The organism is Streptomyces sp. NPDC006743 (genome assembly GCF_040703815.1).
GTDB lineage: Bacteria > Actinomycetota > Actinomycetes > Streptomycetales > Streptomycetaceae > Streptomyces.
Genome location: NZ_JBEYJA010000038.1, coordinates 1 through 57,671, shown reverse-complemented (window position 1 = coordinate 57,671; position 57,671 = coordinate 1). Strand labels below are relative to the sequence as shown.

Annotated in this window: 43 protein-coding genes and 3 pseudogenes (1 of these 46 running past the window's edge); 20 read left to right on the top strand and 26 right to left on the bottom strand. The window is 72.3% G+C overall.

Going from position 1 to position 57,671, the window contains the following annotated elements; translation table 11 throughout:
• From ABZ719_RS26520 to ABZ719_RS26510, 3 genes and pseudogenes are all read right to left on the bottom strand, one after another.
• A pseudogene (locus tag ABZ719_RS26520) lies at positions 1–97 on the bottom strand (DNA-binding response regulator) (its annotated part extends 223 nt beyond the left edge of the window); the annotation flags it as partial.
• 331 nt (positions 98–428) lie between these two features.
• A pseudogene (locus ABZ719_RS26515) lies at positions 429–1,111 on the bottom strand (alpha/beta fold hydrolase).
• Positions 1,112–2,211: 1,100 nt separating this feature from the next.
• Positions 2,212–2,739, bottom strand: coding sequence for a hypothetical protein (locus ABZ719_RS26510; RefSeq protein WP_366727670.1), 528 nt, complete (start codon positions 2,737–2,739; stop codon positions 2,212–2,214).
• Positions 2,740–3,088: 349 nt separating this feature from the next.
• Here ABZ719_RS26510 and ABZ719_RS26505 point away from each other — a divergent pair, with 349 nt between their 5' ends.
• The 5 genes from ABZ719_RS26505 to ABZ719_RS26485 all read left to right on the top strand — a co-directional run bounded on the left by ABZ719_RS26505 (position 3,089) and on the right by ABZ719_RS26485 (position 11,251).
• Positions 3,089–3,481: a VOC family protein gene (locus tag ABZ719_RS26505; protein WP_366727669.1), complete on the top strand. Its 393-nt coding sequence runs from the start codon at positions 3,089–3,091 to the stop codon at positions 3,479–3,481.
• A 650-nt stretch (positions 3,482–4,131) separates the two neighbouring features.
• Complete coding sequence (locus tag ABZ719_RS26500; protein ID WP_366727668.1) at positions 4,132–7,275, top strand: discoidin domain-containing protein; 3,144 nt, start codon at positions 4,132–4,134, stop codon at positions 7,273–7,275.
• Between the two features lie 360 nt (positions 7,276–7,635).
• Positions 7,636–7,851 carry a helix-turn-helix transcriptional regulator gene (locus ABZ719_RS26495; RefSeq protein WP_366727667.1) on the top strand — a complete coding sequence of 72 codons (216 nt, stop codon included), beginning with the start codon at positions 7,636–7,638 and terminating at the stop codon, positions 7,849–7,851.
• 167 nt (positions 7,852–8,018) lie between these two features.
• Positions 8,019–9,416, top strand: a complete 1,398-nt coding sequence (locus ABZ719_RS26490; RefSeq protein ID WP_366727666.1) for a hypothetical protein — start codon at positions 8,019–8,021, stop codon at positions 9,414–9,416.
• Between the two features lie 875 nt (positions 9,417–10,291).
• Positions 10,292–11,251, top strand: a complete 960-nt coding sequence (locus ABZ719_RS26485; RefSeq protein WP_366727665.1) for a DMT family transporter — start codon at positions 10,292–10,294, stop codon at positions 11,249–11,251.
• 720 nt (positions 11,252–11,971) lie between these two features.
• Here ABZ719_RS26485 and ABZ719_RS26480 read toward each other — a convergent pair.
• Positions 11,972–12,298, bottom strand: a complete 327-nt coding sequence (locus ABZ719_RS26480) for a helix-turn-helix domain-containing protein (RefSeq protein WP_366727664.1) — start codon at positions 12,296–12,298, stop codon at positions 11,972–11,974.
• An 85-nt stretch (positions 12,299–12,383) separates the two neighbouring features.
• Here ABZ719_RS26480 and ABZ719_RS26475 point away from each other — a divergent pair, with 85 nt between their 5' ends.
• Together ABZ719_RS26475 and ABZ719_RS26470 are read left to right on the top strand one after the other, a co-directional pair.
• Positions 12,384–13,634, top strand: coding sequence for an MFS transporter (locus ABZ719_RS26475; RefSeq protein WP_366727663.1), 1,251 nt, complete (start codon positions 12,384–12,386; stop codon positions 13,632–13,634).
• A 359-nt stretch (positions 13,635–13,993) separates the two neighbouring features.
• Positions 13,994–14,260: a GlsB/YeaQ/YmgE family stress response membrane protein gene (locus ABZ719_RS26470; RefSeq protein WP_366727662.1), complete on the top strand. Its 267-nt coding sequence runs from the start codon at positions 13,994–13,996 to the stop codon at positions 14,258–14,260.
• Between the two features lie 249 nt (positions 14,261–14,509).
• On the opposite strand, the gene ABZ719_RS26465 is transcribed toward ABZ719_RS26470, so the two are convergent.
• From ABZ719_RS26465 to ABZ719_RS26455, 3 genes are all read right to left on the bottom strand, one after another.
• On the bottom strand, positions 14,510–14,869 hold the full coding sequence (locus ABZ719_RS26465) for a hypothetical protein (RefSeq protein ID WP_366727661.1): 360 nt from the start codon (positions 14,867–14,869) through the stop codon (positions 14,510–14,512).
• Between the two features lie 189 nt (positions 14,870–15,058).
• Positions 15,059–15,985 carry an aminoglycoside phosphotransferase family protein gene (locus ABZ719_RS26460; protein ID WP_366727660.1) on the bottom strand — a complete coding sequence of 309 codons (927 nt, stop codon included), beginning with the start codon at positions 15,983–15,985 and terminating at the stop codon, positions 15,059–15,061.
• 130 nt (positions 15,986–16,115) lie between these two features.
• Positions 16,116–16,784 carry a hypothetical protein gene (locus ABZ719_RS26455; RefSeq protein WP_366727659.1) on the bottom strand — a complete coding sequence of 223 codons (669 nt, stop codon included), beginning with the start codon at positions 16,782–16,784 and terminating at the stop codon, positions 16,116–16,118.
• A 411-nt stretch (positions 16,785–17,195) separates the two neighbouring features.
• Between ABZ719_RS26455 and ABZ719_RS26450 the strand changes: the two genes are divergently transcribed.
• The gene (locus ABZ719_RS26450; protein ID WP_366727658.1) at positions 17,196–18,074 is read left to right on the top strand and encodes a helix-turn-helix transcriptional regulator; all 879 of its coding nucleotides are present in this window, start codon (positions 17,196–17,198) and stop codon (positions 18,072–18,074) included.
• A 220-nt stretch (positions 18,075–18,294) separates the two neighbouring features.
• On the opposite strand, the gene ABZ719_RS26445 is transcribed toward ABZ719_RS26450, so the two are convergent.
• From ABZ719_RS26445 to ABZ719_RS26420, 6 genes are all read right to left on the bottom strand, one after another.
• On the bottom strand, positions 18,295–19,536 hold the full coding sequence (locus ABZ719_RS26445; protein WP_366727657.1) for a Gfo/Idh/MocA family oxidoreductase: 1,242 nt from the start codon (positions 19,534–19,536) through the stop codon (positions 18,295–18,297).
• 64 nt (positions 19,537–19,600) lie between these two features.
• Entirely contained in the window at positions 19,601–20,758 is a 1,158-nt protein-coding gene (locus ABZ719_RS26440; protein ID WP_366727656.1) for an ROK family transcriptional regulator, read from the bottom strand.
• Positions 20,759–20,850: 92 nt separating this feature from the next.
• A complete protein-coding gene (locus tag ABZ719_RS26435) occupies positions 20,851–22,350 on the bottom strand; it encodes a glycoside hydrolase family 36 protein (RefSeq protein ID WP_366727655.1) in 1,500 nt (499 codons plus the stop codon).
• Between the two features lie 44 nt (positions 22,351–22,394).
• Complete coding sequence (locus ABZ719_RS26430) at positions 22,395–23,744, bottom strand: sugar ABC transporter substrate-binding protein (RefSeq protein WP_366727654.1); 1,350 nt, start codon at positions 23,742–23,744, stop codon at positions 22,395–22,397.
• Positions 23,745–23,782: 38 nt separating this feature from the next.
• A complete protein-coding gene (locus ABZ719_RS26425; RefSeq protein ID WP_366727653.1) occupies positions 23,783–24,685 on the bottom strand; it encodes a carbohydrate ABC transporter permease in 903 nt (300 codons plus the stop codon).
• A 27-nt stretch (positions 24,686–24,712) separates the two neighbouring features.
• Positions 24,713–25,693, bottom strand: coding sequence for a sugar ABC transporter permease (locus ABZ719_RS26420; protein WP_366727652.1), 981 nt, complete (start codon positions 25,691–25,693; stop codon positions 24,713–24,715).
• Between the two features lie 150 nt (positions 25,694–25,843).
• Here ABZ719_RS26420 and ABZ719_RS26415 point away from each other — a divergent pair, with 150 nt between their 5' ends.
• Complete coding sequence (locus ABZ719_RS26415; protein WP_366727651.1) at positions 25,844–27,844, top strand: carbohydrate-binding protein; 2,001 nt, start codon at positions 25,844–25,846, stop codon at positions 27,842–27,844.
• Positions 27,845–28,080: 236 nt separating this feature from the next.
• On the opposite strand, the gene ABZ719_RS26410 is transcribed toward ABZ719_RS26415, so the two are convergent.
• The gene (locus ABZ719_RS26410; RefSeq protein WP_366727695.1) at positions 28,081–30,513 is read right to left on the bottom strand and encodes a glycosyl hydrolase family 65 protein; all 2,433 of its coding nucleotides are present in this window, start codon (positions 30,511–30,513) and stop codon (positions 28,081–28,083) included.
• A 16-nt stretch (positions 30,514–30,529) separates the two neighbouring features.
• Positions 30,530–31,399: a universal stress protein gene (locus ABZ719_RS26405; RefSeq protein WP_366727650.1), complete on the bottom strand. Its 870-nt coding sequence runs from the start codon at positions 31,397–31,399 to the stop codon at positions 30,530–30,532.
• Positions 31,400–31,722: 323 nt separating this feature from the next.
• On the opposite strand from ABZ719_RS26405, the gene ABZ719_RS26400 reads away from it, so the two are divergent.
• Together ABZ719_RS26400 and ABZ719_RS26395 are read left to right on the top strand one after the other, a co-directional pair.
• On the top strand, positions 31,723–32,295 hold the full coding sequence (locus ABZ719_RS26400; RefSeq protein WP_366727649.1) for a hypothetical protein: 573 nt from the start codon (positions 31,723–31,725) through the stop codon (positions 32,293–32,295).
• A gap of 71 nt (positions 32,296–32,366) precedes the next feature.
• The gene (locus ABZ719_RS26395; protein WP_366727648.1) at positions 32,367–33,716 is read left to right on the top strand and encodes a phosphoribosyltransferase family protein; all 1,350 of its coding nucleotides are present in this window, start codon (positions 32,367–32,369) and stop codon (positions 33,714–33,716) included.
• 267 nt (positions 33,717–33,983) lie between these two features.
• Here the strand turns inward: ABZ719_RS26395 and ABZ719_RS26390 are convergent, their stop codons facing one another.
• Entirely contained in the window at positions 33,984–34,712 is a 729-nt protein-coding gene (locus tag ABZ719_RS26390; protein ID WP_366727647.1) for a CBS domain-containing protein, read from the bottom strand.
• A 226-nt stretch (positions 34,713–34,938) separates the two neighbouring features.
• Positions 34,939–35,805, bottom strand: a complete 867-nt coding sequence (locus tag ABZ719_RS26385) for a universal stress protein (protein ID WP_366727694.1) — start codon at positions 35,803–35,805, stop codon at positions 34,939–34,941.
• Positions 35,806–36,176: 371 nt separating this feature from the next.
• Here ABZ719_RS26385 and ABZ719_RS26380 point away from each other — a divergent pair, with 371 nt between their 5' ends.
• Positions 36,177–36,632 carry a universal stress protein gene (locus ABZ719_RS26380; RefSeq protein ID WP_366727646.1) on the top strand — a complete coding sequence of 152 codons (456 nt, stop codon included), beginning with the start codon at positions 36,177–36,179 and terminating at the stop codon, positions 36,630–36,632.
• A gap of 181 nt (positions 36,633–36,813) precedes the next feature.
• Here ABZ719_RS26380 and ABZ719_RS26375 read toward each other — a convergent pair.
• From ABZ719_RS26375 to ABZ719_RS26350, 6 genes and pseudogenes are all read right to left on the bottom strand, one after another.
• Positions 36,814–37,700, bottom strand: a pseudogene (locus ABZ719_RS26375) (pyridoxamine 5'-phosphate oxidase family protein).
• A gap of 157 nt (positions 37,701–37,857) precedes the next feature.
• On the bottom strand, positions 37,858–39,609 hold the full coding sequence (locus ABZ719_RS26370; RefSeq protein ID WP_366727645.1) for a GAF domain-containing sensor histidine kinase: 1,752 nt from the start codon (positions 39,607–39,609) through the stop codon (positions 37,858–37,860).
• Positions 39,610–39,769: 160 nt separating this feature from the next.
• Positions 39,770–40,462: a response regulator transcription factor gene (locus ABZ719_RS26365; protein WP_366727644.1), complete on the bottom strand. Its 693-nt coding sequence runs from the start codon at positions 40,460–40,462 to the stop codon at positions 39,770–39,772.
• Positions 40,463–41,174: 712 nt separating this feature from the next.
• Positions 41,175–41,636, bottom strand: a complete 462-nt coding sequence (locus ABZ719_RS26360) for a DoxX family protein (protein ID WP_366727643.1) — start codon at positions 41,634–41,636, stop codon at positions 41,175–41,177.
• A gap of 91 nt (positions 41,637–41,727) precedes the next feature.
• Positions 41,728–42,849 carry an APC family permease gene (locus tag ABZ719_RS26355; protein WP_366727642.1) on the bottom strand — a complete coding sequence of 374 codons (1,122 nt, stop codon included), beginning with the start codon at positions 42,847–42,849 and terminating at the stop codon, positions 41,728–41,730.
• Between the two features lie 420 nt (positions 42,850–43,269).
• Entirely contained in the window at positions 43,270–44,139 is an 870-nt protein-coding gene (locus ABZ719_RS26350; protein WP_366727641.1) for a universal stress protein, read from the bottom strand.
• Between the two features lie 285 nt (positions 44,140–44,424).
• On the opposite strand from ABZ719_RS26350, the gene ABZ719_RS26345 reads away from it, so the two are divergent.
• The 3 genes from ABZ719_RS26345 to ABZ719_RS26335 all read left to right on the top strand — a co-directional run bounded on the left by ABZ719_RS26345 (position 44,425) and on the right by ABZ719_RS26335 (position 48,541).
• Positions 44,425–47,112 carry a bifunctional GNAT family N-acetyltransferase/acetate--CoA ligase family protein gene (locus tag ABZ719_RS26345; protein WP_366727640.1) on the top strand — a complete coding sequence of 896 codons (2,688 nt, stop codon included), beginning with the start codon at positions 44,425–44,427 and terminating at the stop codon, positions 47,110–47,112.
• 215 nt (positions 47,113–47,327) lie between these two features.
• Entirely contained in the window at positions 47,328–47,783 is a 456-nt protein-coding gene (locus ABZ719_RS26340; RefSeq protein WP_366727639.1) for a cyclic nucleotide-binding domain-containing protein, read from the top strand.
• Positions 47,784–47,845: 62 nt separating this feature from the next.
• Positions 47,846–48,541 (top strand): CBS domain-containing protein, encoded by a 696-nt coding sequence (locus tag ABZ719_RS26335; protein WP_366727693.1) that lies wholly within the window; start codon positions 47,846–47,848, stop codon positions 48,539–48,541.
• 236 nt (positions 48,542–48,777) lie between these two features.
• Here ABZ719_RS26335 and ABZ719_RS26330 read toward each other — a convergent pair whose 3' ends face one another.
• The 3 genes from ABZ719_RS26330 to ABZ719_RS26320 form a co-directional block, all read right to left on the bottom strand.
• The gene (locus ABZ719_RS26330; RefSeq protein ID WP_366727638.1) at positions 48,778–49,302 is read right to left on the bottom strand and encodes a CBS domain-containing protein; all 525 of its coding nucleotides are present in this window, start codon (positions 49,300–49,302) and stop codon (positions 48,778–48,780) included.
• 3 nt (positions 49,303–49,305) lie between these two features.
• Complete coding sequence (locus tag ABZ719_RS26325) at positions 49,306–49,746, bottom strand: pyridoxamine 5'-phosphate oxidase family protein (protein ID WP_366727637.1); 441 nt, start codon at positions 49,744–49,746, stop codon at positions 49,306–49,308.
• Between the two features lie 67 nt (positions 49,747–49,813).
• Positions 49,814–50,890, bottom strand: a complete 1,077-nt coding sequence (locus ABZ719_RS26320; RefSeq protein ID WP_366727692.1) for a zinc-dependent alcohol dehydrogenase family protein — start codon at positions 50,888–50,890, stop codon at positions 49,814–49,816.
• Positions 50,891–51,579: 689 nt separating this feature from the next.
• On the opposite strand from ABZ719_RS26320, the gene ABZ719_RS26315 reads away from it, so the two are divergent.
• The 5 genes from ABZ719_RS26315 (at position 51,580) to ABZ719_RS26295 (ending at position 57,356) form a co-directional block, all read left to right on the top strand.
• Positions 51,580–53,493 (top strand): GMC family oxidoreductase, encoded by a 1,914-nt coding sequence (locus ABZ719_RS26315; protein WP_366727636.1) that lies wholly within the window; start codon positions 51,580–51,582, stop codon positions 53,491–53,493.
• Positions 53,494–53,565: 72 nt separating this feature from the next.
• Positions 53,566–54,708 (top strand): ferritin-like protein, encoded by a 1,143-nt coding sequence (locus tag ABZ719_RS26310; RefSeq protein ID WP_366727635.1) that lies wholly within the window; start codon positions 53,566–53,568, stop codon positions 54,706–54,708.
• Between the two features lie 22 nt (positions 54,709–54,730).
• Positions 54,731–55,294, top strand: coding sequence for a hypothetical protein (locus tag ABZ719_RS26305; RefSeq protein ID WP_366727634.1), 564 nt, complete (start codon positions 54,731–54,733; stop codon positions 55,292–55,294).
• A complete protein-coding gene (gene iolE / locus ABZ719_RS26300) occupies positions 55,294–56,211 on the top strand; it encodes a myo-inosose-2 dehydratase (RefSeq protein ID WP_366727633.1) in 918 nt (305 codons plus the stop codon). Before ABZ719_RS26305 ends, iolE begins: the two co-directional genes overlap by 1 nt.
• A gap of 158 nt (positions 56,212–56,369) precedes the next feature.
• Entirely contained in the window at positions 56,370–57,356 is a 987-nt protein-coding gene (locus ABZ719_RS26295; RefSeq protein ID WP_366727632.1) for an NAD-dependent epimerase/dehydratase family protein, read from the top strand.
• Positions 57,357–57,671 lie beyond the last annotated feature (315 nt).

The following is a 57,671-nucleotide window of genomic DNA, read 5'->3' as shown; positions in this document are numbered from 1 at the left end:
CGTACGAGGAGCTGGGAGACGACCTGCGGGTCAGAGCGGTGCCACCGGACGCGACGCGGCGCAGTGCGTCGGCGAACTCCGCGACCGCGACCCTCCTCGTCGTCGACTGGTTCGACACGATGACGGCGGCGAGCACGGACCGGCTCCCGGCGGTGCTCATGGCGCTGTGCGCGGAACTCCCGCTGGCGGCGGCATGCGCCATCGTGGTGGCATGCGCCGTCGTGGTGGCACGGGAGTATGCGAAGCGGGAGCACGTCGGGCCAGACACCTGACCGGGCCACAGACCGTCCCGCCACGCCCGACACCGCCGCCCCGACATATTCGCCGCTCAACGCAAGGAACGTGCCCGCATCCGCGGTGAAAAAGACCTCCGCCGGCGCGGCAGACCACTACCGGCAGCAGTCTGACGACCCACCCCCGCCGCATCGCTACGAGTTCGCGACCTCCGCCAGGACGCGGGCCAGCTCACGGGGGCGGGTGACCATCGGCCAGTGGCCGGAGTCGAGATCCACGTACTCGATGTGTGTGGCGCGGGCGAGGTCAGGGCTGTCGCCGGCGGCGATCCACTCCTTGGCCTGGGCGGGGGTGAACTCGGGGCAGACGACCACGACGGGGACGTCGAAGCGGCGCTCGTCGGTCAGGCGCACGACTCCCCGGGCGACGCCCTCGGGGACAGGAACAGCAGCGGAGGCAAAGCGGTGCCGGCCTCGTCGTCCAGGTCGGCGGAGTCCGCTCCCTCGAAAGGGCCCCAGCCCGGGAAGGGCATGGCGCCATGGTCGATCGGGAAGAAATCCGCGTAAGCCCGCCCGTCGGCGGCGGGGAAGCCGCCGATCAGTGCGACCTTGGCAACCTTCTCCGGTCGCGCGTCGGCGGCCAGCCAGGCCAGGCTCGACGCGGCGGAGTGCCCCACCACCAGGGGCCTGCCGGGCGCCGCGTCAACGGCGGCGAGCACTGCTGCCAGCTGGTCGTCGAGCGTCGCGGAGGCGGTGCCGTCACCCTGGCCGGGGAGGGTGATCGGCACGGGACGGTGGCCGAGTGCGGTGAGTTCGGGCACGACGTCCTCCCATGCGGATCCGTCGAGCCACAGGCCGGCGATGAGTAGGATGTCCATGTTTGTTCTCCCGGAGAGGAGTTGGGGGCAGTGCTGGCTGACGGCACGCTATCGGGAGGCTCTGACAACAGGCCCAGGCCGCCTGAACCCGACAGGCCTTCCCGGCCACAGTATTGGGGAGAGTCTTCTGCGCCCCGGCCACGCCCTCGGCAGCCAGATCCTCGGTTTCAGCGGACGGCATCAGCGCTATTGGACCAGGCCAGTGTGCCGGTTGCTGTATCTGGTGATCACCGTGATCGCGGTGGCGGATGTGGTGCCTTCCACGGGAGGCGGGACGCGGGCGGCGGACCAGGTTCGCGTTCTCGGCCACTGGGACGGCTGGACCGTCCAGGCCGCCGCCAACCGGTGGTGCGCACTCGACCGGACATCCATCACCACGCTGCAGACAGCGGATCTACGGACCCGGGCGGTTCTGGACCATCTCATGTGCCCGGGTCACCACTTGGGCGAGCACGTCATCGGCTTCCGCCGGGGTGCACTCGCGCTCTTGGATCACGGCCCGTCCGATGTCGCCGTGCGCTTCTGCCGCCGTGGTCACCGCGCGGCTCGGCCGTGTCCGGGCAGCTGGCAGGTCAGGGCATGGCATGGCGGCCCTGGCGAGGGCCTAGCCGCCGCGGAGGACGGCGAGGAGGTCCGGGCTGACCTGCACCCGGAGGGTGTCGAAGCGGTCGGTCGCCGCAGTACACATCCGAGGGGCCGACGATCCGTCCGGCCACGGAGGTTTCCGGAGCGGTGCGGCCGACAAGGCGCAGCGCCCGGCCCCGACACCGTCCTGAACCTCGTACGTCTCTGTCCAGCGCAGGTCGCGCCCGCCGGCCTCGTAGCTCACCAGCGGGCGGTCACCGGCCTGCGGCGGGCACCATCGCACGCCGGACAGAGCGCCGTGCCCGCCGACCAGCCGTGCCCGCCGACCAGAACGTACGCCTGCAGAACTCTCCTCGCGCCCCATCACCTGCGGTCGACAACACTCTGCGTCAACTCGTCACAGAAGCTGGACCAGAACCAAGACTCGGTCCTGACTCAGCTATGTGGTGCAGCCACGCCGAGTGAGCGGATCACCTCGCGGGTGACCAACTCCGGTTGCGGGATTGAGCTGGCGATCAGGCCCCTGCCTCTGCCGGCCTCATACTGAGGAACTGCTTCGCGGCCTCAACCGCCTTCCTGTTGAGTTCCTCGATGGAGACTCCCCAGGCCTCCTCCCAGCCGTCCAGGTCAAGCGCGCAGTGGACGAGAGGTTCCAGCTCTGTGGGGTAGCCGAGGTCATAGGCAATGTCCGCCCAGATGTGACGGGTGCCGACGGCGGGATCCAGGGATCCGTCGGCGATCTGACCGGCGACCCAGTAGGCCAGAGCCCACTTCGCGGCCCGAGGGTCAGCGGGCGGCTGGAAGCGCAGGCCCAGCTCGTCGAGCACCTGGTCGAAGAGTTGCGGGGCCTCGGGCTCTTCGTTCCGGAGGAGGCCGGCCAGCATGGCGAGGGAAGGACTCTCGACCCCGGCGATCAGGGCATCCAGCCCAGCCTGGATGAGCCGGTCGGTCCCGACGTGCCTGCCGAATGCCCTCGCGCGAGCGAAGTGGGTGAGTTGCCCGAGAGCGTCGTCGTGGGTCATCGCATTCTTCTCGATCGACATCAGGGAGAAGGAGACTCGCACATTTCCAGACGGTGCTGCCATCGAGTTCCTTCTGTGTTTTCGGTGCTCAGGACGTGAGAGCCCGGTTTCTCAAGAGGCAGGCCTGCGCGTCCAGCGCATCCGAGCCCGCGGCGGCAGCCTTCTCGGCGCGGGCGACCGGCCACGGGGCGGCCGGTGTCCTGGCCTGGACGGCCAGATGCTGGTCGTTGACCGGTGAAAGACCGGGCGGGCGCCCGCACAGCGGAACGCCACGGATCCGCCCAGCGCGATCCTTGCGGAGACTCACCGCAGCGGACTGAATCCGGCGACTGGGGATATCCGCAGAGACAGGCCGTCCCCGGGAGGAAGCATGACTTTGGTGAAGGCGGGCGTCGTGGTCCTCGACTGCGCCGAGCCCGAGAAACTCTCCTTGTTCTACAGGGAGTTGCTGGGAGGCGAGCAGACGGGTGCCTCCGCCAACCTCGTGGAGATCCGTGGCGCCGATGGCATTCGGCTGGCCTTCCGCCGTGATGTGAATGCCACCGCGCCCAGCTGGCCGCGCCCGGAGAACTCCCTCCAGGCCCATCTCGTCTTCCTGGTGGAGGACATGGACGAGGCCGAACGGCGGGTGGTGGGGCTCGGAGGCCGGCCGATCGACACGAAGGACCCGGCAGGGCCGTACGAGGAACGCGGATACGCCGATCCGGCCGGTCACTCCTTCACCCTGCGTCTGGTGCCGATCACCGCGCCCAAGCAGGGCTGAACCACCGGCGCCCCGGCCACGACGGAGCCGCTCACGCCCCGTCGTAGCGCCGTCCCCGGAGCGGGGACGACCAACCGGCACCGCGCGGACCTACGATGTACCGCAGATCCGCGACATCGTCGGTGCCATCTCGGGCTCGGCCCCGGTGCGGGCCGGGTGCCGGGCGACTGGTGCGGCGGTGCGGCGGCTCGTGCTCCCTGCGGTGCGTGCGGCCCTCACTCCGGACCCACCGCCCCGGCAAACCGCCCGGCTCCCCCCAACCCCCCACCGCTCCCGCGTCCTCGCCCTCCACGCGGCTCCACCACGGAGGAGGTCGCCAAGAAAGGACAGGGACGCGCTGAGGCACCGGGCAGCGCGCTGTCGCGGCGATGCGTACCGGCCCAGCCGCTGGTCAATGCCTCCCGCCGCAGGTCAACGCCTTTTGCGCCAGCCGTCCTACGTCCATTCGCTCGTGTCCGACGAGGGCGGCCGGCGCTCGGCAGTCGTCGACCGTTGACGGCCGGTCCAAGGGCAGAGGCGGAAGCAAGGGCTCTCCGGGCGGACTCACGCCGGAAAAGCCTTGCTACGTACTGCGCCGTACCCGTTGACTCCCGCCCGGACGACTGTCGAAAATGCTGCCTTGACAACGTTGTCCAACGGAAGGCCTCGCCGTGTCGCATCACCCCGCCCAGGTCGGCCGCCGACGTTTCCTCCAACTCCTGGCTGCTACCGGCGTGTTGACTTCCCTACCTGTCGGCGCCGGGGTGGCACAGGCGGCGGCTGACGCGCCCGTCACCGGGACGGCCACGGCCTCCGACGGCATCGCCGCCACCTACCTGCGCGTCCTCGCTCAGCACACCCGCTGGTCCGAGACCCAGTGGGACGCGACCCGGGGCTACTACACGGACAAGGACTTCGGCTTCGCCGTCGTCCTCGGCAACGCCGTGCTGCTCACCCACGGCAGCTACGACAGCGACCTGACCGGCATCGACCGCGACACCCTGCGGACACGCACCCTCGCCACCATCCGACACTTCGCCGCCTCCAACCGGCTCACCGGCGGCGCCCAGTGGGGCCGCACGCTCTTCTTCGACACCACCTTCCAGTCGTACTTCGTCATGGCCGCGAAGCTTCTGTGGTCCGAGCTGGACGCGACGACCCGCGGCCACGTCGACGCGCTCGTGCGCGGCCAGGCGGCCTACACCGACGGTCTCGGCACCGGCAACGACCCGGCCTCGGGCTCCTGGACCCCGCACGGGCTGACCGGCGGCTTCGAGGGCGACACCAAGCTGGAGGAGATGGGCGTCTACGCACAGTCCCTCGCCCCCGCGCTGGCCTGGGCCGGCGACGATGCCCGGCACACCGCGTGGAGGGAGCGCTTCGGTACCTGGTCGCGCAACGAGGCCGGGCTGCCGCCCGCCGACCTCGCCAACCCCGCGCTGGTGGACGGGGTGCCGGTCTCCCGCAACACCGCGCGCAACCTCTACGACACGTTCATCGTCGAGAACCACGGCTCCTTCGGCCCGCACTACCAAGAGGAGTTGTGGCGCACCTCGGGCCGCAACTCCTCGCACTTCCTCGCCGCGGGCACTCCGCTGCCGGAGGTGCTGACGAAGCAGCCCAACGCCGCCCCGCTGTGGCAGACCCTGCTCGGCGTCATGAGCGACGCGGGCGAGCCGTTGATGCCGATGGTCAACGACCGCGAGCACCTGTACGGGCGCGACGTCATCCCGCTGGCCTTCCTCGCACGGGTGGTGGGGGACCGTGCCGCGGCCCGCGCCGAGACCGAACTCGCCGCCCGCCTGGAGGCGTACCAGCAGTACGCGCCGCGCTACCGGCTCGCGAAGTTCTCCGGCGAGCCGAAGTACGAGCCCGAGGCGCGCGCCGAGATCGCCCTGAGCTACCTGCTGCACGTGTGGACGGCGCACACCCCCGTGGAGCCCCTCTCACGCGAGGAGTTCTTCGCGCGGGCGGCCGGGGTGACGGATTTCGGTACCGGGCCCGGGCTGGTCTCGCACCAGTCCCCCGCGGCCTGGGCGGCGGCGGTCAGCAAGCCGGGCTTCGTGAAGTTCGCCTGGCAGCCGGCGCACGACGACTGGCTGTTCAAGCTGAGCGGCGGCACCCCGATGTTCCTGCCCTCGACGGCGGGCACGGTCTCGGGCCGCGCGGTGGAGACCTGGACCGCGGTCCGCGACGGCTTCGACGGCAGCGCGACGCTGCTGCGACTCGACACCGGCTGGGCCGGGTTCACGACGCTGGGGTCCGGCGCCGTCGTCTACGCGAGCAGCGGTACGGCGGCGGGCGAGGGGCACTTGGAGGTGTACAACCTGACGATGCCGGGAATGCCCGGCCTCGGCGGATCCCGCGCCTTCCGCTTCGCGGAGGGCTCGGTGCGGGTGGCGGCGCAGGACGGGGCGAGCGCCCCGGCGGCCGGTGGTCGCGTCGACACGCTCGACGTGCCGCGCACCGCCGTGCGTCATCTGCGCCTGCAGGGGGTGCGGCCCGATCCGGCGTACGGCTACTCGCTGTTCGCCTTCGAGGTGCGCGCGGAGGCAGGCGGCGAGGATCTCGCGCGCGGCGGCGCGGCGACGGCCTCCTCGGCGGCCCCGGGCATGGGCCCGGAGCTGGCGGTGGACGGTGACGGGGCGAGCCGCTGGGCGGTGGCCACCGCGGAGCGCAAGCGCGCTGACAGCTGGCTGGCGGTCGACCTCGGCGCCGCGCGGGAGGTCGGGGAGGTGACGCTGCGCTGGGAGGCCGCTGCCGGGCGCGGCTACCGCGTTCAGGGCTCGGCGGATGGGGAGCGGTGGGAGGATCTCGCCGTCTATCCCACGGCGCGGGCCCGCAGCCACGGCGGCTGGCTCGACGTGGATGGCCGCGCCGGTCTCGTGGTGCGCGGCGCGGACCGGGACCACCCCGTCTCCGTCTACGACGACGCGCTCGTCCTCAGTGACGGCCCCGCCGCCCCGGTCGTGATCGAGGGGTATCCCGCTGCCTCGCCGGACCGGTTGCGGGCGCTGGCGGCGCGGAAGGCGCCGTCGGCCGAGCACCCGCGGGTGCGGGCCGCGTACGTGGAGGAGCACCTGAGTCTCTTCAACCTGTCCGGCGAGGAGGTCCGCACCCGTGTCTCGGTGCCGCAGGACGGCGCGGAGCGGTACGTCTTCGCGGGGACGCAGACGGTGACCCGGGACGGGATCGTCCACGAGAGCGAGTTGCCTGCGGCACGGGCGCTGCTGCTGGCGCCGCGGTTCACGCTCGCCCCGGTCTCGGGCCGTGCGCTGCCTGCCGGGCTGCGGGTGAGTGTCGAGGACGGCGCCACGCTGCGGCTCTCGGGGGCCTCCTGCCGGGTGCGGGTGCGCGCACAGGGCCGGACCGCGGTGGTCTCGGTGCGCTCCGGCGGGCGGCCGGCCGTGGTGCGGCTGCGCGGGGCGACGGCGTACCCGGTGAACGATCTGGCGCTGGGTCGCACGGTCTTTCCCACCAGCCCGCTGCCCGCGGGCATGTCGGAACCGTCCGCGGCGGTCGACGGGGATCCGGGCAGTTCGTGGCGGCCGGGCAAGGACGGCCGCCTCGTCGTGGACCTCGGCGCGGAGCTCCCGGTGCGGGAGATCGAGGCCGAGTGGACCGGCGGTGACATTCCCGGCCTGCGAGTCGAGGGCAGTACCGACGGCATCGGCTACCAGGACTGGGGGCGCGTCTCGGGGCGCGGCCGCACCCGCGCGCTGGGCGTCCGTGCGACGGCCCGCTACGTCGCGGTGCGGGTGGAGGGCGGCGACGGACACCGGGCGGCGCGGCTGGTACGGCTTTCCGTGCGCTGACGGGACCGGCCGTGCGCGTCCCGTCCTGAACAGACGCGCGGCGCCCGGGGCCCCGAGTGGAGGTGCTCGGTCAACTCCACACGGGGTCCCGGGACTGCCGTCGTACGTGCTTCGGACTCCAGTCCCTCTCGGCCGTGCGCTGTCCCGTCAGGCCGATTCGCTGCGGCCCGGGCGGGCGAAGACGGACACGGCGGGTGGCACCGATGGGCTGAGGGCCGGTCGACTCCAGGACCGTCCGAGCACACCACATGCGACCGGGGCCCGAAAACAGGCGGCCCACGCCCGGCCCCGGTCGGTTCAAAAGCGCTCCGACCAGCCAGTTTCACGTGGTTCGCGACCGCCAGGGCCGTCCCCACGCCTGTGTCGTCACAGGCGGCGAGACGAACGGCTGCGCCCGGCTGCCGTCGCTGCCGGCGGGACCTGGCCGACCCCGCCCAGCAGACCGTCCCCCTCGCCACCATCGCCGCACGCTGGGGCCATTGCCGGCCTTCCGACTTCACCCGTGCCTTCCGCGCCGCCACCGGCATGGCGCCCAGCGAGTACCGCGCCGCCCACGCCGACAGGTCACGGCAGTAGGGAACATGGTGCTCGGTCGCCGCGCGGCACGGTACCCGCCCGCACCTCCCCCGGCCACGCCGCGCCCGGCCGGCCCCGCTCCCCCGGCGCCATGGTGGGACGGGTGGGGAAGGCGGGGGCGGGGAAGCACTTGCCCCGGCCGGGCCGTTCGGCCAAGGTGACGCGGTATGCAGTCCTCGACGGATTCCGGGAACGGGGCCGACTTCCGAAACTCCGCCCATCGCGCTGCCCGCCCCGGCAGCGGCTCGACCGCGGTGGAAGGGGTCGCAGCGGGTGCCGGCCTGCCCTTCGACCGGCGCGTCCTCGTCCTGGCCGAGATCGCCGACGACCCCAACGAGACAGCCCTGGCGGAGGAGTTGTTCACCGGCCGGGGCTGGCCGGTACGTCCGGCCGCGGAGCACGAGCGGGCCGGCTGTCCGCCGGACCGTGTGGCTCGGCTGGTCGAGGTGCGGCTGGCCGGTGCGCGGGACGGCGCGGTCGAGCGCGCGCTGAGCGCGATCGACCACCTCGCCGTGGCGGCGTCACTGAGGATGTGGGCGCGCGACGCGGTGCTCCTGGAGCACGAGCCCGAGCAGTACACCGCCTGGCGGGTGCGGGCCGCGCCGGGCACCCCACGGGTTCACCGGGTGATCCGGACTGCCGAGCCGCGCGGTCGCACGGAAGCCCTGGCGGACCTGCGGGCCAGGGCCCTGGCCGGGGCCGCCCTCGGCGCCGACGCGGATGTGGAGGTGCTGGAGACGTCCCTCGACGTCAAGGCCAACCTGATCCTGGTGAACACCGGGAACGCGGTGGCCCTGGCAGCGGCCGTGCTCGCCCTGACGGCCCACGGCGCCTGGCAGTTCACCGGCGGGTTCGTCACCGTGGTGTTCGGCCTGGCCTTCCTCGCCTCGGGTGTGCGCCACGCCCTGCGGGACCTGCCCACCCGCAGGGCCGCGGCCTGGGCCGTACCGCTGGCCGCGCCGCTTCTGCTGCCGCTGGTCGCCTGGCTCGGCACGCTCGTCCACGAGCGGTACGTCCGCGCCTTCGGCATCCCCCCGGACTCGGTGCACACCGGCACGACGGAACGCTTGCTGGCGGGGGCGCTGCCCCTCCTGGGCGTCCTGTACTGCACGGTGTTCGGCGTGGCCGCCTACGGCTGGAACCGCTGGGCGCACGCCGACACCACGGGCACGGAGGCCGCCAACGCGGCGTTCGGCGCGGGGCTTGGACTGTGCCTCGGAGTGGTCACGGTGCTCCTCCCGTTCGTCACCGACGCCTATACCCAGGACGCGGCGCACGCCCAGGTGGCGGCAGCGCACGGCCGGCAGCCCGCCGCCTTCCACGGCCTGCACCCGGCCGTGGTGTGCGTGCACCCCCTCACCCGCGTCGCCCACCCCGAGCGCGGCCTTCCCGGTGCCGCGTACGGCGGCACCGTGCCCCTGACACACCCGGTGCTGACCTTCGGCCCCGACGGGGACCGCACCTGGCTGTGGGACCCCGCGACCCGGCGAGCGCTCGACATGGACCTCGGCGCCGCCAGCATCGCCCCTTCCGACCCCTACTCCCCCGGCGCCACCTGCGGGTGACCGCCCGGGCCGGGGCCGCACTCGTCCGGAGCAGACCACGGCCGAGCCGAGCTGAGCGGGGCGGGGCGGCGACGGCGGGTTCCGGAGGATGCGGTGAAGAGGGAAGTCCGCGGTGCAATGGGACGGGAAGAGGTGCTCGCGGCCGGCGTCGACGGCCGCGTCGGCCAGATCCGGCGCGGCCACCCCTGCATGTCCGAATGGTGGCACTCCCCGGCACTGGCTGACCCACCGGGACCAGGCGCCGGCCGAGTGGCAGCAGGACGAGTCCTTCAGCACCGTGCTCCACCTCACTCCGGCCGAAACAGCCGAACTGGCTACTTCCATCCGTCGCCTCCTCGACGGCTGTCGCAACCAGAAGGACCACCCCGCCACACGCCCGCCCGGCGCTGTGGCCGTAGCCGCGGTCACCCGGCTGTTTCCGCTCCTCGACGGACATCAGCAGGTTCCGCCGCAGCCCGTCCCAGGCAAGGGCGCCGAGAAATCAACCGATGCCTGAACAAGATCAGGAAGCGGCGGCTCGCAGCCGGAGAGAATGACATCGAGTAACCGCTGTGGCGCACCCGCGAGGCGGCAGTGGGCCTGCGGAGCGAACGAGTGAGCGGGGCGAATCGGGGGAACGCCGTGCCGACGTGCCCGGCCACAGCGGGCCGGCCGGGTAGCCTCACGCCGGGCACAACTCCCGCAGGACACACGGACGACAGGAAGCGGCCGATCCGTACAGGCCGACGACGGCGTCCGGCCCCAGCCGCGGGAGGGGCCCGCTGATCTGCCCAGGGCACCGGGGCAGAGGAGCAGCGAGGAGGTCTGTGATGTCCCGACCGACCAGACGCGGCGCCATCTCAGCGACCCCCGCCAACCGGCGTAGGAGCCCTGTGGTGTCCCGGACCGCCCGGCAGGAATCCCGGCTGCTGCGCCACCCTGCCTGGGGGATGGCGGTCGGTGCCCTGTGCGTGTCCGCTTCCGCGGTGCTGCTGGGACTGGCCCGGACCGACCCCGGGACGGCGTCGTTCTACCGGTGTGTTCTCGCTCTGCCCGCGCTGGTGGTGCTGGCAGTGCCGGAGCGTCGCCGGCAGGGGCCGCCGTCCCGCGGGCAGTACGGCCTCGCGCTGCTCGCGGGTGCCGCGTTCGCCTGGGACATGCTGCTGTGGACCCAGGCGATCGCCGAGGTCGGCGCGGGCCTGTCCACCGTGCTGGTCAACGTGCAGGTGGTGCTGGTCCCTTTGCTGGCCTGGGCGATCGACCGGGAGTCGGTGCCGCGTTCCTTCCTTCTCTGGGTGCCGGTGATCCTCTTGGGCGTCGTCCTGACCGGCGGGGTGGTCGAGGGCGGCGCGTCCGGCAGTGATCCGCGGGCGGGCACACTGCACGCGGTGCTGGCGGCCGTTTGCTATTCGGTGTTCCTGTTCCTGCTGCGGCGCGGCGGCCACAGCGGGTTCGTCCGGCAGCGCTACGTCCTGGTGATCGCCTGCGCCGCAATCGTGTCGCTGCTCGCCGGCCGGTTCGCCTACGGGCTGGACCTCACACCGGGCTGGAAGGTCATGGGCTGGCTGCTGGCGGTGGCCGTCTCCAGCCAGGTGGTGGGGTGGCTGCTGGTCGCCTCGACCTCACCGATGCTGAGCAGCCACGTCGGCGCGGTCCTCCTGCTGCTGACTCCGGTGGGAGCGGTCGCGCTCGGCGCGGTCGTACTGAGGGAGCGGCCCACCCTGCTGCAATTGGTCGGCTGTGCCCTGATCCTGGTCAGCGCCTACTGCGCAACCGTCCGCGAAATCCGTCCGTGTCCCCGGCCGGACCGCGGCGCGGACGTGGGCGCCTCGGGTCCGGAGGGGACAGCGGACTGAAGCGTGTCCGATCCGGTCGCGGCTTGGTCGTCCGCACCTCTCGCATCCCGACGTCGTCATCGGGACAAGGACCAGCCTGGCGGAGCTCACCCCCTGCACCTCGTAGCGGCTGCGCTGGTTCCCCCACGAGATCACCAGATGCTCGCGCCTGGTCCGGAGCACGGTGAGCACCCGCGCCTTGTTCGGGAACTACGGCTCCGTCCTCTCGAACGGTCAGCGGAGCAGCTGGGCTGTTCGCGCGTATCCGTCACGTGAGCAGGTCTTTCGTCTCGTGCCCCCGGACACCGCAAAGGCTGTCCGCGGAGAAGTGCGCACGGTCAACCGGCGAGGTGAGGACGGCAAACCCCATCTGTGCTCCCGCTGCTGTCACGCTCCGCCGGTCGCCTGCGCCTCCTGCGGTCGGCTCCGGACCTGCGCGCGCAGGGTGGCGGGTGAGCCGTTCCGCGGGAGCCGTGCTGTCCCCGTCCCACGGGCCGCTGCGCACGCTGTCTCCACGACCGTCCTGTCCACCCCAACCGGCCGGTGGGCCGGCCTGCATGGACTGCCACGCGGCAGTGCGCGCACGCCCCGGCGCCTGCACGGCGAGGCGGTGAAAGGCCCGTCCGATGCAACGGCCGGTAGCGGATCTCCGTGGCGTCGTACCTGGTGAGGCCGCCGGCTCACTCACATGCTCGGTCACCGTCGGCACCCGCCGTGCTGCCGCGCCAGGTCCGGAGACCGTCAGCCCTCTCGCGCCATGGCCGCCATCAACGCGTCCAGCAGGCCCGGTGCCGCTTCCTGGAGGGTGGTGCGGCGGAGGCGGTGGCCACGGGAAGGGCCGACCATGACCGGATGCAGGACGCCTGCCTCGACCAGAACCTTGAAGTGGTGGGTGGCGGTGGATTTGTTCAGGCCCTCGTAGAGGTCCGAGCAAGGGGCTTCCGCAGCGGGGTGTGCCGCCAGGCGGCGGACCATCTCCAGGCGTACGGGGTCCGCGAGCGCACGCAGCAGTTTCTGGACGGAGGCGACAGGCGGCAACTGGTCGGTCGGGGTCTCCCAGGACGGCATCGGACAACTCCACAAGTTTGACGTGCGTCGTACTTCTCCCTACTGTCCTCGAAGTACGATCCACATCATACTTGCAGGAGTCCTCGTGAAGGCACTCTCCCCGGACCGTCGTCCCCAGTCATGGAGCTACGCGGCCCTCCTCGCCCTGCTCATGCTGGGGCAGGCGACCTCCGCCATCCCCTCGCCGCTCTACTCCCTGTACGCCGAGAAGTGGGACTACCCGCCCGTTCTGACCACCGTCATCTTCGCCGCGTACGGGGCCGTGGCGGTCGTCGCGATCCTCGTCTCCGGGGCCCTGTCCGACCGGTACGGCCGTCGGCCCGTACTCATCGTCGCCGTCCTGCTGCTGCTCGCCGGGCTGGCCGTCTTCGTCTTCGCCGCGGGGCCCGGCCATCTCGTCGTGGCGCGGATCCTCAACGGCCTGGGAATCGGCGCGGTCGTGGTGGTCGGCGGAGCGGCCCTGCTGGACGTGAGCCCGGAACGGGCGGCGCGGAGCGGGACACTCACCGCCATCGCGTTCAACGTCGGCATCGCCGTTGCCGCGCTCGGCACCGCAGGCCTCGCCCAGACCGGCTTCCACCCCCTGCTTCTGCCCTACCTCGCCGACGCGCTCATCGCCCTCGTCCTGCTCGTTCTCCTCCTGGTGATGCGTGAACCGCATCCCTCCGCCGGTGCCACGCCCCTCGGGATTCCGCGTCCGCAGGTGCCCAGGGAGATCCGCGGGCGCTTCGTCTTCGCCGTGATCGGTGCCGGTGCCGCCTGGGCCGTGCTCGGGGTCTGCTTCTCGCTGGAGCCATCGATCGCCGCCCACGCCGCGCACGTCGACGGGCCGTTCTTCGGCGGCGTCGTCATCGCGGCAGTGACTCTCTGCGCCGCGTTCGCCCAGATAGCCAGTGCCCGCTACCCGGCCCGCACGGTCGCGCTCGTCGGTGACACGGCGCTCGCCGTGCTCATGCTCGCCGGCGTGGGCGGCTTCGCGACCGGCAACGCCGCCGTCGTCATCGTCACCGTCGCCCTCCAGGGCAGCGCCTACGGACTCGCCTTCGGCGGCTCCCTGCGCCACCTGACCACCCACATTCCCGCCGAACGGCGCGGAGCCGTCATGTCGATGTTCTACCTGCTCGCGTACGGCGCGCTCATCACGCCCACGCTCCTCGTGGGGGTCGGCGCGACCGTCTGGAGCGACACCGCGATCTTCCCCGTCTTCTCCGTGCTCGCGGCCCTTCTCTGCCTCTCCGCCGTGGTCGTCGAGCGCGTGCTGGGGCGTCGACGGGGACGCCTTACGGTGACGCGGGCACCGGCGACCGAGGTGTCCCGGATGAGCGACGTCGACTGACGGGCGATCCCCTCGGGCCCGTCGGGAAAGTGGATCTTGTTCGTTGATGATCACGTTCGGTGTGACCTGGGCACCTGACGAACGACCAGGGGGCCGGCTGGAGCCTCCGTCGCCCAGAGGTATCAAGCCGGGGCTGCCGCGGGTGTGGACGCGGCGGCAGTTGGTTGACGGCATACGGGGTCGGGTGCCGGGTGGGCCAGTCGGAGGGATCGGGACCTTGGGCCGTGTGTGGAGTGAGCCCGAACGGATATGCGTATGTCGCCGGCCGTCCGCACGGAGCAACCGGCGGACAGCCCCGGCGGGCCCCGTCGGCCCCCCACAACACACCTACAGCACATCTACAGCAAAGGACGCACATCGTGGGCATCATCGCCTGGATTCTCATCGGCCTCCTCGCGGGCGCCATCGCCAAGGCACTCACGCCCGGCAAGGACCCGGGCGGCTGCCTCGTCACGATGCTCATCGGCATCGTCGGCGGTCTGCTCGGCGGCTGGCTCGGCAAGGTGATCTTCGGCGTGCATTCCATCAACGGCTTCTTCCACCTCTCGACGTGGATCGCCGCGATCGTCGGCTCTGTGATCGTGCTCCTGCTGTACCGCCTCTTCACCGGGCAGCGATCGCGCTGAACGCGACCGGAGCTCCACGTCCGCCCGTAGCCGCATTCCTTGCCAGCCGTCTCTCCTGAGAGCTGCGAACAAAAGGGGCGCCCGGCTCGCGACGCCCGGCACGCACGCCCGCGGCGCGGTGATCAGTTTGCCGAAACTGACCTGGGTCAGTCCGTGAACGGGCCTACCCAGGACGGCTCCGACGCCGTGATCACACCAGCCACGGCGGGATCACCGCATCCGGTCGGTCCGCCACGGAGCCTGCGCAGCTCAGTGGAACTCGTGAACCAACCGGATCTTGCCGACGATGTGGGCGTTGAACTCGTCAAGCTCCTCGGCCGGTACCCACACCTCCAGGATCGTCTGTCCGCCTGCCTGCTGCACCGGATACCTGCGCAGGAAGTCGGACTCGACTTCGAACCGGGTGACGAAGCCCGCGCCGTTATGCTTGACGTTCCAGTCTCGCGCGATCTTGACGGCATAGTCCTCGTTGAGCACCGGGTAGAAGATCGGCTGCTCGGGGAGCCGGGGCGGCCAGGCACGCCAGTCCAGTTCCCGCACCAGCTCCAGCTCCTTGGGGCCGGTGGGACGCCACAGGGTCGTTGTCGCCTGCTGGCTGCTCACGGACATCGCCCTCTTGACGAGGCAACCGCCGATGCGGTCGCCGGAAGCCCGACGGTAGCGACGGCTCGAGTACGGCGGCCACCGAGTTTCGAACTTCGCTCAGCGACTACGGCCGGCAGTTACGGAACAACCTTTGGCGCCGGACTCCGGTGCTACCTCGCTCGGGCGTCCGGCTTGCCCGAAGTGCGGGGCCGTCTACTGCGCGCGAAGGCCGGCCGTCGCGACGAGACGGCGAAGCGCGGCCCGGCCGGGTGGGCCCCAGGTGGGCTTGCCACCGGGGCGGCCGTGGACGCCTGCGTCCCCGATGTGGATGCAGGCGAGTGCCTTCAGTACAGCGCAGCCGCGGGCGCGGCGCAGGGTCGCGGTGTCCGGGGTCGGCCGGTAGGCCCCGTGGAAGCGGTCGGCGGCGCCGTCCGGCAGCAGGAGCCACGCGGCGGCGAGGTCCCAGGCCGGATCGCCCGCGCAGAGGTCGCCGAAGTCGATCACCCCGCAGAAGGTGCCGGCCGCGGTGAGAACGTTGGCCGGATGCAGGTCGCCGTGGAGCCACAGTGCCGGGCCCGTCCAGGCGGGTGCCGCGAGGGCGTCCTCCCAGATGGCGCGGACGGCGTCCGGGTCGGGGATCAGCCGCAGCTCGGTGGCCGAGGCCAACCCCTTGGCGAAGCCGTCGGCATGGTCGGCCAGCGGTCCCCCACGCCACCGGCCGACGGGCGCCCCGGCGGGCGCGGGCCGGTGAAGAGCCGTCAAGAAGGCGGCCAAGGCGTCGGCCGCCTCCGCGGCGCGGGTGGCAGGCGCGCGATCGGCCGCATCACCCGGCACCCAGGTGGTGACGATCCAGGGCCGCGGAAACCGCGCGGACGGCTCACCGAGACGCTGCGGCACGGAGACCGGCAACGGGAGGCGGGGGGCGAGACCGGGCACCCAGGCGTGCTCCTTGCGCAGCAGATCGTCCGCGTCCTGCGTCGCGTAGGGCATCCGTACGGCGAGGTCGTCGCCGAGCCGCCACAGCTGGTTGTCCCAGCCTCGCGCGCCGAGCCTTACCGGGAGATGGGCCAGGTCGGGGTGCTGGTCGAGCAGCAGGTCCCGGACCAGCTCTGCGGTGACATCGATCTCCGAGTGGGTCATGCGAAGCCAGAGTAGTGGGGGGCGACTCGCCGTTCGTGACACCCAGCGCTCTCCTTGCCGCTTCAACCGGCCGCCGAGCGTGAAACGGCCGGCTGAAGGAGGTGACGGCGCATCGGCCCTGTCCGACGAGTCAGCAGTGACAGAGCAGGTCGATGACGACTGCTTCGGCGTCGAGATGGTCGAGATAGCGGTTGGCCCGGTCCCAGTAGCCGTCGCTGTCCGCGTCCGTCCACGAGCCGTCGAGGGTGACCAGAGCGAAGCCCGGCACGGCGCACCGGACCGCCCTCGCTCGCGCCTCCTCGTGTTCCTGTGCGAAGTATCCGACCGGGTCGCCGAGCAGGAACGAGGTGTCGAAGTGCGGGTCTCCCGCGAGGGCCCGCCGGGCCACGTCCTGCACCAGCGGCTGGGCCAGGTGCTCCCTCCTGGCGTCGGCTGCGGAGTAGGTGCCGGGATCCGCCCTGTGACGGGCGACGAAGTCGGTCAGGGGGCGGGCCGGCGGGTGCTCGGCGGTCAGCTCCTCCCAGGCGGCGAGCAGGGCGTCGTGCTTGCTCGCCGCTCGTGCCCGCATGGCGTCGAAGTCGAGCAGGCCCCGTGGCCCGCCGTAGCACTCCAGTGACCCGAGGACATCGAGCTGCACCGTCTCGCGCGGCACGGTTGCGGCGGTGACGAGTCTGGGGTCGCCGTCGTGCCGGGGCTGTACGAGGTAGGCGTTGTGCACGGTGGCGTAGATGGTCCACCCGTCCCAGTGGCCGTCCGGATTCCAGTTGTCGGGGCCGAGGTTGAGGTCGTAGGGCGCCATGACGGTGGCTGTCGCCTGCAGAACCTTTTCCGGTGGGGTGGGTGGAAGACACACTGTGGCGCAGAACTTGCTCATGCCCGCGAGCGTAAGCCCTGGGTGGCGTGAACTGCACTGAATTGGGCAGCGGTTCGGGCCGTGGAAGGCGGTTTCTGGGAGTTCTGAAAGGCACCGCCGGTGGACGGCGGACGGGGCCTACGAGCAGCTGCTCCAGCAGCTTCCCTCCGAAGAACATGCCGCTGGGAAGACCGACTGGGGCCCGTGCGGACGTGCCCGCGCAGCACTGCGCCCAGCCGGGCATCGTGGTCCGTGCGGGCCGTGGCTGGCCCTGCGCGGCCTGGGCCTCGCAGAGGTAGGACTGACAGACCTTCCTTGGAGAGGCCGCCGTCGTTCTTCGCGGGACAGACTGTTCCCATGGCCTCCGTCAACCGCGAGCTCGCGGATTTCCTCAAGCGTTCCCGCGCCCAGTGCGATCCCGGGCAGGCAGGGCTGCCGCCGGACGACCGCGTCCGGCGCGTGCCCGGACTCCGGCGGGAGGAGGTCGCCCGCCTGGCGGGCGTGTCCGCTGATTACTACGCCCGCCTTGAACAGGGCCGCTCCATCAACCCGTCCCCCGCCGTGGTCGAAGCTGTCGGGCACGCGCTGGGACTGGACGAGGCAGGTCTTGCCCACCTCAAGGATCTCGTCGGCATCACCACCAGCCGCCGCCCGTCGCGCACGCCCGCCGTCCAGCGTCTGCGCCCGGGGCTCCACCGGCTGCTGGACTGTCTGGACTCCGCTGTTCCCGCCCTGATCCTGGGGCGCCAGTCCGCTGTCCTGGGTGCCAACCAGATGGCCAGAGCCCTGTTCGCGGACTTCGACGCCATGCCGGCCACAGAGCGCAACTACACCCGCTGGCTCTTCCTCGATCAGGACGCGCGCGACCTGTTCGTCGACTGGGACGTCCAGGCCCGCGCCGCGGTGGAGAACCTGCGTCTGGACGCGGTCCGCGAATCGGACCGGCAGGCCACGCAGGCGCTGGTCACCGAGCTGAGAGAACGGAGCGACGACTTCGACCGCTGGTGGCAGCAGCACCGCGTGCACCAGCGCACGCATGGTTCCAAGCGGCTTCGGCACCCCCTGGTCGGTGAACTCACCGTGGAGTACGAAACGCTCTCGCTTCCCGGTGACGGCGAGACCACTCTGTTCCTCTACACCGCCGAACCCCGGTCGGCGTCCGCCCAGGCGCTGAGCCTGCTGGCCTCCTGGACACTGGCGGGACCTCCGACAGCTCCGAGACGCTCGCGCGACTGAAACGCCGTTCCTCGACAGTGGCCTTGCGCCGGGATCGCCCACGGAAGGCACCGCGCCCAAGCCCTGCGGCGGTGTCGTCGACCGTGCCCTTGCGCGCCTGCCCCTCCCCGACGCCCGTGCCTGGGGGGGTGCTGCGGACTGTCACGGGACGCACCGCCGCAGCCGGCGCCGGAAGCCTCGTGGAGCGCCGGCACCGAGGAGCGCGTCGTGCGCCGACGGTTCAGACCGTGCTGGCCGACTCCTCGGTGGGCTGGTGCTCGTCGAAATAGCGGACGATCGCCGGGTCGAGTGCGGGGACGTCGACCGGTGTGCCGTCGGACCGCAGCGAGGTCGTCGCGGCGACCGCGGCGGCGACCGCCTCGCGGGCGGCCACGGGCGAGGTCTCCGTGGGGCCTCCGACGGCGGCGAAGCGCAGGAACTCCTCGACGAGCGCCCGGTCCGCGCCGCCGTGCGTTTCCTCGGCCGGCGCCACGACCGGGACGGAGAGGTCGGCGTCGGCGCGGTAGCCGGAGCGGCGCCGGTTCCACACGTCGACCCGCGCCGGGTCGCCGTCGATGCCGTCACCGAAGTTCTCCAGGCGGCCCTCGTCCCCGATGACCGTGTAGTTGCGCCAGTAGTCGGGCGTGAAGTGGCACTGCTGGTAGCTGGCGAGCACGCCGTTGTCCAGCCGGGCCAGCATCATGCTGATGTCCTCGACGTCGACGACGGGGTTGAGGTCGCGCAGGGCGGACGGCGGCCAGATGTCCGGGTCGAACCAGTCGGGCATGCGCCGGCCGGGCGGTACGGTCTCGTGCGTGGCGCGGCGCGGGTTGTCGCCGTAGACGGCGAGGGCGCCCTGGGCGACGACGTTGCGGGAGTAGCCCCCGGCGAGCCAGTGGATGGCGTCGAGGTCGTGGGCGCCCTTCTGCAGGAGCAGGCCGGTGGTGTGGGAGCGCTGCGCGTGCCAGTCCTTGAAGTAGAAGTCTCCGCCGTGGCCGACGAAGTGACGGCACCACACCGCGCGGACCCGGCCGATCGCGCCGTCGTCGATCAGGGCGCGCATCCGCCGTAGCATCGGCAGGTGGCGCAGGTTGTGACCGACGTAGAGCCGGGTGCGGGAGCGGAACGCGGCCTGGAGCAGCGCGTCGCAGTCGGCGACGGTGATGGTCAGCGGCTTCTCCACGAACACCGCCACGCCCGCGGCGAGGAAGAACAGCGCGGGCCGGGTGTGCAGATGGTCGGGGGTGAGGACGAACACGGCGTCCAGTTCGTCGTCGAGCATCCGCTCGTACCGGTCGTGCACCGCGACCTGGGCGCCGAACAGGCGCCTGGCGTCCGCCTGGCCCCTGGGGTCCGGATCGGCGCAGGACACGATCCGGGCGGTGTCCGAACGGTTCACCAGCGTGGCCATGTCCGCGCGCTGGCCGACGCCGACCACGCCGACGCGCAGCTTCGGTGTCGCTGTCCGGTCACGGGTGCTCACTGGGGTGTCCCTTCTTCGCTGTTCATGTGACACGTACGGGCGCCGGCTCGCCCGGGCCCCGCTTCTACCGGCGCGGCGCGGTCGGCGCCGCCAGTGCGTCGCTCAGCAGCCGCCTGTCGACCTCGTCCAGGGCCAGCCGCACCGCCCCCAGGGCCACGCTCTCGTCCCCGAGGGTGGAGGCGCGCAGCTCCGGCAGCCGCAGACAGTGCTTGGTGAGTTCGCGGCGCAGGGGGTCGAGGACGACGTCGGCGGACCGGGAGAACCCGCCGCCGTACACGACGACCTGGGGATCCAGGGCGAGTACGAGGGCGGCGACCCCGACCGCGAGGTCGCGGGTGTAGCGCCGGACGGCCGTGCGCGCGTTGCGGTCGCCGTCCCGGGCCGCCTGGAACACCCAGGCCGCTGCCTCGCCCGACGCGGCCGTCGCCGGCACCCCGGGGCAGGACTGGAGGTGGTTCGGCGCGCTGAGCCACCGTACGGCCTTGAGGGCGCCGATCTCTCCCGCGGCGCCGCCGTGACCGCGGCGCAGGGTGCCGTCCAGGATGAGGCCGGCGCCGGTGCGCAGACCGGCGAGGAGGTAGACGATGTCGTCGGCGTCCTGCGCGACGCCCCTCCAGCGTTCGGCGACGGCTGCGAGCTTGCAGTCGTTCTCCACCTGCACGGGGCAGGAGAACCGGGCCGCGAGGTGGGCGGCCGGGTCGGCCTCGCTCCAGCCGGGCAGCGGGCTGGACAGCGAGGTCCTGCCGCTGCCGTCGACGGGACCGGTCACGCCGACGCTCACGGCCCAGATGTCGGCGGGGGCCATGCCCGCGCCGCGCAGCACCTCGTCGATGACGCGGTCGACCGCGGCCAGCCGGGCCTTGGGCGCCGCCCCGGGATCGGCCGGGCGGCGCACGGTCCGCACCAGCCGGCCCTCCAGGTCGCTCAGGACGACGAGGATCTTGTGCACGCCGATGTCGATGCCGAGCACGTGGCCCGCGGTGGCGCGGAACCGGTAACGGCGGGCCGGCCGCCCCACCACGCTGCTGGACCGGGGCTCCTCGACCTCCGCCCACCCGTCGGCGACCAGGCCCTGCACCAGGACGTCCACGGCGGGACGGGACAGCCCGGCCCGGCCGGCCAGTTCGGTGACCGTCGAGGGCGGGTTGCCGCGCAGGGCGCTCACGATCGACAGCTGGTTCATCTCGCGCATCCGGGACATGTCCGTTCCGGTCGTCGCCATGCTGGTGCTCCCTGGAGGTGTTGCCGTGACCATCGCCGGATAATGCTGAGCAGTTTACTAATAGGCGGCGGTCGCCGTGTCCGCGTCCGGCGTCACGCGATCGGATACCGCTGCTCCGACTCCGGCGTCACGGCCGCGGTGAAGTCCACCTCCCGCCCGTCGAGCGCGAACCGGTAGCGGCCGAGTCTGCGCACCTCGGGGCGGGTGGTCAAGTAGGCCGTCATCGCCTCCAGTTCGTCGGGGCGCAGCCATCCCGGAGGGTCGGACACCGCCCGGAACCCGCAGATGTCCGCCAGGTCCCGCAGCAGGCCCTGTTGCTGCTCGGTCAGCAGGTTGAGGCGGCTGCGGAAGTACACGACGTCCGGGTCGACCTCCAGCAGCGGCGACTGCCACAGCCGGTGCAGGGTGTTGACGACGGCGTTGCGGGCGAGGGCGTCCGAGGGGTCCCGGGTGGCGTAGTGCTCCCACAGGGGGGCGACGTCCGGGCCGCTGCGGATGCCGTCGACCAGTCCCAGGGAGGGCAGCAGCGGGGCGCCGCTGCCGAGCAGGTAGGCGTCCGGTCCCGTCGCCTCCCGGATGATCTCCAGGCCGGTCCGGTAGGCCGCTTCGCGCCCGGTGTCCTGGGACCGGACGCCGGGTGCCGCGCCGGCGCCGACGAAGTCGAGTTTGAGGTAGGTGTACCCCCACTCCCGGCTGACCCGGTGGATCGTCTCCCGCAGATGGTGCTGGGCCGCGGGCAGGGTGAGGTCGAGGGCGAAGTAGCCGGTGCCCCAGTTGTGGCCGGCCACCACCGGCTCGCCGGCGGCGTCGCGCAGCAGCAGTCCGGGCCGCTCCCGCGCGGTGCGGGAGCCGGGCAGCACGATGAACGGGGCGATCCACAGGCCGGGCCGCAGCCCGGCGTCCGTGATCCGGTCGGCCAGCGCCCGCATGCCGGAGGGGAACTTGCCGTTGGCCTCCCAGTCGCCCACCGCGCGCTCCCAGCCGTCGTCGATCTGGACGACGTCGAAGGGCAGGCCGCGCAGGGCGGCGATGTCTTTGGTGAGCTGCTCCTCGGTGATGTTCTCGTAGTACGCGTACCAGCTGCACCACACGTTGCCCGCGCGCTTGCGGCTGTGCCCCAGCCGCTCCCCGAGGTGCCGGGCGTAGGCGGCGAACACCTCCTGCTCCTCGCCGTGGGCGAGGAACCAGGGCGCCCCATCGCGCTCGTACCAGCCGGCGAGGGTGTCCCGGTCGGCGGTCAGGCGCGGGACGTCCGGGCCGAGCGCGCCCAGCAGGAGTACGCGTCCGTCGGGTCCCTGGAGGGCGGCGACGGCGGAGGAGTGATGGCGGGCGGGGTCGTCCCACACGGTGTCGTCGGCGGTCAGGCGGCGCTCGGCGCTCTCGATGCGCAGGGGTGCCTCGGAGAGCCTGCGCCAGCCGCACGGACTCCACGAGTTGTGTCCGTGCCGGTAGAACAGCGCGTCACCGAGGCCGTGCAGGACGGCGGCGCGTCCGGGCGGCAGCAGCACGCCTCCGTCGACGGTCCGGGGCGGGGCGTCGCCTTCGAGCTCGACGGCGAGGGTGCGCCCGTCGAGTTCCACGAGCTGGGCCATGGATCTCCTTGGTGTGAGGGTGGGGGCGGGCAGTGCCGGGGTGGCTACCCGAGCAGGCCGTTGACCTTCTTGTTGGCCGATCTCAGCGCGGCCTCGGGGCTGCTCCGGCCGAGGATCGCCGACTGGATGGCGTCCTGCACGAGGGGGCCGATCTCGGTGCCGCGTTCGGTGACGGGCAGCAGGAAGGTGCCGTTCCTCGCCGCGGCGGCGTCGGTGAAGACATGCACGTCCTCGCCCCTGGCCTCGTGCCGGGCGAGCGCCTTGCGGCTGGAGCTTGTGATCGCGGGGAAGACGACGCCGTGCTCGGCGACGATGTCCTGGCAGTCGGCGGAGGCCAGGAACTTCACCCACTTCCAGGCCTCTTCCTTGTGCTTGGTCCCGGCCCAGATGGCGTCCGACAGGCCGTTGATGGACGTCTTGCGGCCCTGCGGTCCGATGGGCAGCGGGGCGTAGGCGAACTTCCCCTTCAGCCGGGGGGCGAGGTAGGTGGAGACGGTGAAGGAGCCCGCGACCGTCATCGCGCCCTTTCCGGCGATGAGCAGTTCGGAGTTGGCGAGGCTCGACTTCTGGTCCAGGCGGGGTGCGTACCCTTTGTCGACGAGCCGCTTGAACCAGGCGATGGTCTCGGCGAGCTTGGGGTCGTCGTACCGGTAGTGGGTGCCCCACGGGTTCTTGTCGAGGTAGGAGAAGCCGTTGGAGGCGGCGAGCAGGCCCCACCCGTTCTGCCCCTGGGAGCCGTCGGCCCACTCGGTCAGGAAGCCGTAGGTCTTCACGTGGTTCTTGTCGAAGGCGGGGTCGAGGCCGTTGCGGCCGTGGGTGTCGACGGTGGCCCGGGCGATGGTCTGCTCCAGGGTGCCGCCGTCGTCGGGGTTCCAGGTCAGGGAGTCGAGGCGGCCGGTGTCCACGCCCTGCTTCTTGAGCAGGGCGGTGTTGTAGACGACGGCCATGGTGTCCCAGTCCTTCGGCAGGCCGTAGCGCTTGCCGTCCTTCACCCAGATGTCGGTGAGGCCCGGCTGGTAGACGGACAGGTCGACCTTGTCCCGCTCGACGTAGGGCTGGAGGTCGAGGAGCTGCTCGCCGGCGGCGTACGTCGGATAGTAGGTGCTCTGGTCGGTCCAGACGTCGGGGGCCTGGCCGGAGACCAGTTCGGTGGTCAGGTTCTGCCAGTACTGGGACCACGCGGTCTGCGTGATCTTCACGGTGATGCCGGGGTTGGCCCGCTGGAAGGCGTTCGCGCACTCCTGGTAGGCGGGCAGCTGGAGGTCGTCCCACAGCCAGTAGTCCAGGGTCGTCCGCCCGTCGGCCGCGGTGCCGGAGCCGGCGCAGGAGACGAGGGTGGCGGTGGCGGTCAGGCACAGCAGGGCCGCGCCGACGCGTGAGTGTCTGGGGCTCATCGAAGGGGCCTTTCCGGGACGCGCGGGGTGGGCGGCGGTCACTTCATGCCGGTGAAGTTGAGGGACTCGACCAGCCGGCGGCCGAGCAGCATCAGCAGCACCAGGACGGGCAGTACCGACAGGGCGGAGCCGGCCATCAGACCGCTCCAGTCCGGCTGGGCGTTGGGCGACTGCTGCTGGAAGACGCCGAGGGCGACGGTGAGCACCCGGGTCTGCTCCTCGCGGCCGGACAGCAGCGGCCACAGGTAGTCCTTCCAGGCCCACACCGTGGTGGTGAGCCCGATGGTGAGCAGCGGCCCGCGGGACATGGGCATCACCACCCGCCAGAAGAGCCCCCAGGGGCCCACCCCGTCCAGGACGGCCGCCTCCTCCACCTCACGGGGCACGGACAGGAAGAACTGCCGCAGGAAGAAGACCGCGAACGGGGTCATCAGCACGCTCGGCGCGACCATGCCGACGAAGGTGTTCAGCCAGCCCAGGTCCTTCACCAGCACGAAGTTGGGCAGCACGGTGAAGATCGGCGGCACCATCAGCGCGGCGATCAGCACCCCGAACACCAGGTCCCGGCCGGGGAAGCGCAGCCGGGCGAAGGTGTACCCGGCCATCGCGCAGAACAGCGTCTGCAGCACCGCGATCAGCCCGCTGTAGACGACGGAGTTGAGCAGGTAGCGCAGGAAGTCGACCTGGGCGCCCGATCCTCCGGCGGCCATCGCCTCCTTCTGGCTGGTGAGTCCCAGCACCCGCAGGAAGTTGACCATCGTCGGACGGTGGGGGACGATCCCGGTGGAGTCGGTGTAGAGGTCGGCCGCCGGGGTGAGAGCGGTGCGGACCATCCAGTAGAACGGGAAGACGGTCAGGAACAGGGCGACGACGAGCACCGCCCATGCGGCGACCCGGCCGGGTGAGAGCTTCTTGCGGGTGTGGGTACGAGTACGGCTCATGGGGTGTGCCTCTCCTGTTCGCGGCTCTCAGGCCAGGTCCGAGCGGGAGGCCCGCAGCAGGCGCATCTGTACGGCGGTCAGCAGGCCCAGGATCAGCGCGAGTACCACGGCGACGGCGGAGGCGTAGCCCATGTGGAAGTAGGTGAAGGCCTGTTCGTAGATGTAGAAGTAGATGACCTGCGTGGCGCCGACCGGGCCGCCCTTGGTGGTCACCGCGATCGTGTCGAAGATCTGGAAGGACCCGATGAGCGACACCACCAGCACGAGCGACAGCACCGGCCTCAGCAGCGGAAGGGTGACCTTGGTGAACATGCGCCACTCCCCGGCGCCGTCCAGTGAGGCACTCTCGTACAGGTACTGCGGGACCTGGAGCATTCCGGCGTACAGCAGCAGTGCCGTGTAGCCGGTGTACGCCCACGTGTTGACGCCCGCGACGGTCGGCATCGCCCAGTCCGGCGAGGTGAAGAAGCCGTTGGTGCTGAGGCCGAGCGCGCCGAGGACGTGGTTGACCAGGCCCAGGTTGGCGTCGAGCAGCCACATCCACAGCAGGCCCACGGTGACGTTCGGCACCAGCCACGGCACCAGCAGCATCGCGCGCAGCGCGACCGACCGGGTGAGCCGGTGCATGAGCGTCGCCAGGAGCAGTGCCAGCACGGTCTGCGACCCGATGTTGAGCACCACGTAGTAGGCGGTGACCTTCAGCGCGTTCCAGAACTGCTCGTCACCGATCAGCCGGCCGTAGTTGTCCGCGCCGACGAAGTCCGGTGCGGCGATCAGGCTGTAGTCGGTGAGCGAGTAGTACACGCCGCGCAGCGTCGGATACGCGTAGAACAGCGCGAATCCCACCAGTACGGGGGCCAGGAACAGCCACGCCGCCTTCCGGTCGTCATGGGGGCGGCGGCCGCGGGCCGGCGCCCGGGGTGCCCGGCCCGACGGCGGTCCGGCGTTCTCGTGCGGTGGCGGTCCGTCGCTCCCGTGCGGTGGCGCAACTGCGGTCTCCGCGCCCATGGTTCCCTCCGAAGGGATTCGCGCCGCACCTCTTGCCAGTGGGGCACCGTGGACACATATTGATGAGCAACAGTGAAACTTTGTCAATGCTGCCGCATAACGAAGCGTCACTGGGACGACATTCCCCTTCCGTCTCCGGAGGCCGTCACCATGCGCACCTTCGCCCCCCGCGGCAGATCGCTGCTGTCCGCGCTCTGTTCGTCCGCCGTCGCCCTGTCCCTCGCCGTCCTGCCGTCCACCGCCGGGGCCTCCGGCACGGCCGGGGCCGCCACCGTGGCCGCGGCCGCCGCCCAGGGCGTGCCCGCCCGCCCGGCGCCCGGCCCGGCCCCGGACCCCTCCCTCCCGGTCCACGTCCTCACCCGCGCCGACGCGCCCCTGGACAACCCGCTCAAGGGATTCGCCCGCTTCTACCGGCCCGGCGCCGACCAGAACACCGGCTACCCGCACGCACTGACCTGGAGCTACTTCGGCCTGTCCGAGGTCATGACCGACCCGTCGGACTGCCGCAGTTACGACTGGAGCGTCCTGGACCGGGCCCTCGACGAGAGTGCCTCCTACGGCAACCAGACCGCGTTGCGCTTCTACATGGAGTATCCCGGTGACCCGGGCAACCACCCCTCCGACGCCGTGCCGCACTGCTTCGACGGGCACGTCGACTACCGCACCAACACCCGGTGGGGGACCACCAGCCCCGACTACGACAACGCGTATCTCCTCGACGGACTGAAGGACTTCATCGCCGCGTTCGGCGCCCGCTACGACGGCGACCCGCGCATCGGCTTCATCCACATGGGCCTGATCGGACTCTGGGGCGAGTGGCACACCTGGCCCTACGACACCGACACCAGCGCGGACTCCTACCCGAACTACATGCCCACCGACGCCCACGGCGCCGAGATCGTACGGGCCTACACCGACGCCTTCCCCCGCACCGAGCTGGAGGTGCGGTACCCGGACTCGGCGGGCGGCGCCGCTGCCGGGCTGCCGTCCGTCGGCTTCCACGACGACTCCTTCTGCTTCCGCGAGGGCAGCCCGCTCGCCGGTGTCACCCTGCCCCGGTCGATGGGCGGCGCCCCGTACTCGCAGCTCCAGCGAGCCGTCGAACGAGGGGTGGAGAACCGCTGGACCACCGCGTCCATGGGCGGTGAGGTCCGCCCCGAAATCCAGCCCAGGGCATTCAGCAACTGGCCCGCCGGCTCCGGTGACGTCGACGACATGAAGGCGTGCATCGAACTGGAGCACACCACCTGGAAGATGAACGAGGGCAGCGCCGCCTACTCCCCCACCGACCCCGGGGTGGGCGAGGCGGTCCGGCTGATGGGCTACGACCTCACCGTCGACCGTGCCTACTTCCACGACACCGCACAGGGCACCACCACCGTCGGCGTCCGCATCGGCAACGACGGTGTGGCCCCCTTCTACTACCCCTGGAAGGTCAGCCTCGGCCTCAAGGACTCATCGGGCGAAGTCGTCAGGACCTGGGACACCCCGTGGGACCTGCGCACGGTCATGCCGAAGAAGATCCGTGCCTTCCCCGACTGGGGCGTGGGCTCCGACCCCACCTACCTCGACCACGGCTACGACCGGTACTTCGGCGCCGACATCGACCTCACCGGGGTCACCACCGGCGGCTACCGGCTCGTCATGAAGGCCAGGAACCCGCTGGAGAGCATCAGCTCCAAGGCCAAGAAGCTGCGGTTCGCCGACGCCGGGCAGAACGCGGACGGCTGGCTCGACCTGGGCGCCATGACCGTCGGCGCCGACGGCTCGGGCACCGCCTCCTACGAGGCCGAGGCCGTCGGCAACACCCTCACGGGCACCGCCGTGGTCGCCGGCTGCGCGGGCTGCTCCGGCGGCGCCAAGGTCGGCTACCTCGGCAACGGCGCGACTCTCACCTTCCGGAACATCGACGGCGGCACCGGCGGCACCCGGCAGGTGACCCTGCACTACGCGACGGCGGAGGCCCGCTCGGCCACCGTCCGAGCCGGCGACGGCACCGCTCGGACCGTCTCCTTCAGTCCCACCGCCGGCTGGACCACCCCGGGCACCGTCACCCTCGCCCTCGACCTGGACAGCGGCACGGACAACACACTCACCCTCGCCAACGCCTCCGGCTGGGCACCCGACATCGACCGGATCACGGTGAGCTGACCGGCGCGGCGGCGCCGATCCCGCGAACACGCCTGCCGCCGCCATGAGTCATGGAGGGGGACGCCGCCGTCCGTCGACGACCGCGGCGACCGTCCCCGGCCGTCGCCCGCCCAGAAGCACATCGTCTGTGCGCGGGACGGCGGCCGTGGTGTCCGTGCGCCGTCGGCTTCCCCGCGCACTCGGTCCGCGGATGGCCGTCGAGTCCCGCGCCGGCACCTGGCGGCCCCTTCCGTACGTCACTCCCGGCCCTGCCTGATGAAGTGCCGGGCGGGCCCGGTGCCCGGCTGAAGGCCGCGCCTCTCGCCCGGCCGGACGCGGACGGACGTGTCCCGCAGCCGGACTTCTATGGGGGAGCGGTCGGAAGGGGGTACCGCGATCTCCAGCCGGCCGTGCTCCAGGCGGAGCCGCACGCCCCAGTGCCCCCGGTAGCGCAGGCGGAATCCGTAGGACGACAGCTCCGGCAGCGGCACGGGATCGAGCCAGATGGCACCGTCGCGGGTCTCCAGACCGGGCAGCCCCCGCTGGACGAGGTCGAGAGTGCCGGCCATGGCTCCCAGGTGGACGCCCTCACCGGTGGTGCCGCCCTGGAGGTCGGCGATGTCGCCGCGCAGGGCCTCCTGCACGAAGCTCCAGGCCTCGGCGCGGCGGGCACGGGCCAGGATCCAGCCGTGCACCAGCCCGCTGAGGGTGGACCCGTGACTGGTGCGGGCCAGGTAGTAGTCGACGCAGCGCTGCCACGCCCCCTCCTCCAGACGGTGACCCAGCCTGCCCAGGAGTTCCCGGAGTTCGGCCGGCGAGAACAGGTAGCCCAGCATCAGCACGTCCGCCTGTTTGGACGCCTTGTAGCGGTTGACGGTGTCGCCCTCGGCCTCCAGGATCCGGTCCAGGCGGCGGATGTCGCCGTAGCGTGCGCGGTAGCCGGCCCAGTCGAGTTCGGCCAGGTCGCCGTAGCCCTCGAACTGGCTGAAGACACCGTCGTGGCAGGGCACGTACAGCGTGCGGGACACCTCCTCCCACCGCGCCGGCTCGTCCTCCTCCACTCCCAGTCGCTCCAGCAGTTCCCGGCGGCGCGGCTCGGGCAGGGAGGCCAGGATCCGCAGGGCCTGGGCGAGCACCCAGGCGGCGGTGACGTTGGTGTAGGTGTTGTCGTCCAGGCCGGGCCGCCCGGCGTCCGGGTAGGCGTCGTGGTACTCGTCCGGTCCCACCACCCCCCGGATGCGGTGCCGGCTGAGGTGTGCGTCCCAGTGTGCCGAATCCGCCCAGAAGCGGGCGATCTGCACCAGCATCTCCGCGCCCTGAGCGTGCAGGAAACCGGTGTCCCCCGTCGCCTCGCAGTACTGCACCACGTTGTAGGCGATGGCCGATCCGACGTGCCGTTGCAGGTGGGAGTGGTCGGGCAGCCAACGCCCCGACCGGGGGTTGAGGTGCAGCCGCTGGGTCTCCTCGCGGCCGTCGCTGCCGCTCTGCCACGGGTACATCGCTCCGCGCCGGCCGACCGCCCGCGCCGCCGTGCGGGCCGGCCCCAGACGCCGGTAGCGGTACAGCAGCAGGGCGCGTGACACCTCGGGCAGGTGCAGGTTCAGGAACGGCAGGACGAACAACTCGTCCCAGAAGACGTGCCCGCGGTACGCCTCCCCGTGCAGGCCGCGGGCCGGTACTCCCACGTCCTGGTCGGCGGTGTGCGGGGAGAGGGTCTGCAGCACGTGGAAGAGGTGGAGGCGCAGGATGCGGCCCGGCTCTCCGGGGACGTCGATGCCGGCCTGGCCCCAGAGCCGGCCCCACGCGGCCCGGTGGGCCGCCAGCAGTTCGCCGAAGCACGGTGCGGCGAGCACCCGCTCGATCGCGGCGCGCAGCGGATCGCTGATGGCCGGGTCACGGGAGGTGTGCAGGGCCGCGGTCTTGTCGACGGTGGCGGGGCGGCCGGGCGCCAGGCGCAGGGTCAGCTGCTGGATCGCCCGCGGATGCTCGTGCCGGGCGGAGACGGTGGCGCCGTGGGTGCAGACGGCGGAGCCGTCCTCGCCGGTCAGCCGGGCGGCCAGCCCGACGCGGATGTCGGAGGTGCGGGTCCGGCAGCGCAGCCACACCGTGCCGGGCCCGGCGGTGCCGGTGTGCACGTGGGTGAGGTGGCGGCCGTCGAGGTCCCGGTAGCGGGGGACGCCGGCGTTGGTGACTCCCCCGTCGATCGCCGCCTCCACCCGCAGCTCCACCGGCCCGCCCTCAGCCGTGAACTCGGTGCGCAGGGCCGCCAGGTGCGGATCGCCCATGTGCACGACCCGCTGCTGGCGCACGGTTAGCGCCCGGGCCCCGCCGAGACCGTAGCGGGTCCGGCGCTCCAGCACGCCCGTGTCCAGGTGCAGGACCTGCCGGTGCTCCAGCACGAGCGCCGTGTCCGGGGTGAGCCAGGAGGCGCCGGCCGGGCGGAAGCGCAGCGGCAGCCAGTTCGGGAGGTTGACCAGATCCTCGTTCTCCACCTGCCGGCCGGCGATGTGGGAGACGAGCCGGTCGTAGCAGCCGGCCACATAGGTGCCCGGATAGTGGACGTCGTCCGCGTCGCACTCCGGCAGGGCGCCGCGGGTGGCGAAACATCCGTTGCCGAGGGTGCACAGCGCCTCCCGCAGTCGCTCCCGGGCCGGGTCGTAACCGTCGTACTCCCACGTCCCGGCGGTCACCGTCGCCACCGGGCCGTCACACCCTGTGCGGCACGACCGCGACCGGGCACGGCGCGTGATGCAGCAGCGCGTGGGCGGTCCGGCCCAGTTGGAGCCCGCCGTGCCCCGTCGTGCGCCGCGCCCCCACGACCACCAGATCGGCGGCGGCCGCACGGTCCACGAGCACCCCGTGTGCCGGTCCCTCGACCGTGGCCCCGCGCACGCGGACCGCCGGATGGCCGGCCCTCGCCTCGCGCGACAGTTCGTCCAGGAGAGCGGCGGCCCGCTCCTCGTCGCGGTGGACGGATTCCTCCTCCGGCACAGAGCCGTCCGTTGCGGTCAGGGGCCGGCGCCAGGCTCGTACGACGTCGAGGACGCAGCCGCGCAGTTCGGCCTCGCGGAACGCGAAGCGCACCGCCTCACCGCCTTCCCCGGGTGCACCGGCGCCGAGCAGGATCCGTCCGTGGGTGCCGGACAGACCTGCGAGGTCGCCGCGGACCACGACCACCGGACAGTGCGCCCGAGCAGCCACGGCCAGGCCGACCGAGCCCAGGAGCAGCCCTTTCAGTTCTCCGCGCCCGCGCGAACCCGTGACCAGGGCGAAGGCGCTGCGGTCCGCTCCGAGCAGGGCGTCGACCGGGTCCTCGGCGAGCACGTTCCCGGAAACTTGCACGTCCGGACCGCGCCGCCGGGCCCGTTCCGTGGCCGTGCCGACCACGTTCTGAGCCGTCACCCGGTCCGAAGGGCGCTCGGTGCCCGCCCGGAGAGCGCCCTCGTAACGCTCCCAGCGGGAAGCGTGCACCAGTCTCAGCGGCAGGCCGTGCAGGGCGGCCTCGTCCACCGCCCAGTCGACCGCCGTCAGGCTCGGGCCCGATCCGTCCACACCCACCACCAGGGGCAGCTCCATCCCTACCGCCACCTCTTCCTCGGATCGCCACCTGCAGCGGCAAGACATTCCGCGTTCACCGTCGCACCCGGGGTGGCGGGACGCGAGGGCGGGTCGGCCCCATTCGGGCGTCCTGCCGCCCCTCGGGCTCGTACGCCCGGCAGTGCGGGCTCCGGTCCGCTGACCGGAGCCGTAGCGGGGGTCCCGGCGGCACCGGACCGGTCGGCCCTTCGTCCGCCCCGGGAACGAGTCCGGTAGGCCCCTTGCATGCCACCTGACCGGCCCATGTGGCCGCTCCCCCGCTCTGGCACCTTCGCAAGGGCGGGGAGAGGCGGTGGAGGCCGATGAGCGCCAGGACGAGAAAGCGGCTGTGGCGGTGGCGCCGCAGTGTCCTTCGGCGCCACGACGACAGGGTCGAGGCGTGGGTCCTCCTGGTGGCGTGGGTGCTGATCGTCGCCGGTGGCGCCCTCGCCTGGGCCGTGACGGCGCGAGCCGTGGAGCAGGACTTCGCCGGACAGCGTGCCGACCGGCACGCTGTCCGGGCCGTTCTGCTCACCGACGCCCGGCCGACCGTCTCGACCGCGAGCGAGACCTACCGGGCGTCGGCCGAAGTGCGCTGGACCGCTCCTGACGGCACCGCCCGCACGGCGCAGACGCCGGTGCCCGCCGGTCTGCCCGCCGGCTCGGCGTTCACCGTCTGGCAGGACGGCCGGGGCACCCTGACCCGCGCGCCGGTCACTCCGGGCGAGGCGCGCACCCAGGCCGCCCTCTTCGGCGCGGCGGCCGCCGGTGCCGTGACCGGTCTGGTCCACGGCACGGCCGCCCTGGCCCGGTGGCGGCTGGACGAGCGCCGCTACGCCCGGTGGGGCACGGAGTGGGAGACCGTCGGCCCGCAGTGGGACCACGAGACCGGCTGACGAGCACCGGGCGAGGGGAGGCGCCCGGTGGACTCGGACGCCGCGACGTCACGGACATCAGGAGGCGGCACATGCGTTACGTGAACCGCGCGGACGCGGGACAGCGCCTGGCCCCGCACCTGGACCGCCTGTGCGACTCGGAGGTCGTGGTACTGGGCGTTCCCCGCGGCGGTGTCCGGGTGGCGTCCGAAGTGGCCCGCCACCTGGGCGCTCCACTGGACCTGGCCGTCGTACGCAAACTGCACGTGCCCTGGCAGCCCGAACTGGGGTTCGGCGCTCTGGGCGAACACGGTGTGCGCGTCGTCGACGAGGACATCGTCCGGGAGAGCGGCCTGAGCACCACCCGGCAGGAGTCGGTGGAGCGCACCGAGCGCGCGGAGCTTGACCGGTGGGTACGCCGCTGGCGGTCGGACCGTACGCCGATCCCCCTGGCCTCGCGCGGCGCCGTGGTCGTGCACGACGCGGTGGCGACGGGCGCGGCCGCCGAGGCGGCCTGCCGGGTGGCACGGGCCCGCGGCGCGGCCCGCGTGGTCCTGGCCGTGCCGGTCGCCCAGGAGGATGCCCTCACGCATCTGCGGGCGGTGGCGGACGAGGTCGTCTGCCCCCAGCCGGTGCACCACATCGGCTCCGCCGGCGGCTGGTACGAGGACTTCGCCCCGGTCGGCGACGCGGAGATCTCCGGCCTGCTCACCGCGGCCGCCCGGCCGGTCCCCGCGGAGGAGCCCGGTCTCCCGCCCAAGCGCCCGCCGCTCGGCCGGGCGGTGGAGGTACCGGCGAGCACGGTACGGATGCCCGCCCTGTTCACCCTGCCCCCGACGGCGCGGGGCGTGGTGATCGTCGTCAGCCTCGGCGGCGACGGCCCGGGGCCACGCCACGACCCGGGCCATGAGCCGGGCCGGGACCACCTCGCCGGTGTTCTGCACCGGGCGGCTCTCGGAACGCTGCTGCTCGATCCGCTCACCGGGGAAGAGGGACGCACGCCGCACAACCTCTACGACATCACGCTGCTGGCACGGCGCCTGCACGCCGCGGCGGCCTGGCTCCGCGGGGAAACCGGACTGCCGGTGAGCTACTGCGCAGCGGACACGGGTGCGGGGGCGGCCCTGGCGGCTGCCGCCGAGGGCGGCGTGCGCGCCGTCGTCTGCGTCGGCGGCCGCCCGGAACTGGCCGGGCCCGCCGCGCTCGCCCGGGTGGACACTCCCACGCTCCTCGTCGTCGGCGCGCTGGACACGCGCCGGCTGGGCTGCAACCGCCTGGCCGCGGACTGGATGCACTGCGAGCACCGTGTCGAGGTCGTGCCCGACGCCACCGACCTGTTCGCCGAGCCGGACGCGCTCGACGTCGTCACGGGTCTGACCCGCGACTGGATCACCGCCCATCTCGCCATGGCCGGCGCGCGGGCGCTGCAGGGGACGCGCTGACCGCGCCGTGCGACGCGGGCCGGCGGGTTCGCGGGCCGGCCACGCAAGGGGCCGGGCCGCACGGTGCCGTCGCCGCAGCCCCGGTCGGCGCGTCCAGCCGCCCTGGGCTGCGGTGAATGGTGGAGGCGGCGGGTGCGGCCCCCTCCCTGCGCAACGCACAGCCGTGGAGGTTCCGGTCGGCATCCCGGTGGCCCCGGGCGGACGCGGAGTCCCGGTCGGGCCTCGGTTCCGGCCTCGGCCGTGACCGGCCGACGGCGAGGCAGCGCTTCAGGGGCCGCGCAGCCAGTCGTCGAGCACGCTCTGCCTGCTGCCGTCCTCGGGGTGGACGTGTGCGTCGTCGATCCGATGGGTGAGTCCGTCCACGACGTCGACCACGCCGTCGACCTGACGGGTCATCGACACGGCGATCTCGGTGTCGCTCCTGCGTGCCAGGCAGCCGCCGAGGGTGACGACGCCCTCGGTCACCGAGACGGCGATGCTGCGCGGGGCCACTCCCAGGGTGTTCACCATCACCTCCCGGATGACCTCCTCACGGATGTCCGCGTCGGGGCGCAGGAACACGCGCAGCAGGTCGCGCCGGGTGACGATGCCGACGAGCCGGTCCTCGTCGTCGATCACCGGCAGCCGCTCGACCTGCCGCTCGGCCATGGTCCGAGCCGCCTCCACGATGGTCTCGTCGGCGTGCACGGTGACGGGCGGCTGCGTCATCAGCTGCCCCGCCGTGCGGGCCTTCGCCTTGACCGCCTGGCGCCGGGCGGTCATCGTCAGGAGCGCCCGGAAGTAGCGCCCCGGCTCGCGCGAGCCCGGTTCGAGCACCTGCCGTGTCATGAGGTCCGTCTCCGAGACCACACCGATGACGTGCTCGTCCTCGTCCGCGACCGGCAGGCCGCTGATCCGGTGCTCGTCGAGCATGCGGGCGATCTCCTTGAACGGAGTGCCGTACTCGGCCCGGACGACATCGTCCGTCATCACGGAACCGATCTTGTCGTGCTTCATGTCCGTTCCTCCTCGGCCCCGTCGGCACGGACGGCCATCACTGTCCGGACCGGCTTGGAGTCCGGACGTCTCGAGCATGCTGCGGCGGGACGCGGGAGCGCAGGGGCTGTCGGGGGGCCACCCCCGGGCCGCTCGGCCCTAAGAACTCCGAGGAGAGTGGGCGCCGGGCGCGAGGTGGCGGCGCGGGCCGCCGGGCGGCGCTGCGGCTCGCGCCGTTGCCGCGGCCTCACGTCTTCTCGGGCACCACGGCGACGGGGCACGGCGCGTGGTGCAGGACGGCATGGGTGACCCGCCCGAGCTGCAGGCCGATGCGCCCTGGGCGGCGGCGGGCCCCCACCACCAGCAGGTCGGCCTCGTGAGCTGCCGCCAGGAGCACCCTGTGGGCAGGTCCCTCCACGGTGCGGCGCCGCACCTTCACTTCCGTGGGCAGTTCGCCCAGCGCCGCCTCCAAGGCCTCGACGGCACGTTCCTCGTACACGCGCTCGGGCGCACCGGCGAGCAGCGGATGGTCGATCGTCTCGTGCGCGGGACACCGCCAGGCCCGCACGGCGTCCAGCACCACCCCCCGCCGTTCCGCCTCCTGGGCGGCGAAGAAGACCGCCGACGACGACGGGTCCCCGACACCGACGACGATCCGGCCGTGCACCGCCGCGCGAGCCTGGTTGTCGTTGCCGCCGCGCACCACGAACACCGGGCAGTCGGCGTGCGCGGCCACGCACAGGCTGACCGACCCCAGCAGCAGGTTCACCACACCGCTGCGGCCGCGGCTGCCCACGACCAGGGCGGAAGCGTTCTTGCCCTCCCTGACCAGGGCGTACGCGGGTTCCTCGGGGAGGGCGGCCATACTGATCGCCAGGCCGGCCTGGCGGCTGCGGGCGCGGCGGACCCCGGCCCGGACGATGTCCTCGGCCAGATCCCGCACCTCCGGCCTGCCCAGTTCCCGCGCGAGGGCGGAGCCTTCGTAGCGTTCCCACAGACAGGCGTGCACCACCCGCAGGGGCACCGCGCGCAGGGCGGCTTCGTCGGCCGCCCAGTCGACCGCCCGGAGGCTGGACTCGGATCCGTCCACACCGACGACCAGGGGAAGGTCCATCGTTTCCCAGCCCCCACCGACGGCGACGGGGACGGCACGGGGCATGACCTCACCTCCTGCAGGTGATTCGTCTCAAGCTTGCGCTGCGGGCCCACGGGGCGGGCAGGGGCCGCAGGTCCCCGGTTCCGGCCGACCGGCCCGCTCGCGGCGCGGGGGGGACGCGGTGCCGTGCCCGGGGCGACGGCCCGCAGCCCGTGGCTCGTGCGCCACCGGACCCGTGCCGGACGGGGTGCGGCCCTGTGCTGCCCCCGCCGGTGTCCTGGCCGGTCCTTGTGCCCGTCCCGTCCAGGCTCCGTGCGCCCGGCTGGCAGGGCTGCGCTCCGCCCGGCAGCGTGGAGGCAGGCAACACGGATGTGGGGAGTGAGGTGGCCATGCAGTCCTCTGGACCTCAACCACGGGTGGTCGTGGGTGTGGACGGTTCGCCGTCGTCGTACGCGGCGCTGCGCTGGGCGGTGCGGTACGCGCGGCTGGTCGGTGCTGTCGTGGAGACGGTCCACGCCTGGGACACGCCGTCGGACACCGGCTGGACCGGACCTGCGATCGATCCCGCATTCGATCTGGAACAGGCCCGCGAACGGTTCGCGGAAGAACTCGGCAACGTCTTCGCGGACGGGCAGCGCCCCGCCGGCCTGCGCGAGCACCTCGTGGAAGGCGACCCGTCCGAGGTGCTCGTCCGCGCCTCGCAGGGCGCGGAGGTCCTCGTCGTCGGCAGTCGTGGCCGTGGTGCGTTCAGGCGGGCGATGCTGGGGTCGGTCAGCCAGCGTTGCGCCCAGCACGCGGCCTGTCCGGTCGTCGTGGTCCGCCAGGACCACGACACGGCCCACTGACGGTTTCACGGCGGACGGCCGACGCGGCAGCGGCCGGGGGCCGGCGCGGTAGCAGTCAGGGACCGGCGCGGCAGCAGTCGGGGACGGGCGCGGCAGCGGCCGGCGTCAGCACGGCAGCAGTCGGGGGTCGCGTGGACGTTCCGGGAGGGGCACCGGCCCGGGGGTCGGTGGCCGCCCGGCCTCACTCGTCGGCCGGTGTCATGCGGCGGCCCGCGAGGCGGGTGGGAACCACTCTCACCCAGAGCGTGCGTGCGCCGCCGGCCCACGGCCCGGTGGCGGCCCGCTCCCCCAGCCGCCGGGTCGTCGCCGGGTCGTCCACGGCCTCGGCGCGGCCCACCGCGAGCACGCTCCAGCCACGGCTCATGGCCTCGTCGATGCGGTCCACCTCGAACGCGACCTCGTTGCCCATGGCGTCGGCCGTAGCGGAGCCGCCGCGGTGCGGAAGAACAGGGCGTCGTCCACCACGTCGTAGTTGACCGGGAAGGCGGCGGGGCCCCGGGGGCCGGTGAACGCGATGCGTCCCACTCCGTGCGTGGACAGCAGCGCCCTGCACTCCTGCGGGGACAGGTCCGTCAGCCGGGGCCGCAGGAGTGCCCGCCCCTGGCCCGGTGGCAGCTCCTGGTCGTCGCCGCGCAGAGCGGCGAGTGTGGTGTCCAGCGCCTCGGCCAGGCGCAGGACGGTCGCGGTGCCCGGGTCGGACGGGCGCTGTTCCAGGTAGCGCAGGTACTGCGGCGACATCCGGGCCCGGCCTGCCGCCTCCTCGAGGCTGAGCCCGCGGCGTCGGCGGGCCGCCGCCGCCCGGCGGCCGAAGTCGCCCGGCCTCCCGGCCGCGGGTGCCTCGGGCTCGACGGAACCGGTCCCGCTCGCCGCGGCCTGTTCCCGTACCAGGTGCTGGACGTGCGCGTCCGGGCCGGGGAAGAGCAGTGTGACCTCTCCGGTGTCCGACCAGCGCACGTCGTACGGAGGTGTGCCGTCCTCGTGGTGCAGGCCGACGATCTCGCCGTCCCGGCGGGTGACGCCGGTGACCGGGCTTTCCACGAGCAGCCGATCGCCTATCCGAGCATGCATGGACGCGCCCTCCCTCATGGGGTCCGCTTCCCAGCATCACCCCGGTCCGCCGTAGGCACCAACGGCCGGAGGTCCCGGCCGAGGGGGACGTACGGCGGGGTTCCCGGCGCCCCCGGCACGCGCGGGCAGCGACGTCCCGCTGCGGTGGCCCGGCGGGTCAGCTCGCGGACGGCCCCCGCGTACCGGTGACCGGGGCGTGCCACACCAGGGCGGTCCCGCCGCCTTCGGGCGTGGTGATGTCCAGGCCGCCGCCCAGTTTCCGGGCGCGCTCGTCCAGGTTGGCCAGGCCGCTGCGGCGGCCGCCCGGGGCAATCCCCGTGCCGTTGTCGACGACGGTGAGGCGTACGGTCCTGCCGTCGGTCTCCAGTACGGCTTCGGCGCGGTCCGCGTGGGCGTGCCGGGCGACGTTGGTCAGCGCCTCGGACAGGACCGCGACCACATGGTCCGCGGTCTCCTGCGGGACGTGGGTGTCGAGCAGCCCCTCCATCCGCACGCTGGGCGCGAAGCCCAGTACGGGCGTGGCCTCCGCGATCACCTGCACCGCCCGGGCCCGCAGTCCGGGGGCCGCTTCGTCGTCGTGGGTGTGCAGTCCGAAGATCGTCGACCTGATGATCTTGATGGTCTCGTCCAGGTCGCCGACGGCCCGCAGGACCCGCTCCCTGGCGCCCTCGTGACTGATGAAGCGTCCCGCGCTCTGCAGCGTCATCCCGGTGGCGAACAGACGCTGGATGGCCAGGTCGTGCAGATCCCGGGCGATGCGGTCGCGGTCCTCCAGCAGGGCGATCTGTTCGGCGTCCTGCCGGCGTTCGGCCAGTTCCATGGCGAGCGCGGCCTGCGCGGCGAAGCCCTTCAGCGTCTCCAGCTCCTGGGCGGAGAAGTCGTCGGCACCCGCCTCACGGGCCAGCAGGAGCACCCCCCGGACGTGCTCACCGGAGCCGATGGGAACCGCCACCGCCGGTCCCAGGCCGGCGAACCGGGGCGGTCCGGCCGTCACCCGTTCGTCGTGCGCGACGTCCGGACTGCTCACCGGCGCACCGGTGGTGAACGCCTGGCCGGTCAGGGTGCCTTCGCCGGGCAGCACCAGACCGCGGTGCGCCTCCGCCTGCCGGCCGATGGCCAGTTCGACGGTGAGGGTGCCCGTGTCCGGCACGGGCGCGGACATGACCGCCAGGGCGGAGCTGGTGATCTCCCGGGCCCGTTCCGTGATCAACCCCAGGACGTCGGCCTGGGCGGCCCCTGACATGAGACTGCGGGTGATCTCCGCGTTCGTCCGCAGCCAGCGCTCGCGCAGCCGGGACTCCTCGTACAGGCGCGCGTTGTCGATCGCCACGCCGGCCGCCACGGCCAGCGTGGACAGCACCGACTCGTCCTCGTCGTCGAACTCGCTCCCGCCCCGCTTCTCCGTCAGGTACAGGTTGCCGAACACCTGGTCGCGCACCCGGATCGGGACGCCGACGAAGGTGCTCATCGCGGGGTGGTGGGGCGGGAAGCCGTACGAGGACGGGTGCTCGCCCAGGTCGGCCAGGCGCAGCGGCTGCGGGTTGCGGATCAGTTCACCCAGGATGCCGTGGCCCTCCGGGTAGGCACCGATCCCGGCGATCTCCTCCTCGCCGGCCCCGACCGTGTGGAACGCCGACAGACGGGTGCCGTCGGGGCCGATCACCCCCAGGGCCGCGTACTCGGCGTCGACCAGATCCGCGGCGGCCTCGACGATGCGGTGCAGCACCTGCGTCAGCTCCAGTTCCCGGCCGACGGAGAGCACGGCCTCCAGCAGGCTGTGCACCCGGTCCCGGGTGCCCCGGGCGGCGTCCAGGCGCGCCTGGAGTTCGTCCAGCAGTTCGTCCAGCCTCAGCTGCGGCAGCCGCACGCGGGCTGCCCGCGCACGCCCGGACTCCTCGGAGCTTCCCATCGGTCACCCCCCAGGCTCACGCGGCCTTGTGGGAGCCGTTCAGTCCTTTCCACAGTAGCGACCGCGGCGCGTTCCGGCGTGCCGGGTCGCACCGCCGGTGCCCGCTGCCGCCCCGGGCCGGCGGCCGGTCCCCTGGCGGGGGCGGAAGCCGACGCCTTGCTCAGGGGGTGTCACCCCGCTGCCGGTCGCGGGCCTGCGTGACGATGACGGCGGCCTGGATGCGCCGCTCCACGCCGAGTTTGGCGAGCAGCCGGGAGATGTGGTTCTTGACCGTCTTCTCGGCCAGGTAGAGGCGCTGTCCGATCTGCCGGTTGGTCAGCCCCTCCCCGATCAGGGTGAGGATCTCCCGCTCCCGGCCGGTCAGGCCGGGCAGCGCGTCCGGCTTCTCCTCCTGCTGCGGCCCGCCGCGCAGCCGGGCCATCAGTCTGGTGGTGGCGCTCGGATCGAGCAGCGACTGGCCGCGGGCCACGGTGCGCACGGCGGAGACCAGGTCGGAGCCGTGGATCTGCTTCAGCACGTACCCGGAGGCACCTGCCATGATCGAGTCCAGCAGCGCCTCCTCGTCGTCGAAGGACGTCAGCATCAGGCAGGCGAGTTCGGGCAGAGCGGATCGCAGTTCCCGGCACACGCTCACACCGTCGCCGTCCGCCAGCCGTACGTCGAGCACCGCCACGTCCGGACGCAGGGCGAGGACACGCACCAGCGCCTGCTGCGCGGTCCCGGCCTCGCCCACCACCTCGATGTCCGGTTCGTCGTCCAGCAGTTCGCGCACCCCCCGCCGCACCACCTCGTGGTCGTCCAGGAGGAACACCCGGATGGGGCCACCGGGTCCGGTCTGCTCACTGTCCGCCATCGGTCACTCCTTGTGCTGCGCCCGGTCGCCCGGGGAAATTCGTCACCGGGGCCCGGGTGGGTGACCGGCGCCGGTCGGCCCCGGACCGGTGCTCCCCCGGCTCTGGGACGGGAGCCGGTCCGTCCGCTCATGGACGGTGGCCGTGCGCGCTTCCTACGGTGGCGGCGGCGCGGTCGACGAGGTCCGGCAGCGCCGAACGGACGGCTTCGCTCCGACCTGTGCCGTGTTCCACGTCCGCCACCTCCGTGCGTGCACCACGAGTTCCCGCGGGAACCGGTCCAGAGCCTTGCCCAGGGCAAAACATTCTCCGAGTCCGAGGGTGTGCGTGCCCGTCGGCGGCCCCGCGTCCGCCGGCACCACGGCGACCAAGAACGTGGGGGCCGGCCGGGCACCCCGGGGGCGGCACGGGAGATGCACGGGTCATGGGTGCGGACGGCCCGTTCGCACAGGGTGATGAGTTCCTCGTCGTCGTCGGCGGCCGGGCCGGACCGTCCAGGCGCGCCAGGACGGTCCGGCGCAAGTCCTGCGTGCCTGCGGGCAGGGCGCACACCACGTCCACCGGTCGCGATCGGCGGCCGCCCGCGTGGCCGCGGTCCCCGGTCCACCAGCCGCAGCCGACGTCAAAGTGCTGGACACCCGAGGAGGGAAGGCGCCGCGGCGCAGCAGGCCGCACCGTGGTGGGCCCGGGCACGCCGCGGTGCGGCGGAGGGGACTACGAGGCGGGCACCGGCGCCGCGCCGTCGGCGTCCGCCGTGGCGGCCGTCCTGCGTCTCAGCAGGGACTCCGCCGCCCATGCGCCGGGACCGAGGCAGGCGATGAGGAGGAACGTCCAGCAGAACATGACCGCCGGCTCACCCCCGTTGTCGATCGGGAGCAGTGCGTGCGACTGGTGGACGCTGAAGTAGGCGTAGGCCATGGATCCGGAGCAGACGAGGGCCGCCGTCCGCGTGAACAGGCCGAGGGCGACGAGGGTTCCGCCGACCAGCTGGATGGCGGCGGCCCACCACCCGGGCCACTGGAGGACGGGCACCGTGCCGCCGCCGTGGGCCCCGCCCAGGACGCCGAACAGGGCCGCCGCTCCGTGGCAGGCGAAGAGGAATCCGGTCACCAGGCGAAACACGCCCTGGGCGAGCGGACGCACGCTGCGTAAAGGCAGCGCCGATGAGAAGTTCATGGGGGTTGCTCCTCCGGTACGCCGGAACCGGACCACGGGCACGGTCGGTCCCCTGGCAATGGGCATGACAGTTCCCATGGTGCTCAGCGCTCTACTCCCGCACCAGCGTTCGAAGGCTCTGCGTTTCCTCTGAGCCGGTACTTTGGGGTATGGCCGCGGTCACCACTGCCGTCGGGGGCTCCCGGCGGCCGGCACGGCGGTCCGGCGTGCCCTCGGCGTCAGCAGCCACGTGCCACGCCCGGGGATCCGCAGTTCCGCTCGTTCTGCGCGGCGGCGCCTCCTGGAGAACGGCTCGACCGGTGCCCGGCCCTCCCTCTCCTCGAAGGGACAGCGGCTGGTGTGCCGCCGGGCGAGCCACGGACACCGGCGACACGGACGTCACCGCAGCGCCCGCCCGGACCACCGGCGCGAGCCGGCCGGCGCCGGCGGCCCGCACCGTCTCCACCAGCGGCGCGGAAGCCTCGGCCAGGCGGCTCGGGCCGAGCACGGTCAGGGCACAGGCGGCGACGAGTGCGTAGACGACGACGGTGGTGCCCAGCGCGAGGCGTACGGCACGGGGATCGCGCACCTCCTCCCCGAGCGTGGCGATCCGCGCGTAGCCGGCGAAGGCGAAGAACAGCAGTCCGCCCGCCTGCAGCACCCCGCTGAACGACGCGCGGGGTCCCCCCTGCACCTGCGTGGGGCTCGCGGCGCCGGAGGTCAGCGCGACCGCGACGACGGCGGTGAGAACGGCCAGCACGAGCACGACGATCGCCCCGGTCACCCACGCCGACTTCCGCACCCCCGCGTAGTCGACAGCGGTCACCGCGACCACACCGGTGACCGCCACCGCGTGGGCGTGGGCGGGCCACACGTATGCGCCCAGGGTGAGGGCCATCGCCGCGCAGGAGGCGGTCTTGCCGACCACGAAGGCCCGTCCGGCGAGGTATCCCCAGAAGGCGCCGAGCCGCTCACGTCCGTAGACGTAGGTACCGCCCGAGGCCGGATACCTGGCGGCCAGCCGCGCCGAGGAGGTGGCGTTGCAGTACGCCACCACCGCCGCGACGGCCAGTCCCGCCGGCAGTGCCGAACCCGCCGCGTGGGCCGCGGGGCCCGGCGCCGCGAAGATGCCCGCACCCAGCATCGCCCCGAGACCGATCACCACGGCGTCCGGCAGGCCCAGGCGGCGTTCCAGCTCGTCCGCCGCTCCGGCCGCCGTCGAAGCCCTGCCCATGTCCCCCGCCTCGCCGAACGATAGGCCGACGTACGGTCCGTTCCGGAAGGGGGCCCGTCGGACGGGCGCCGCGCCGCCGGCCGCGGCCGGTTCGTCCGGGTGGCGACGGACGGCGCTCCCGCCCGGTCGGGCGCGGAAGGCCCGATCCACCGGGCAGGCGGTGGAGGGGCACGCTCGGGGGGTGTCCGGTGTCCGGTGCCTGATGTGCGGTGTGCGGTGTGGGTGTGAGGGGACGCTGGGCGCGGCGGCGGGGCGCGGTGGAAGGCCGGGGCACTGTGTCCCCGTCCCGCCGTGCGCCAGGTGCGGCCGCGGTCCCCCGCGACCGCTGCGCCGCAGTCGCGAGCAGGGGCCGGCGGAGGAGTCGTCGAGCCCGTCGCCGCCGGCGCCGGCGTGCTGCCGGCTCCTGGCGCCGCTGGACCGTCACGCCCGCTGTGGGACCACCACCGCCGGACAGTTCGCGTGGTGCAGCAACGCGTGCGCGGTCCGGCCCAGTTGCAGCCCGAAGACCCGCGTCCTGTGCCGTGCGCCGACGATCACCAGATCGGCGGCGGCCGAGCGGCCCACGAGCACCCGGTGTGCCGGCCCCTCGACGGTCGCACGCCGCACCCGGACCGCCGGATGGTCGTCCATGGCCTCGCCCAGCAGCTGTTCCAGCAGTACGGCGGCCCGTTCCTCGTGCCCCAGGGCGTCCTGGCCCGCCGGGGTACCGGCCGTCGCGGGTGCCGGGCTGCGCCACGCGCGTACGACCTCGAGGACGCAACCACGCACCTCGGCCTCCCGGAAGGCGAACCGGACCGCCTCACGCCCGGTCCCGGCTCCGCCCGCGCCGAGCACGATCCGCTCGTGCGTCGCGGCCTGGCCGGCCGCGTCACCACGGACCACGACCACCGGGCACCGTGCCCGGCCGGCCACCGCAAGGCTCACCGACCCCAGCAGCAGACCTTTCAGCTCGCCGCGGCCCCGGCAGCCGGTGACCACGGCGAAGGCACTGTCCCCGGCACCCAGCAGAGCGGAGACCGCGTCCTCGGGGAGGACGTCGGTGGAGACCTTCACCTCGGGGTTGCGGTCCTGAGCCCGCTCCCCGGCGGCGGTGACCACGTACTCCGCCATCGCCTGCTCCGAGGGACGCTCGAGGCTGCCGGAGGGCACAGTGCCCTCGTAGCGCTCCCACAGGGAGCCGTACACCAGCCGCAGCGGCAGACCGTGCCGGGCGGCCTCGTCCACCGCCCAGTCGACCGCGGTCAGGCTCGGACCCGAACCGTCCACACCCACGACCAGGGGCAACTCCATCCTCACCACCGCCTCACGCCGCGACGCCCGCATCATGCGCCGGACCGTCTGCTGCCACCGTGGCACCCGACGCCGTCGTGGCGCGAGGGCCTACAGGCCCCCGGCACGGAACACGGGGCCCGTCCTCCACGACGCCGTGTCGGCGGTGGGCACCGGTTCCGGCACGGCAGCCTTCGGGGCGACGGACGAGGGCCGCTCGGCCCGGCCCGGTACCCGGCCGGCCTCTGGAGCACGGGAACGGCGCGCCGCACCCTGGGGCCGAGAGCGCGGAGGGAGACGTACGCGATGGCCGACACGGAGCAAGCACCGGTGCACGCGCTGCTGACCGACGGCACCACCATCCGGATCCGCCGCTCGCACCCCGGCGACCACGCCGGGGTGCTGCACCTGTACGAGGGGATGTCCGACGCGAACCTGCGGCTGCGGTTCTTCGCCGTCAGCCGTGCCTCCGCCCGGCAGGCCGCCGAACGCGTGGCCGCGGCGCCGCGCCCCGGCTACCGCGCCCTGGTCGCCGAGCACGCCGGCCGTCTGGTCGGCCTCGCCGAGTACGAGGCCGACCCGCACGGCTCGACGGCGGACGTCGCCCTGGCCGTCGCCGACGACTGGCACCACCGCGGAGTGGCCACGCTGCTGCTGGAACACCTGGCGGACGCCGCCCGCACCGCGGGTGTCACCGCGTTCACCGCCGACGCCCTGGCCGAGAACCTCGACGTGCTGCGCGTCTTCCACGACCTCGGCCTGCGAGTCACCCGGCGCTACGACGGCCCGGAAGTGCACTGCGTGGTGCGGCTCGCCGAGGACGAGACCTATCTCAGCGCCGTGGACACCCGCGGGCGCCTCGCCGATGTCGTCAGCCTGCGCCCCCTGCTGCGCCCGGCGTCCGTCGTGGTGATCGGCGCCGGCCGCAGACCCGGTTCCGTCGGACGCGCCGTCCTGCGGAACATCGTCACCGGTTCCTTCACGGGGAGGGTCTTCGCGGTCCACCCGGTCGCCTCCACGATCGCCGGGGTGCACGCCTACCGGTCCGTGACCGCACTGCCGCGGGTGCCCGACCTCGCGGTGATCGCCGTTCCGGCGCCGGCGGTCGCGCGGGTGGCCGAGGAGTGCGGCAGGACCGGAGTACGCGCCCTCCTCGTCGTCACCGCCGGACTGGACACCGCCGGCGCGGCCGCCCTCATGGAGACGTGCCGCCGTCAGGGCATGCGTCTGGCCGGCCCCGACTGCCTGGGCTTGGCCAACACCGAGGACGGCGTCCGCCTGGACGCCACCTTCGCCGCCCGGCACCCCGGGCCCGGCACCGCCGGGGTCGCCGTGCAGTCGGGCGGCATCGGCATCGCTGTGCTGGACGGGCTGGCCCGTCTCGGCATCGGCGTGTCGAGCTTCGTCTCGCACGGCGACAAGTACGACGTCAGCGGCAACGACCTGCTCCAGTGGTGGGAGGCCGACGGACGCACCGGTCTCGCGCTGCTGCACCTGGAGTCCTTCGGCAACCCCCGCGCCTTCTCGCGTACCGCCCGCAGGGTGGCCCGGCGGATGCCGGTGCTCACCGTGGACGCGGGCCGCTCCGAGGCCGGGCGCCGGGCCGCGGCCTCGCACACCGCGGCGGCGGCCACGCCCACCATGACCCGCCAGGCGCTGTTCACACAGGCCGGCGTCACGGCCACCCGTACGATCGGCGAACTCCTCGACACGGCCGCTCTGCTGCACTCCCAGCCGCTGCCCGCGGGCACCAGGGCAGCCGTCGTCACCAACGCCGGCGGCGCCGGCGTACTGGCCGCGGACGCGTGCGCGGAGGCGGGTCTCACGGTGCCCGCCCTGCCGGCCGGTTCGGTGAACGCGCTGCTGGCCCTGCTGCCCCCGGGTGCCGCCGCCACGAACCCGGTGGACGCCACCGCGACGGTCGGCGAGGACCAGTTGCGCGCCTGCGTGGAGCACCTGGCCCGCGACGCGGAGGTCGACGCGGTCCTGGTCGCCCTCGTCCCGACGGCGGTGGCCGCGGCGACGGGAGAGGACCTCGTCAGGGCGCTCACCGACGTCCCCGAACCACTGCCGCGGCCTGTCGTCGCGGTCCTTCCCGCGCAGGCGGCCCGCGTCGAACTGCTGGACACCTGCGCCGAGGGCATGCTGCCCGCCTACGGCGACGCCCAGGACGCCGCCCGTGCCCTGGCCCACGCGGCCACCCGTGCCCGCTGGCTGGCGACGCCGGCCGGAGACGTGGCGGAACTGCCGGACGTCGACAGCCGACGGGCCCGGCAGATCGTCGCCGGTTTCCTCAGCGACGCTCCCGAGGGCGCCTGGCTCGATCCGCCGACCGCCGCCGGCCTGCTCGGCTGCTACGGTCTGCCGCTGCTCCCGTGGGCCTGGGCGCGCGACGAGGACGAGGCCGTGGCGGCCGCACGGCGGCTGGCGGGACCCGACGGGCGCGTGGTGATGAAGGGCTGCCGGCCGGGCCTGTTGCACAAGAGCGAGGAGCACGCCCTCCAGCTCGGCCTGCGGGGCGCCGACCGCGTCAGGGCGGCCCACCGGGAGCTGGTGAACCGGTTCGGTGACCGGCTGACAGGTGTGGTGATCCAGCCAATGACCGAACGCGGCACCGAACTGTTCGCGGGCGTGGTGCAGGACGAGGTCTTCGGCCCCCTGGTGGTCTTCGGGCTCGGCGGGACGGCGACGGAACTCCTGGCCGACCACGCCGGCCGGCTCGCTCCGCTCACCGACCGCGACGTGCGGGACCTGCTGGCCTCTCCCCGTTGTTCCGCGCTGCTCCACGGCTGGGCCGGGGCCCCCGCCGTTGACGTGGAGGGCCTTCAGCAGTTGCTGCACCGCCTGTCACGGATGGCGTGCGACCTGCCGCAGCTGGCCGAGGCCGACCTCAACCCGGTGCTGGCCGGACCCCACGGAATCACCGTGCTCGACGTACGCGTCCGCCTTCTCCCGCGCCGTCCCCACGACCCGTACCTGCGCCGCCTGCGCTGAGCGGATGCACGGAAGGAGGAGGGGAGGCTGGGCTCAGGCCCGCAGCGGGTGCGGGGCGGACGCACGGAGCGGAGGACGGGGGACGGAGGGCGGGGCTCGCTTGGAGCCGAAGGGCCCTCGTCCCGGTCCGGGCGGCCCGTGGTGTCCCGCGTCCGCGCGCCCGCACGCTGAAGGTGAGCCGGCCACCGGGCCGGCAGCGCGGAAGGAGCCCTGCGATGACCTCGACCACCACCCTGGCCGCCGCCCTGCCGGCCGGACACCGGGCACAGCTGATGTTCCTGGCCCACGACGTCTCCTTCCGCGTGGGCACCCGCCTGTTCGAGGAAGGGCAGCACGCGGAGAGGTTCTGGATCATCCGGACCGGGACGATCGCCCTCGACCTGCACGTCCCCGGCCGCCGCGCCGCCGTCGTCGAGACCCTGGGCCACGGCGAACTGGTCGGCTGGTCCTGGCACTTCCCGCCGTACCGCTGGCACCTGGGCGCCGGGGCCACCAGCCCGGTACGCGCCCACGAGTTCGACGCGGCCACCGTACGGATGCTGTGCGACCGGGACGCGGAGTTCGGGCGGGCCGTCGCCCGCTGGGTCGGCCAGGTGGCCGCACACCGGCTGCACGCGGCCCGGATCCGCCTGCTGGACCTGTACGCCCCGTACGGCAGCGGGCCCCGGTGACGCTCCGGCCGGGCCGGACGGGACAGCAGCACCCCGGCATCCCCGAGGAGGAGGACGAGACCATGCCGAGCAGCCCGCACTCCGTCAGCGACGTCATGACGCAGACCGTCGTGGCCGTGGGGCGTGACGCCCCGTTCAAGGACGTCATCAACCTCATGGAGCAGTGGAAGGTCAGCGCGCTCCCGGTCCTGGAGGGCGAGGGCCGGGTGATCGGCGTCGTCTCCGAGGCCGATCTGCTGCCGAAGGAGGAGTTCCGTGACAGCGACCCGGACCGTTTCACCCAGCTGAGGCGCCTGCCCGACCTCGCCAAGGTGGGAGCCCTGACCGCCGGAGAGCTGATGAGCACCCCGGCCGTGACCGTCCACGCGGACGCCACGCTCGCCGAGGCGGCCCGCATCATGGCCGTGCGCAAGGTCAAACGGCTTCCCGTCGTCGGCGCCGACGGCCTGCTCGAAGGAGTGGTCAGCCGCGCCGACCTGCTGAAGGTGTTCCTGCGCTCGGACGACGACATCGCCGAGGAGGTGCGGCGTGAGGTGGTGTCACCCCTCTTCCACACCACCGGCGAGCCCGCCCGCGTCGAGGTCTGCGACGGTGTGGTGACCCTGACCGGGCGCATCAGGGACACGTCGTTCGTGCCCGTCGCCGCGCGCCTGGCCCGCGCCGTCGAGGGCGTGGTGGACGTCGAGTGCCGGCTGACGAGCGGGGCCGCCCCGGACGACCCGGACCGAGCCGGGCGCGGCGGGGTCGCCGGGGACTGAGCCGCCCGGGGCTGAAGACCGCGTTCCAGGCACCGGGACCGAGGGAGGTCCTGGCATCCTCGCCCGGGCGGCAGGACGGGGGTCTTCGGCAGGGCCGCCCGGGCGGCGGCGGGGCCTTTCCGGCATCCTCACGAGGCGACGTCTACGGCATCCTCACGCGGCGACGGCAGGGTTACGCGGCGACCGGGCGCCGGTGTGAGCGGCTCCGCCAGGGCGAGCGGAACCGTCAGAGCACGTCATGGCACACGCCATGGCGAGGGACCGGCACGCCCGTGGACCGTCATGCCGCCGGGCCGCTGCTCCGCCGCGACGTCGTGATCGCGGAGCGGACGTCCACCACGCCTTCGACCGAGCGGACCAGGCGCAGGGCGAGCGGCACCATGGGCCATGAGTCCGGCAGCCGCGGCGAGGGTCGCGTCGGCGTGGACGGTGACCGCCGGCGTCGTCGCCAGGTTCCGGGCGGTGACCGCCCGCGCCCTGACCGCCCCCGGCGAGCCGGCCGACCGGACGGACCGGTCCGTGCCGCTGTCGCGGGACTCCTCCTTGTGCAGGAGGTCCGCCTCGGAGACGACACCGGTGACGTGACCGTCGCCGTCCAGCACCGGCAGGGCGCTCACGCGCCAGCGCCGCATCGTCCGCACGATCTCCTTGAACGTGGCATCACCTGCCAGGGCGACGACCTTGCCGGTCATCACGTCGCTCACGGTGTACTGGGAGCCCTGCACGACATCCTCCGGCGTGGTCGGCCGAGTGCTGGTCACAAGTCAGAAGAAGGAACCGAGACCGTACAAGCTGTGACCACCGGTCAGTTCGCGGCCGGTGACCAGCTCGGGTTCGATCCGGATGAAAACCTCCCGGGGCGAGGGCACCCACGAGGGCGGCCAGTCCGTGACGAGGCGCCCCCGTTCGGCGGGGTCGGCCATCACGGACGCGGAACCGGTCACGACGACGCTCCAGCCGGAGTGGGCCGCGGGGTCCACCTCGTCGGCCTCGAACGCCACGACCGCGCCGTCGATCGCGCGCGCCAGCTCGGAGGCGGCGGCGGTGCGCAGCAGCACCGCGCCGTCGCTGTCCACGCGGAAGTTCACCGGGAGCACCGCGGGCAGGGCGTGCCGCGTGTGGACGACACGGCCCACCACGGCCGTGACCAGCAGCCGCAGGCATTCCTGCCGGTCCAGCTCCCGGAATCCGTCATTGCGGTACATCGGTCGATCCGCTCTCCCGGTCCTGATCGAAACGGCCGGGCCGGCCGCTTCGCATCGGCGCGCCGGCTCACCCGGCCGCCGTCACGGGGAGGACCTCGTTGCGCGGCGGCTCACCGAGGACGACCTTCAGAGCGCCGGTGTCGGCGGCGTGCGCGAAGACGTCGTATGCCTCCCGCATCTCGTTGAGCGGGAAGGCGTGCGTCACCAGCTGGGAGACCGGCAGCCTCCCGGCAGCGGCCATCTTCAGCAGGGTGGGCGTGGAGTTGGTGTCCACCAAGCCGGTGGTGATGGTCACGTTCTTGATCCACAGCTCCTCCAGGTGCAGGGTCGCCGGCCTGCCGTGGACGCCCACGTTGGCGACCCGTCCGCCCGGGCGCACCATGCGGGTGCACATCTCGAACGTCTCCGGCACTCCGACCGCCTCGACGGCCACGTCCGCGCCGAGCCCTCCGGTGAGGTCCGCGACCAGTTGCTCGGGAGCCTCGCGGGCATCCGCCACCGCCTCGGCTCCGAGTTTCCTCGCGGCCTCCAGCCGGGCCGGGGCGAGGTCCACCGCGATGACACGTCCGGGCGCGAACAGGCGGGCCGTGGCAACGGCCGCGAGGCCGATGGGGCCTGCTCCGACCACGGCGACGGTGTCCCCGGGCCGGACCCGGCCGTTCAGCACGCCGACCTCGTAGGCGGTGGGGAAGATGTCCGCCAGCAGCACGGCGTCCCTGTTCGTCACCGAGGCCGGCAGCGGATGCACGGACAGGTCGGCGAAGGGCACACGGACGTACTCCGCCTGGGTGCCGTCGATCAAGTGGCCGAGGATCCAGCCCCCTCCGCCCAGGCACTGGCCGTACACACTCTCACGGCAGAAGCGGCACCGTCCGCAGGCGGTGATGCACGAGACCAGCACGCGCTCCCCCGGCCGTACGCACCGCACGTCGGTGCCGGTCTCGACGACCTCACCGACGGCCTCGTGCCCCAGCACCGTGCCCGGTCGCACCTCCGGGACATCGCCCTTGAGGATGTGCAGGTCCGTCCCGCAGATCGTGACCGTGTCGACCCGGACGACGGCGTCGGTGGGCTCTTTGACGTCCGGGTCGGGCACCTCCTCCCAGGCTGCATGCCCGGGGCCGTGGAAGACGTAGCCCTTCATACCGGTCCTCACCCTCTCGGTATCGGGTCCTGTCGCCGGATTCACCCGACGTGTCCAGGGTGGGCGGCGACGGCCGGGGCGCACATGGGCCGATCGGCCCCATCGGCCGACGGACCGGTACCCGCGGGGTACTGCACCGTGCACCCCGCCCGGGCCGCGACGGCTTCCCGCCCGCTCGACCGCACGGTGCCGCTCCACCCCACATGACCTGTCCGACCGCCAGGTGGGAACAGCTTCACTGCTTACGCCCGAACGGTGGGTTACCGGCAAGATCCCGGCGGCGCGGGAGCGGAATGACAGCGTCATATGCAAGCCTCGTGCGGAGGCCCTTCCCGCGATCCTCAGCGGATCAGTGAGCGGCGCCAGATGTGGTCAAGCGCAAAGCAGAGGGTGGTCCTCGTATGCGACGTACGCGGATGATCCGGCAATGCGCGAATGGCCGCGGCCGGCGGCAAAACCCCGCCGGGGATCGCGGGAAGCCCTCGGCGGTTCGCCGGTGGGCGCCGCGATGCCTGCCTGCCCTGGTTCTCCAGCTCGAACTCGCCTTCCGGGCCGGTTCTCATTCGCTGGTGACAGTGGCGGGCCTTCGACAGCCGTTCCATCACCATCCGTTCTGACGGCTGGTCTGTCACCGGGCTGACCTGCCCGTAACCGGGGTGAGGTCACCCCAGACGCGACAAGGGGAATCGATGACGTCCTACGACGATACAGACCCGGTGATCTTCCCGGCCGGTGCCGCGACGCAGACCAGCGCCGCAGAGGCTGCGACAGGCGAGTGGGATGCCGTTGTCGTCGGTGGCGGCATGGCGGGTTCCATCGTCGCCGAGCAGTTGAGCCAGGCAGGCTACAAGGTGGTGATTCTCGAAGCCGGTCCCGGCAAGGACCTGGACCTCGCCGAGTACGAGTCGTACCTGTCGCGGTTCTACGGCGCGGTCGTCAAGGACAACCAGTCTCCGTTCCCGTTCAACCCGAACGCGCGGATGCCCAGGAGCACGGACACCATGCCGGTGCGTCCGGACACACCCCGGGACGACTTCTACCTCGTGCAGGAGGACAAGTACTGCACGGACACCACCTTCACCCGGGTCCTCGGCGGCACCTCCATGCATTGGGAGGGGAAAGCCCTGCGCATGCTTCCCGAGGACTTCGACCTGCGGACCAAGTACGGCCAGGGCCTGAACTGGCCGCTCAGCTATGACGACCTGGAACCCTATTACCGGCAGGCCGAGGCCGAACTGGGCGTAGCCGCCGAAGTCGAGGACCAGGCGTACCTGGGAATGCATTTCCCGAAGGGATACGTGTTCCCGATGCACCGCATGCCGCCGTCCTACCTCGATCAGACGGTCGCCCGGGGCGTGAACGGCATGCGGGTCACCCTGGCGGACAACGATTACACCCTCCAGGTGCGGAGCTTTCCGCAGGCCCGTAACGGCGTGCCGAACGCCGCGTACGACGGCGGCAAGGGATTCGTCCCGGTCGGCGCGGTGAGCACGAGCCAGGTGGAAGAGGGCGAGCGCTGTCAGGGCAACACCAACTGCGTCCCGATCTGCCCCGTGCAGGCCAAATATCACGCGGGAAAGACGCTGGCCAAGGCGCTCCGCAAGGGCAACGTCAAGATCGTGACGCAAGCCGTCGCGTCCAAGGTCGAGATCGACGAGCAGGACCAACGGGTGACCGGGATCACCATCAAGAAATACGAGACGCTCGACTCGGAGAGGTACGAGAAGTACACGGTGAAGGGCACCGTCTACATTCTCTGCGCGCACGCCATCGAGAACGCCCGGCTCATGCTGGCCTCCGGCATGCAGCGTATGAGCCGCAGCAAGCTGATCGGCCACAACCTGATGGACCACGCGTACCTGCTGTCCTGGGGTCTGCTGCCCGAGCCGGCCGGCACGATGCGAGGCACATCCTGCACGAGCGGGATCACCGACCTGCGCGGCGGGCGGTTCCGCGGAACCCAGGCGGGATTCGGCGTGGACATCCACAACGACGGCTGGGGGTGGGCGACCGGCTCGCCCTACACGGACCTGGTCGAACTCGTGGACAAGCGGGGCCTGCGCGGGCGGGAGTTGCGCAGGACGCTCGGGAACCAGATCTCCCGGCAGCTTCTGCTGGCCTTCATGATCGACCTGCTGCCCGACAGGAGCAACAGGGTCACGGTGGACGACCGTTACAAGGACGCCCTCGGCAACCTGAAGCCGGTCGTGTCGTTCAAGATCCCGCCCTACACCATGCGGGGCGCCGCGTTCGCCCGCAAACTCGCGGCCGACATCTTCGAGAAGCTCGGCGCCGAGGACAGGACCACGTACGACAAGGACAGCTACAGCGCCGTCGAGCACGACGGTCAGTGGTACAACATCGTGGGCGGCAACCACCTGGCGGGCACTCACATCATGGGGACCGACCCGGCGGACTCCGTGGTCGACCACACCCAGCACTCGTGGGACCACGAGAACCTCTACCTTGTCGGGCCCGGCAGCATGCCCTCGATCGGGACATCCAACATCAGCCTGACCATGGCGGCGCTCGCCTTCCGCAGTGCGGCCCACATCGCCAGGCATCTGCGTGCCGCGAAGGCGCCGGCCACCGTCCGCGGGTAGACGGCTCACAGACCGACGGGTCGAACCCGGCACAGCCACCGCCCACCGCCCACCGCCCACGATTGGGGGAACATGCCTGTCTCAGAGTCAGAGCCTGCTCAGGGTTCCAGGATCCAGACCATCGAGGAGCTGCACGAATACCTCTACAAGGGGCTCCAGCTGGAGCACGCGACGCTCCCGCCCTACCTGACCGCGCTCTACTCGCTGCATCCGGGGAAGAACTCGGATGCCTGGCACGTCATCAGGGTCGTGGCCGTCGAGGAGATGCTGCACCTCACCCTGGTCGCGAACGTCATGAACGCCGTGGGCGGGACGCCGGACCTCACCAAGCCGGACTTCGTGCCGAATTACCCGACGCGCCTGCCGTGTGGTCCCGATTACTTCGAGGTGCATCTCCGGCCGTTCTCGCGCGAGGCCCTCGACACGTTCCTGAAGATCGAGAAGCCCGCGCAGGCAGATACCGAGGAAGACAGGTTCGTACCGATGGACTGGGCGGCCCTCGGACTGACGCCCGACGGCGCGGCGCCCCCACCGGAGAAACTGGCGGAACTCGAGGAGTCCGCGACGATCCTCGGCCTCGTACCCGGAGAACCCACCGAGCGTTTCCTGAGCATCGGTGAGTTCTACGAGGAGATCGTCCGGGGCATCAACCACCTGGAGGACCAGGCCCGTAAGGCGGGGAAGACGATTTTCACCGGCGATCCCGCTCGCCAGGTGACTCCCGAGTACTTCTACTCCGGTGGCGGCGACGTGATCAAGGTGACCGGCCGCGACAGTGCAGTCGCGGCGCTCACCCTCGTCGCGGAGCAGGGCGAAGGGCTGCACGGCGGCATCTTCGACAGCCAGGACGAGATCGCCCACTACTACAGGTTCCAGCAGCTGGACAAGGGAAAGTACTACCAGAAGGGCGATGAGCCGGACAAGCCTTCCGGCCCGGATCTGAACGTCGACTGGGGTGCCGTCTATCCGGTGAAGCCGGACATCAAGCTGGCGGACCTCACGGGAGACCCGGAAATCCTGGTGGCGGCCAAGGAATTCAACCAGTCCTACGCCACCTTCCTGACCAGCATCAATCTGGCCTACAACGGCCGGCCCGACCTTCTGCTCAAGGCGGTCTGGGACATGTTCCGCATCCGCGACGGTATGAACCGGCTCGTCCGCAACCCGCTCACAGGGCATCCAGGGGCGAACGCCGGCCCGACATTCGAGATCTAGGACCGTCGACGGAGGCGGGATCATGACGCAAAGCACGAACGCAGAAACGAGGCTGCGCGATTTCGTGAAGTTCTCTGCCGCTGTGACCGGGTTCAGCGAGTTCGACCTCTGGGGAACCGGTCAGGCAGAGGTGTACTACCAGACGGCCGTGAATCAAGAAGGGCCGGACGCGATCCAGAAGGCGATGGCTTGCGATCCCTCCGCTGTCCCCGCCGATCCAGTGGTGGGAAGCATCGTCAAACTCTGGTACGTCGGCGTCTGGTACGGCCCGGAACTGGCGGGACGCATGGACGTGGCGGCCTGGACGGCGCCCGGCCGGAGCGGAGCGAAGCCCGCCGTCCCGGACGACAGCCGGCCCGAGGGAAGCCAGTCCTGGCAGGCCACGTCCGGACAACACCAGCCCGGGGAAGACCGCGCGCGCGGCGGAGACGGACGCACACCCCTGTTCGTCGTCTCCCCCGACGCCTACACCGAGGGACTGTTGTGGCGGGCGATCGGCGCCCACCCGGCCGGCGCGAAGGCACCGGGCTACGGGTCGTGGGCCCATCCACCCGTATTCGAGGACCGCCAAGAGGAGGAAGTGTGATGACCAGCACTGTCCCGAACCTGGGTCGCGACAAGGTATCCCTCGGCGTGACACCGACACTGTGGTGGAACGACGACTTTCCGCTGATCGACATCGGGATCCCGTTCGAGCAATGCGTGAGCGAGATGGCGCTCGCGGGATTCCAGGGCTGCAGCATCGGCCACAAGTACCCGGCCGACCCCGCCGTACTCAAAGAGGCACTCGACCTGCGCGGCCTGAAGGTGTCCGAGCCCTGGGTGAGCACCTACTTCACCATCGGCGACAGAGATCGGACCGTCGAGAATTTCAAGAGGCAGCTGAAGTTCCTCGAGAAAGTGGGCGGCAAGGACATCGTGGTCGCAGAATTCGGGCGGTCGTCGCACCTGCAACCCGTCCCGGTTTTCCAGCACCGCCCCGAGTTCACCGGCAAGGAATGGGATCTCCTCACCAGCGGGCTCAACGAGATCGGCAAGCTGGCCGCGGACAACAAGATGCGGCTCTGCTACCACCATCACATGGGCACCGGCGTGCAGACGGCCGAGGACATCGACAGGTTGATGGCGGGAACCGACCCGGACCACGTGCACCTGCTGTTCGACACCGGGCATCTCCAGTTCGCGGGCGACGACCCGCTCGAGACCGCGGAAAGACACAAACAGCGAATCAAGCACGTTCACCTCAAGAACGTCCGCCAGTCCGTAGCCGAGAAAGTGAAAGGTGACCACCTGTCCTTCCAGGAGGGAATCCTCCAGGGCGTCTTCACCGTGCCCGGAGACGCGGAAGGCACGATCGACTTCAGGCCCATCCTCTCGACGCTGGGGAAAGCCGGTTACGAGGGATGGCTGGTCGTCGAGGCCGAACAGGACCCGGCGACGGCATGCCCGCTGAAGTACGCCATGATGGCCCGCGATTACCTCACCCAAGTCCTGGGGTGGTGACGAGGAGCGGAAAAGGCTCAGTGCGGCTTCGTGATCCTGCGATCGGATCCTGGCGGGACGACGTCGCCGCCCGAGGGCGGAGGTCGATCGACGGCTGAACATCTGCTGTCAGCGAAGTCACCTGGCCCGGGCAGTGATCCGGGTGCTTGGGTGCCGGTATGGAGATCCTGGTTCTGGGCGGAACGGCATGGGTGGGTCGGGAGCTGTCGCGGCAGGCGATCGAACGCGGCCACGGGGTGACCTGCCTCGCGCGTGGCGAAAGCGGACAAGTCGCCGACGGAGCGACACTGGTCGCCGCCGACCGGCGCGACCCGTCGGCGTACGAGCCCCTGCTCGACCGGGTGTGGGACGCGGTCGTCGAGGTGTCATGGCAGCCGGGCTTCGTCCGTGGAGCGCTCGACGCGCTGGGCAGCAGAGCCAGGCACTGGGTGTACGTCTCGTCCGGCAACGCCTACGCCTCCCACGCCGCGCCGGGGGCGGACGAGTCCGCGGCCCTGCTCCCACCGACCGACCGCGGCGAGGTCGGCCGCGAGTTGTACGGCGAGGCGAAGGTCGCCTGCGAGCAGGCGTCGACGGCCGCTGTGGGCGACCGCCTCCTCATCGCGCGAGCCGGGCTCATCGGCGGCCCGGGCGATCACAGCGGGCGCTCGGGTTACTGGGTCGCCCGCGCGGCACGTGATCCGCGAGGGCCGATGCTGGTCCCCGACACACCGGCCGTTCCCACCCAGGTGGTCGACGTGCGGGACCTCACCTCCTGGCTGCTCGACGCCGCGGAGAGGGGAACCACCGGCACATACGACGCCGTCGGCCCGGTCGTTGCGTTCGAAGAGTGGATCGAGTCGTCCCGCGCCTGCGGCGGGCACACCGGTCCGGTGGTCACCGCGGAAGCGGCATGGCTGCTGGCCAACGGTGTGACCCAGTACATGGGACCCGAATCACTGGCGATGTGGCTGGTCGAGCCGGGATGGGAAGGCTGGTCGGCCCGGGACGGGTCCTCGGCGCGCGCCGCGGGGCTGCGTCACCGCCCCCGGGCCGAGATGCTGGCCGACACGCTGCGCTGGGAGCGCGAGCAGGGCCTGGACCGGGAAAGGCGCGCAGGACTCAGCGCGCAGCGCGAGCGCGAGTTGCTCGACGCCCTGGGTTGAGGGTCCCGACGCGCGGCCGGACCTCGACGACCAGCCCCTCGGCTGCGAGTCTTGGGCAGCTTCGCGCGCAGCCCATCGAGGGCGCGCGTCGAGGGCCGGCCTCCCCTCTTCTCGCCCAGCGCGGCCGCGTCCCGGAGATCGGCCTGTTCGAGCCGAACCTGCGCGAGGCCGACGAAGCGGTGGAGCAGGACGACGCGCGAACGTCGGGCGGCGGCCCACACGGTGTGGGCGGCCGCCACTGCCGCCCCGCTGCTGGTCCAGGACCGTTCGGCCGAGGACCAGCCGGTGAGCGCGTAGGCGTCCCGTCCGTTCGAC

Bases quoted from the DNA above. Each gene is read 5' to 3' on its own strand.
- ABZ719_RS26480 (WP_366727664.1), bottom strand. From the start codon at position 12,298: ATGCCGTCCTGGGAGACCCCGACCGACCAGTTGCCGCCTGTCGCCTCC.
- ABZ719_RS26325 (WP_366727637.1), bottom strand. From the start codon at position 49,746: ATGTACCGCAATGACGGATTCCGGGAGCTGGACCGGCAGGAATGCCTG.
- ABZ719_RS26455 (WP_366727659.1), bottom strand. From the start codon at position 16,784: ATGGCGCCCTACGACCTCAACCTCGGCCCCGACAACTGGAATCCGGAC.
- ABZ719_RS26315 (WP_366727636.1), top strand. From the start codon at position 51,580: ATGACGTCCTACGACGATACAGACCCGGTGATCTTCCCGGCCGGTGCC.
- ABZ719_RS26390 (WP_366727647.1), bottom strand. From the start codon at position 34,712: ATGAAGCACGACAAGATCGGTTCCGTGATGACGGACGATGTCGTCCGG.
- ABZ719_RS26295 (WP_366727632.1), top strand. From the start codon at position 56,370: ATGGAGATCCTGGTTCTGGGCGGAACGGCATGGGTGGGTCGGGAGCTG.
- ABZ719_RS26395 (WP_366727648.1), top strand. From the start codon at position 32,367: ATGCGTTACGTGAACCGCGCGGACGCGGGACAGCGCCTGGCCCCGCAC.
- ABZ719_RS26360 (WP_366727643.1), bottom strand. From the start codon at position 41,636: ATGAACTTCTCATCGGCGCTGCCTTTACGCAGCGTGCGTCCGCTCGCC.
- ABZ719_RS26380 (WP_366727646.1), top strand. From the start codon at position 36,177: ATGCAGTCCTCTGGACCTCAACCACGGGTGGTCGTGGGTGTGGACGGT.
- ABZ719_RS26385 (WP_366727694.1), bottom strand. From the start codon at position 35,805: ATGGACCTTCCCCTGGTCGTCGGTGTGGACGGATCCGAGTCCAGCCTC.
- ABZ719_RS26440 (WP_366727656.1), bottom strand. From the start codon at position 20,758: ATGGCGACGACCGGAACGGACATGTCCCGGATGCGCGAGATGAACCAG.
- ABZ719_RS26430 (WP_366727654.1), bottom strand. From the start codon at position 23,744: ATGAGCCCCAGACACTCACGCGTCGGCGCGGCCCTGCTGTGCCTGACC.
- ABZ719_RS26370 (WP_366727645.1), bottom strand. From the start codon at position 39,609: ATGGGAAGCTCCGAGGAGTCCGGGCGTGCGCGGGCAGCCCGCGTGCGG.
- ABZ719_RS26400 (WP_366727649.1), top strand. From the start codon at position 31,723: ATGAGCGCCAGGACGAGAAAGCGGCTGTGGCGGTGGCGCCGCAGTGTC.
- ABZ719_RS26490 (WP_366727666.1), top strand. From the start codon at position 8,019: ATGCAGTCCTCGACGGATTCCGGGAACGGGGCCGACTTCCGAAACTCC.
- iolE (WP_366727633.1), top strand. From the start codon at position 55,294: ATGACCAGCACTGTCCCGAACCTGGGTCGCGACAAGGTATCCCTCGGC.
- ABZ719_RS26415 (WP_366727651.1), top strand. From the start codon at position 25,844: ATGCGCACCTTCGCCCCCCGCGGCAGATCGCTGCTGTCCGCGCTCTGT.
- ABZ719_RS26460 (WP_366727660.1), bottom strand. From the start codon at position 15,985: ATGACCCACTCGGAGATCGATGTCACCGCAGAGCTGGTCCGGGACCTG.
- ABZ719_RS26335 (WP_366727693.1), top strand. From the start codon at position 47,846: ATGCCGAGCAGCCCGCACTCCGTCAGCGACGTCATGACGCAGACCGTC.
- ABZ719_RS26510 (WP_366727670.1), bottom strand. From the start codon at position 2,739: ATGTCGATCGAGAAGAATGCGATGACCCACGACGACGCTCTCGGGCAA.
- ABZ719_RS26305 (WP_366727634.1), top strand. From the start codon at position 54,731: ATGACGCAAAGCACGAACGCAGAAACGAGGCTGCGCGATTTCGTGAAG.
- ABZ719_RS26320 (WP_366727692.1), bottom strand. From the start codon at position 50,890: ATGAAGGGCTACGTCTTCCACGGCCCCGGGCATGCAGCCTGGGAGGAG.
- ABZ719_RS26350 (WP_366727641.1), bottom strand. From the start codon at position 44,139: ATGGAGTTGCCCCTGGTCGTGGGTGTGGACGGTTCGGGTCCGAGCCTG.
- ABZ719_RS26310 (WP_366727635.1), top strand. From the start codon at position 53,566: ATGCCTGTCTCAGAGTCAGAGCCTGCTCAGGGTTCCAGGATCCAGACC.
- ABZ719_RS26405 (WP_366727650.1), bottom strand. From the start codon at position 31,399: ATGGAGCTGCCCCTGGTGGTGGGTGTGGACGGATCGGGCCCGAGCCTG.
- ABZ719_RS26355 (WP_366727642.1), bottom strand. From the start codon at position 42,849: ATGGGCAGGGCTTCGACGGCGGCCGGAGCGGCGGACGAGCTGGAACGC.
- ABZ719_RS26420 (WP_366727652.1), bottom strand. From the start codon at position 25,693: ATGGGCGCGGAGACCGCAGTTGCGCCACCGCACGGGAGCGACGGACCG.
- ABZ719_RS26465 (WP_366727661.1), bottom strand. From the start codon at position 14,869: ATGTCCGTGAGCAGCCAGCAGGCGACAACGACCCTGTGGCGTCCCACC.
- ABZ719_RS26505 (WP_366727669.1), top strand. From the start codon at position 3,089: ATGACTTTGGTGAAGGCGGGCGTCGTGGTCCTCGACTGCGCCGAGCCC.
- ABZ719_RS26365 (WP_366727644.1), bottom strand. From the start codon at position 40,462: ATGGCGGACAGTGAGCAGACCGGACCCGGTGGCCCCATCCGGGTGTTC.
- ABZ719_RS26340 (WP_366727639.1), top strand. From the start codon at position 47,328: ATGACCTCGACCACCACCCTGGCCGCCGCCCTGCCGGCCGGACACCGG.
- ABZ719_RS26345 (WP_366727640.1), top strand. From the start codon at position 44,425: ATGGCCGACACGGAGCAAGCACCGGTGCACGCGCTGCTGACCGACGGC.
- ABZ719_RS26435 (WP_366727655.1), bottom strand. From the start codon at position 22,350: ATGGCCCAGCTCGTGGAACTCGACGGGCGCACCCTCGCCGTCGAGCTC.
- ABZ719_RS26450 (WP_366727658.1), top strand. From the start codon at position 17,196: ATGGCCTCCGTCAACCGCGAGCTCGCGGATTTCCTCAAGCGTTCCCGC.
- ABZ719_RS26425 (WP_366727653.1), bottom strand. From the start codon at position 24,685: ATGAGCCGTACTCGTACCCACACCCGCAAGAAGCTCTCACCCGGCCGG.